This window comes from Nonomuraea sp. B19D2, from assembly GCF_040137845.1.
Classification (GTDB): domain Bacteria; phylum Actinomycetota; class Actinomycetes; order Streptosporangiales; family Streptosporangiaceae; genus Nonomuraea.
In genome coordinates, this window is sequence record NZ_JBEFAK010000001.1 from 1 (window position 1) to 57,337 (window position 57,337).

At 68.6% G+C, this 57,337-nt stretch carries 54 protein-coding genes and 1 tRNA gene (1 of these 55 cut by a window edge); 29 read left to right on the top strand and 26 right to left on the bottom strand.

Translation table 11 applies throughout. From position 1 onward, the window contains the following. Positions 1–148 precede the first annotated feature (148 nt). Together ABN273_RS00005 and ABN273_RS00010 are read right to left on the bottom strand one after the other, a co-directional pair. Positions 149–2,626: an NHL repeat-containing protein gene (locus tag ABN273_RS00005; RefSeq protein WP_349446489.1), complete on the bottom strand. Its 2,478-nt coding sequence runs from the start codon at positions 2,624–2,626 to the stop codon at positions 149–151. A 284-nt stretch (positions 2,627–2,910) separates the two neighbouring features. After that, the gene (locus ABN273_RS00010) at positions 2,911–3,264 is read right to left on the bottom strand and encodes a winged helix-turn-helix transcriptional regulator (RefSeq protein WP_349446490.1); all 354 of its coding nucleotides are present in this window, start codon (positions 3,262–3,264) and stop codon (positions 2,911–2,913) included. A 154-nt stretch (positions 3,265–3,418) separates the two neighbouring features. Between ABN273_RS00010 and ABN273_RS00015 the strand changes: the two genes are divergently transcribed. Together ABN273_RS00015 and ABN273_RS00020 are read left to right on the top strand one after the other, a co-directional pair. Continuing rightward, the gene (locus tag ABN273_RS00015; RefSeq protein WP_349446491.1) at positions 3,419–4,309 is read left to right on the top strand and encodes an NAD(P)-dependent oxidoreductase; all 891 of its coding nucleotides are present in this window, start codon (positions 3,419–3,421) and stop codon (positions 4,307–4,309) included. A gap of 304 nt (positions 4,310–4,613) precedes the next feature. Then, a complete protein-coding gene (locus ABN273_RS00020) occupies positions 4,614–5,336 on the top strand; it encodes a VOC family protein (RefSeq protein WP_349446492.1) in 723 nt (240 codons plus the stop codon). A gap of 262 nt (positions 5,337–5,598) precedes the next feature. Here the strand turns inward: ABN273_RS00020 and ABN273_RS00025 are convergent, their stop codons facing one another. Further along, the gene (locus ABN273_RS00025; RefSeq protein WP_349446493.1) at positions 5,599–6,309 is read right to left on the bottom strand and encodes a hypothetical protein; all 711 of its coding nucleotides are present in this window, start codon (positions 6,307–6,309) and stop codon (positions 5,599–5,601) included. A 293-nt stretch (positions 6,310–6,602) separates the two neighbouring features. Further along, entirely contained in the window at positions 6,603–7,058 is a 456-nt protein-coding gene (locus ABN273_RS00030) for a hypothetical protein (RefSeq protein WP_349446494.1), read from the bottom strand. Positions 7,059–7,447: 389 nt separating this feature from the next. On the opposite strand from ABN273_RS00030, the gene ABN273_RS00035 reads away from it, so the two are divergent. From ABN273_RS00035 to ABN273_RS00050, 4 genes are all read left to right on the top strand, one after another. Then, positions 7,448–7,708 carry a CopG family transcriptional regulator gene (locus ABN273_RS00035; RefSeq protein ID WP_349446495.1) on the top strand — a complete coding sequence of 87 codons (261 nt, stop codon included), beginning with the start codon at positions 7,448–7,450 and terminating at the stop codon, positions 7,706–7,708. Then, positions 7,705–8,118 carry a type II toxin-antitoxin system VapC family toxin gene (locus ABN273_RS00040; protein WP_349446496.1) on the top strand — a complete coding sequence of 138 codons (414 nt, stop codon included), beginning with the start codon at positions 7,705–7,707 and terminating at the stop codon, positions 8,116–8,118. The genes ABN273_RS00035 and ABN273_RS00040 overlap by 4 nt, the downstream gene beginning before the upstream one ends. Positions 8,119–8,606: 488 nt before the next feature. Beyond that, positions 8,607–9,089, top strand: coding sequence for a hypothetical protein (locus tag ABN273_RS00045; RefSeq protein ID WP_349446497.1), 483 nt, complete (start codon positions 8,607–8,609; stop codon positions 9,087–9,089). A gap of 169 nt (positions 9,090–9,258) precedes the next feature. Next, the gene (locus ABN273_RS00050) at positions 9,259–9,687 is read left to right on the top strand and encodes a DUF6086 family protein (protein WP_349446498.1); all 429 of its coding nucleotides are present in this window, start codon (positions 9,259–9,261) and stop codon (positions 9,685–9,687) included. Between the two features lie 180 nt (positions 9,688–9,867). On the opposite strand, the gene ABN273_RS00055 is transcribed toward ABN273_RS00050, so the two are convergent. Next, the gene (locus ABN273_RS00055; RefSeq protein ID WP_349447158.1) at positions 9,868–10,128 is read right to left on the bottom strand and encodes an Imm21 family immunity protein; all 261 of its coding nucleotides are present in this window, start codon (positions 10,126–10,128) and stop codon (positions 9,868–9,870) included. A 160-nt stretch (positions 10,129–10,288) separates the two neighbouring features. On the opposite strand from ABN273_RS00055, the gene ABN273_RS00060 reads away from it, so the two are divergent. Both ABN273_RS00060 and ABN273_RS00065 read left to right on the top strand, forming a co-directional pair. Beyond that, on the top strand, positions 10,289–11,020 hold the full coding sequence (locus ABN273_RS00060) for an HAD family hydrolase (RefSeq protein WP_349446499.1): 732 nt from the start codon (positions 10,289–10,291) through the stop codon (positions 11,018–11,020). A 104-nt stretch (positions 11,021–11,124) separates the two neighbouring features. Continuing rightward, the gene (locus ABN273_RS00065; protein ID WP_349446500.1) at positions 11,125–12,228 is read left to right on the top strand and encodes a hypothetical protein; all 1,104 of its coding nucleotides are present in this window, start codon (positions 11,125–11,127) and stop codon (positions 12,226–12,228) included. Positions 12,229–12,942: 714 nt separating this feature from the next. On the opposite strand, the gene ABN273_RS00070 is transcribed toward ABN273_RS00065, so the two are convergent. Further along, on the bottom strand, positions 12,943–13,257 hold the full coding sequence (locus ABN273_RS00070) for a hypothetical protein (protein ID WP_349446501.1): 315 nt from the start codon (positions 13,255–13,257) through the stop codon (positions 12,943–12,945). 419 nt (positions 13,258–13,676) lie between these two features. Next, positions 13,677–14,234, bottom strand: a complete 558-nt coding sequence (locus ABN273_RS00075; protein WP_502910894.1) for a GNAT family N-acetyltransferase — start codon at positions 14,232–14,234, stop codon at positions 13,677–13,679. A 232-nt stretch (positions 14,235–14,466) separates the two neighbouring features. On the opposite strand from ABN273_RS00075, the gene ABN273_RS00080 reads away from it, so the two are divergent. Continuing rightward, the gene (locus tag ABN273_RS00080) at positions 14,467–14,673 is read left to right on the top strand and encodes a helix-turn-helix domain-containing protein (protein WP_349446503.1); all 207 of its coding nucleotides are present in this window, start codon (positions 14,467–14,469) and stop codon (positions 14,671–14,673) included. Further along, a complete protein-coding gene (locus ABN273_RS00085; protein ID WP_349446504.1) occupies positions 14,673–16,010 on the top strand; it encodes a tyrosine-type recombinase/integrase in 1,338 nt (445 codons plus the stop codon). Before ABN273_RS00080 ends, ABN273_RS00085 begins: the two co-directional genes overlap by 1 nt. Positions 16,011–16,103: 93 nt before the next feature. Here ABN273_RS00085 and ABN273_RS00090 read toward each other — a convergent pair. Next, positions 16,104–16,174 (bottom strand) — tRNA-Gly (locus tag ABN273_RS00090). A 106-nt stretch (positions 16,175–16,280) separates the two neighbouring features. Between ABN273_RS00090 and dcd the strand changes: the two genes are divergently transcribed. From dcd to ABN273_RS00105, 3 genes are all read left to right on the top strand, one after another. Beyond that, entirely contained in the window at positions 16,281–16,856 is a 576-nt protein-coding gene (gene dcd / locus ABN273_RS00095) for a dCTP deaminase (RefSeq protein ID WP_349446505.1), read from the top strand. Positions 16,857–17,023: 167 nt separating this feature from the next. After that, positions 17,024–17,641, top strand: a complete 618-nt coding sequence (locus ABN273_RS00100) for a DUF47 domain-containing protein (RefSeq protein ID WP_344496488.1) — start codon at positions 17,024–17,026, stop codon at positions 17,639–17,641. Between the two features lie 5 nt (positions 17,642–17,646). Beyond that, complete coding sequence (locus ABN273_RS00105) at positions 17,647–18,651, top strand: inorganic phosphate transporter (protein WP_349446506.1); 1,005 nt, start codon at positions 17,647–17,649, stop codon at positions 18,649–18,651. Between the two features lie 13 nt (positions 18,652–18,664). On the opposite strand, the gene mshD is transcribed toward ABN273_RS00105, so the two are convergent. After that, on the bottom strand, positions 18,665–19,579 hold the full coding sequence (mshD, locus tag ABN273_RS00110; RefSeq protein WP_349446507.1) for a mycothiol synthase: 915 nt from the start codon (positions 19,577–19,579) through the stop codon (positions 18,665–18,667). Between the two features lie 108 nt (positions 19,580–19,687). Here mshD and ABN273_RS00115 point away from each other — a divergent pair, with 108 nt between their 5' ends. Continuing rightward, positions 19,688–21,475: a bifunctional metallophosphatase/5'-nucleotidase gene (locus tag ABN273_RS00115; protein WP_349446508.1), complete on the top strand. Its 1,788-nt coding sequence runs from the start codon at positions 19,688–19,690 to the stop codon at positions 21,473–21,475. Between the two features lie 257 nt (positions 21,476–21,732). Here ABN273_RS00115 and ABN273_RS00120 read toward each other — a convergent pair whose 3' ends face one another. Continuing rightward, the gene (locus tag ABN273_RS00120; RefSeq protein WP_349446509.1) at positions 21,733–23,100 is read right to left on the bottom strand and encodes a sensor histidine kinase; all 1,368 of its coding nucleotides are present in this window, start codon (positions 23,098–23,100) and stop codon (positions 21,733–21,735) included. Between the two features lie 160 nt (positions 23,101–23,260). Between ABN273_RS00120 and ABN273_RS00125 the strand changes: the two genes are divergently transcribed. After that, a complete protein-coding gene (locus ABN273_RS00125; protein ID WP_349446510.1) occupies positions 23,261–24,244 on the top strand; it encodes an NAD-dependent epimerase/dehydratase family protein in 984 nt (327 codons plus the stop codon). An 88-nt stretch (positions 24,245–24,332) separates the two neighbouring features. Here the strand turns inward: ABN273_RS00125 and ABN273_RS00130 are convergent, their stop codons facing one another. Beyond that, the gene (locus ABN273_RS00130) at positions 24,333–25,985 is read right to left on the bottom strand and encodes an FAD-binding dehydrogenase (protein ID WP_349446511.1); all 1,653 of its coding nucleotides are present in this window, start codon (positions 25,983–25,985) and stop codon (positions 24,333–24,335) included. 60 nt (positions 25,986–26,045) lie between these two features. Beyond that, entirely contained in the window at positions 26,046–26,423 is a 378-nt protein-coding gene (locus ABN273_RS00135; RefSeq protein ID WP_349446512.1) for a hypothetical protein, read from the bottom strand. A gap of 433 nt (positions 26,424–26,856) precedes the next feature. On the opposite strand from ABN273_RS00135, the gene ABN273_RS00140 reads away from it, so the two are divergent. Next, entirely contained in the window at positions 26,857–27,183 is a 327-nt protein-coding gene (locus ABN273_RS00140) for a hypothetical protein (RefSeq protein WP_349446513.1), read from the top strand. 3 nt (positions 27,184–27,186) lie between these two features. Continuing rightward, on the top strand, positions 27,187–29,295 hold the full coding sequence (locus ABN273_RS00145; RefSeq protein WP_349446514.1) for a carbon starvation CstA family protein: 2,109 nt from the start codon (positions 27,187–27,189) through the stop codon (positions 29,293–29,295). Here the strand turns inward: ABN273_RS00145 and ABN273_RS00150 are convergent. Next, the gene (locus tag ABN273_RS00150; protein WP_349446515.1) at positions 29,284–29,637 is read right to left on the bottom strand and encodes a histidine phosphatase family protein; all 354 of its coding nucleotides are present in this window, start codon (positions 29,635–29,637) and stop codon (positions 29,284–29,286) included. The two genes, ABN273_RS00145 and ABN273_RS00150, sit on opposite strands and share 12 nt — an antisense overlap. A 172-nt stretch (positions 29,638–29,809) precedes the next feature. On the opposite strand from ABN273_RS00150, the gene ABN273_RS00155 reads away from it, so the two are divergent. Together ABN273_RS00155 and ABN273_RS00160 are read left to right on the top strand one after the other, a co-directional pair. Beyond that, entirely contained in the window at positions 29,810–30,757 is a 948-nt protein-coding gene (locus tag ABN273_RS00155) for a DNA polymerase domain-containing protein (RefSeq protein ID WP_349446516.1), read from the top strand. Between the two features lie 135 nt (positions 30,758–30,892). Beyond that, the gene (locus ABN273_RS00160; protein ID WP_349446517.1) at positions 30,893–32,392 is read left to right on the top strand and encodes a M20/M25/M40 family metallo-hydrolase; all 1,500 of its coding nucleotides are present in this window, start codon (positions 30,893–30,895) and stop codon (positions 32,390–32,392) included. A 258-nt stretch (positions 32,393–32,650) separates the two neighbouring features. Here ABN273_RS00160 and ABN273_RS00165 read toward each other — a convergent pair whose 3' ends face one another. Next, the gene (locus ABN273_RS00165) at positions 32,651–34,144 is read right to left on the bottom strand and encodes a M28 family metallopeptidase (RefSeq protein WP_349446518.1); all 1,494 of its coding nucleotides are present in this window, start codon (positions 34,142–34,144) and stop codon (positions 32,651–32,653) included. A 111-nt stretch (positions 34,145–34,255) separates the two neighbouring features. Further along, positions 34,256–34,864: a hypothetical protein gene (locus tag ABN273_RS00170; protein ID WP_349446519.1), complete on the bottom strand. Its 609-nt coding sequence runs from the start codon at positions 34,862–34,864 to the stop codon at positions 34,256–34,258. A 519-nt stretch (positions 34,865–35,383) separates the two neighbouring features. Here ABN273_RS00170 and ABN273_RS00175 point away from each other — a divergent pair. Next, the gene (locus tag ABN273_RS00175; protein ID WP_349446520.1) at positions 35,384–36,514 is read left to right on the top strand and encodes a pentapeptide repeat-containing protein; all 1,131 of its coding nucleotides are present in this window, start codon (positions 35,384–35,386) and stop codon (positions 36,512–36,514) included. 393 nt (positions 36,515–36,907) lie between these two features. On the opposite strand, the gene ABN273_RS00180 is transcribed toward ABN273_RS00175, so the two are convergent. Continuing rightward, the gene (locus tag ABN273_RS00180; RefSeq protein WP_349446521.1) at positions 36,908–37,372 is read right to left on the bottom strand and encodes a hypothetical protein; all 465 of its coding nucleotides are present in this window, start codon (positions 37,370–37,372) and stop codon (positions 36,908–36,910) included. A gap of 361 nt (positions 37,373–37,733) precedes the next feature. On the opposite strand from ABN273_RS00180, the gene ABN273_RS00185 reads away from it, so the two are divergent. Next, positions 37,734–38,489, top strand: a complete 756-nt coding sequence (locus tag ABN273_RS00185; protein ID WP_349446522.1) for a hypothetical protein — start codon at positions 37,734–37,736, stop codon at positions 38,487–38,489. Positions 38,490–38,499: 10 nt separating this feature from the next. Here the strand turns inward: ABN273_RS00185 and ABN273_RS00190 are convergent, their stop codons facing one another. Both ABN273_RS00190 and ABN273_RS00195 read right to left on the bottom strand, forming a co-directional pair. Further along, entirely contained in the window at positions 38,500–39,720 is a 1,221-nt protein-coding gene (locus ABN273_RS00190; protein ID WP_349446523.1) for an MFS transporter, read from the bottom strand. Positions 39,721–39,891: 171 nt separating this feature from the next. Beyond that, entirely contained in the window at positions 39,892–43,833 is a 3,942-nt protein-coding gene (locus ABN273_RS00195) for a S8 family peptidase (protein ID WP_349446524.1), read from the bottom strand. A 176-nt stretch (positions 43,834–44,009) separates the two neighbouring features. On the opposite strand from ABN273_RS00195, the gene ABN273_RS00200 reads away from it, so the two are divergent. From ABN273_RS00200 to ABN273_RS00210, 3 genes are all read left to right on the top strand, one after another. Further along, positions 44,010–44,975 carry a helix-turn-helix domain-containing protein gene (locus tag ABN273_RS00200; protein WP_349446525.1) on the top strand — a complete coding sequence of 322 codons (966 nt, stop codon included), beginning with the start codon at positions 44,010–44,012 and terminating at the stop codon, positions 44,973–44,975. A gap of 112 nt (positions 44,976–45,087) precedes the next feature. Then, positions 45,088–45,600, top strand: a complete 513-nt coding sequence (locus tag ABN273_RS00205; RefSeq protein WP_349446526.1) for a sigma-70 family RNA polymerase sigma factor — start codon at positions 45,088–45,090, stop codon at positions 45,598–45,600. Between the two features lie 98 nt (positions 45,601–45,698). Then, entirely contained in the window at positions 45,699–46,394 is a 696-nt protein-coding gene (locus ABN273_RS00210; protein WP_349446527.1) for a zf-HC2 domain-containing protein, read from the top strand. Positions 46,395–46,396: 2 nt separating this feature from the next. On the opposite strand, the gene ABN273_RS00215 is transcribed toward ABN273_RS00210, so the two are convergent. The 5 genes from ABN273_RS00215 to ABN273_RS00235 all read right to left on the bottom strand — a co-directional run bounded on the left by ABN273_RS00215 (position 46,397) and on the right by ABN273_RS00235 (position 52,847). After that, entirely contained in the window at positions 46,397–48,658 is a 2,262-nt protein-coding gene (locus ABN273_RS00215; RefSeq protein ID WP_349446528.1) for a hypothetical protein, read from the bottom strand. After that, on the bottom strand, positions 48,655–50,340 hold the full coding sequence (locus tag ABN273_RS00220; protein ID WP_349446529.1) for an ABC transporter permease subunit: 1,686 nt from the start codon (positions 50,338–50,340) through the stop codon (positions 48,655–48,657). Before ABN273_RS00220 ends, ABN273_RS00215 begins: the two co-directional genes overlap by 4 nt. Beyond that, on the bottom strand, positions 50,337–51,509 hold the full coding sequence (locus tag ABN273_RS00225; RefSeq protein ID WP_349446530.1) for a hypothetical protein: 1,173 nt from the start codon (positions 51,507–51,509) through the stop codon (positions 50,337–50,339). Before ABN273_RS00225 ends, ABN273_RS00220 begins: the two co-directional genes overlap by 4 nt. After that, positions 51,493–52,071, bottom strand: a complete 579-nt coding sequence (locus ABN273_RS00230; protein WP_349446531.1) for an ATP-binding cassette domain-containing protein — start codon at positions 52,069–52,071, stop codon at positions 51,493–51,495. Before ABN273_RS00230 ends, ABN273_RS00225 begins: the two co-directional genes overlap by 17 nt. Positions 52,072–52,247: 176 nt before the next feature. After that, positions 52,248–52,847, bottom strand: a complete 600-nt coding sequence (locus tag ABN273_RS00235) for a dienelactone hydrolase family protein (RefSeq protein WP_349446532.1) — start codon at positions 52,845–52,847, stop codon at positions 52,248–52,250. A 132-nt stretch (positions 52,848–52,979) separates the two neighbouring features. On the opposite strand from ABN273_RS00235, the gene ABN273_RS00240 reads away from it, so the two are divergent. Further along, positions 52,980–53,642, top strand: coding sequence for a hypothetical protein (locus ABN273_RS00240; RefSeq protein WP_349446533.1), 663 nt, complete (start codon positions 52,980–52,982; stop codon positions 53,640–53,642). 69 nt (positions 53,643–53,711) lie between these two features. Here the strand turns inward: ABN273_RS00240 and ABN273_RS00245 are convergent, their stop codons facing one another. The 3 genes from ABN273_RS00245 to ABN273_RS00255 form a co-directional block, all read right to left on the bottom strand. Beyond that, entirely contained in the window at positions 53,712–53,891 is a 180-nt protein-coding gene (locus tag ABN273_RS00245; RefSeq protein WP_349446534.1) for a hypothetical protein, read from the bottom strand. Between the two features lie 364 nt (positions 53,892–54,255). Then, positions 54,256–54,609, bottom strand: a complete 354-nt coding sequence (locus ABN273_RS00250; RefSeq protein WP_349446535.1) for a cyclic nucleotide-binding domain-containing protein — start codon at positions 54,607–54,609, stop codon at positions 54,256–54,258. Between the two features lie 101 nt (positions 54,610–54,710). Then, entirely contained in the window at positions 54,711–55,403 is a 693-nt protein-coding gene (locus ABN273_RS00255; RefSeq protein WP_349446536.1) for a response regulator transcription factor, read from the bottom strand. Positions 55,404–55,579: 176 nt separating this feature from the next. Here ABN273_RS00255 and ABN273_RS00260 point away from each other — a divergent pair, with 176 nt between their 5' ends. From ABN273_RS00260 to ABN273_RS00275, 4 genes are all read left to right on the top strand, one after another. Next, positions 55,580–55,831, top strand: coding sequence for a MoaD/ThiS family protein (locus ABN273_RS00260; RefSeq protein WP_349446537.1), 252 nt, complete (start codon positions 55,580–55,582; stop codon positions 55,829–55,831). 72 nt (positions 55,832–55,903) lie between these two features. After that, positions 55,904–56,569, top strand: coding sequence for an LmeA family phospholipid-binding protein (locus ABN273_RS00265; RefSeq protein WP_349446538.1), 666 nt, complete (start codon positions 55,904–55,906; stop codon positions 56,567–56,569). Positions 56,570–56,609: 40 nt separating this feature from the next. Beyond that, on the top strand, positions 56,610–57,122 hold the full coding sequence (locus ABN273_RS00270; RefSeq protein ID WP_349446539.1) for a sigma-70 family RNA polymerase sigma factor: 513 nt from the start codon (positions 56,610–56,612) through the stop codon (positions 57,120–57,122). Next, a protein-coding gene (locus tag ABN273_RS00275; protein WP_349446540.1) for an anti-sigma factor family protein crosses the window boundary here: on the top strand, positions 57,119–57,337 show its 5' end (the start). 600 nt of this gene lie beyond the right edge of the window; only the first 219 of its 819 coding nucleotides appear in the window; it begins with the start codon at positions 57,119–57,121; its stop codon lies beyond the right edge, outside the window. The genes ABN273_RS00270 and ABN273_RS00275 overlap by 4 nt, the downstream gene beginning before the upstream one ends.

Here is a 57,337-nt window from a genome sequence, read left to right on the forward strand (position 1 = left end):
GGGGGGGGGGGGGGGGGGGGCCGCCCCCCCCCGGCCCGCCCACGTCCAGAGAGACCACTTGCCCGGCACTGGCCGGCCGTCCTCACCGTTGGCCGACGCTTTTGGCCAAGATCCCTATATCGGCTCGGGCCGAAATCCGGAAGGTCCGTCACGGCCGGGGGACGGCGAGCCTGGACAGCCGTTCGTTGACCTTGTAGTAGAGGTTGCCGAAGCCGTCGGCCGTCAGCCCTTCCATCCCCGGGACCGTCAGCAGCACGGTCAGCGCCTTGGTCGATTTTTCGATCTTGAAGATCTGGTCGCCGCTCGTGCCGTACACGTGGTCCGGATCCTGGGCCAGGGTCAGCAGCACCCCGTCACGCCAGGCCAGGCTGGGCTTGGCGGCGTAGTCAGGGTCGGCGAACAGCCGTTTCGCCGTGATCGTCGCGGGCCGCGTCGGGTCTAGCGTGAACAGCGAACCTCCCGCCAGACCCCAGAGCTCGCCGTCCACCGCAGCGAGGGCCGTGACGGCCTTGGGCGCTGTCAGCGGGAGCTGGTACGTGCGCACGGCGCCGTCGGCAGGGTCGAACGAGAACAGCATGGCAGAGGCCCCCGGCGCGTAGACCGGGTCGACGCCCAGGGCGCCGCGGGTGGAGGTGCCGCCGAACAGCCTGCCTCCCGCGTAGGCCAGCGAGACGACGGACTGGTTCGGCGCCACGCAGATGGTCCGACCGGCCGTGCCCTCCTTCCAGATGGTCAGTGCACCGCTGCGCTTGCCGTACTTCGGGACCGTACCCATGTAGACGGTCCCGTCCGGTCCGCCGGCCAGCGCGTACGGCCGGTCCTGAGGCGGCGGGCCCTTGCCCGGCTCGCAGTCGTCGGCCTTGTCGCCCGCCGCGCCGCCGGTGTACCTGAGCGTGGGCGGCCACGAGCTCGCGGGATCGTAGCTGTAGAGCTTGGCCGACGGGTAGGCGCCGATGTAGAGCAGCCCGTTGTGTGCCAGCAGGCTGTCGGTCTGGCTGAGCCCGTTGAGGGTCGGCGTGTCCGGCCCGTCGTCGTCGCCGTCGCCCCGTAGCGGGTTGTAGACGCCGGTGCCGCCCGTCAGGTAGCCGCCGGTGTAGATCTTGCCGTCCGGCCCCGCGCCGAGCGCGTTGATCGCGGCAGGCAGCACGGGGGCGCCGGAGACGACTCTGGTGCTCGATCGGCCGCCGGCGGGGTCGTACTTGAAGATCCTCGTGCCGTCCGAAGCTGCGCCGAGGCCGACCAGCGTGCCGTCGACCCAGGTGTATCCGGTGACATCGAGGTCGGGGCGGACGGAGGTCGCCTGCACGGCCCGGCTGTCCACGTCGTAGGAGTGCAGCAGACCTTCCCGGACGAACCAGACCTTGCCCTCGCGAGCCGGCGAATGGTGCAGGTCCACGTCGGTGATCGTGGTGTCGGTGACGGCGGCGTACGAGCCGTCGGCCTCGCGGACCACGCGCAGGACGAGCAGGGTGCGGTCGATCCAGGCGAACAACCTGCCCCCCGTCCAGGTGAGCCCGCCCACCATGGAGTTCTCGGCGTAGGCGTCGGGGAGGAGGCTGTCCACCCGCCCCGTGACGTTGTCGAACCTGATCAGTCCGGCGTTCGTGCCGGTGCCCAGGTACGTGGCGTTCGCGGCCGGATCGTGGGCCAGGCTGCGCACGTACTGGGCACCTGCCACGATGGGCACGTTCCCGATCGTGGTGAAGGCGCCGTTGTCGTACTTGAAGTAGCGGCCGTCGTTGTAGGTGCCGCCGTACACCTTCCCGCCCGCACCCGGCTCCAGGTCCCAGATGAACGAGTAACCGCCTTCCGCCCGCCCGAGGTCGGTGACCGCGGACTGGCCGGGGACGTACCGGTAGAGCTTGGAGTTGGGATAGGTGCCGAGGTAGACGCTGCCGTCGGTGGCTGTGGCGGCCGCCCAGCCGCCGACGGTCGGTGTGGCCTCGGTGTCCGGAATGGTGATTTTCCGGGTCACTTGTTCGGTGGCCACGTCGATCACGGCGAGCTGTGGGTTGGTGTCGGCGGTTCCGGTGTAGAGGGCGTAGGCGCTGCCGCCCGCGAAAGTGGTGGCGTTGGGCACGCTGCTCTCGATCTGCACACCCAGATCGGTCACGTCCCTGGTGATCAGCACTTCGTCCCAGTAGGCGGTGCCCACGTCGGCCACGCCCGAATAGATGAGGGCCGATACCGTGGCCGTGCCGGCGGGTGCGACGCCCGAGGTCGTGACGCGGTTCCACCGCCTGCCCGTCGCCGGGGCGTTCGCACTCGCAGCGAGTAGGCGGCCGGCGGCGTCCCTGAAACGCAGATACAGATACGCCGTGCCGCTGTCGGCCCAGACCTCGGCGTACAGCGTGTAGCGAGTGCCCGCCGTGGCGGGCAGGCCCGGCATGCTCTCCCTGCCGTAGGCGGCACCCGGGTCGGCGTCGGTGACACGCGCGGCGGTACGCCCGTCCCAGGCCGCGGCGTCGACCCCGCCCGGGCTGTGCGAGCCGCTCCAGCCGGTCAGCCCTCCGTCGAAGCCTCCGTTGACGATCTGCAGGTCGGCCGCGGACGCCGGCGTGAACGGCATCGCGAGCAATGTCGCCAGGAGCGCCGCGGCCACCGCTCCGCGCGCGGCGCGTCTCACGCGCCTCTGCCTTTCCAGCATACGGACAGGTATTGAGCGTGCTGCCGGATCGGGCACGCTAATGGACCCTCCACGGGAATCTGCACAGCACTACCTCCACATGAGTTTCGTGTGCGCGATTACGGTCTTGACCGTAACTTTGTGATCGGGATCCGTCAACGCTGTGGTTCCCGTCGGCCTCATGCCGTGATCGACATCCTGATGTCGTGCCCGAAACATCGTCGACCCGGTCGACCGTTCCCCGAGCAAGAGCAGCGTGAGATCCCCGGAGCGGTCCGCGCCGGTCAGCCGACCTGGTCCCAGGGGATGGCCTCGATGCGATCGATGTTCTCCTCACCCCATACCCCAAGTGGTGCCATCGCGGTGTTGAGCGAGTGACCGAACTCGGTGAGTGAGTACTCCACCTTGGGCGGGACCTGGTGATAGACCTCGCGATGCAGCAGCCCGGTGGCCTCCATCTCCCGAAGCTGCAGGATCAGCACCCGTTCGCTGATGCCGGGGACCGCGCGCCGCAGCTCCCCGAAGCGTAGGGGGCCATCCTGGAGCGCGAACAGGATCAGCCCTTTCCACTTGCCTCCCATAACGGCGATGGCCGCGTCGAGACCGCAGGTGAACGTCCGCTTCTTCGTCTTCTTCACCCACCCACACTTACATTTTCCTCAGTACCCGGCAAAATTGTCGGTACTTGAGAGAATGTCTGTGTCGACCCCAGCATGGATCAGGCGCCGCACCCAGACCACCAATGGCCTCGAAGGCGGCCCTTTCTGTTCACTCTGTGACTGGAGTACGCACGTGACTGGAAACAACCCGACGTCGGTGACCGTCATCGGACTGGGCTCGATGGGCGCGGCACTGGCCGAGGCCTTCGTCAAGGCCGGGCACCCGACCACTGTCTGGAACAGGACCGCCGCCAAAGCCGCCCCCCTGATCGCCATGGGAGCCGCACATGCGGATGCCGTCAAGGACGCGGTAGCGGCAAGCCCACTGGTCATCACCTGCTTGACCACGTTCGACGACACTCGACGGGCTCTGGAGCCGGCCGTCACGTCCCTGCACGGGCGGGCCCTTGTCACCCTGAACAGCGGCTCCCCGACCGGCGCCCGCGAGACGGCCGCCTGGGCCATCGGCCACGGCGCCCGGTTCCTCGCCGGGGCCGTAAAGAACGTGCCCTCGGCCGTGGGAGCGCCGGACACGCTGCTGTACTACAGCGGCGACAAGACCGTTTTCGAGGAGTTCGAGACGACCTTGAAGGTGCTGGGTGGCGACACCGTGCACCTGGGTGAAAAGACCGACCTCGCCGCCCTGTACGAGATGGCCGTCGGCGCTATCCTGCTGCCCGCACTCGTCGGCTTCTTCCAGGGCGCCGCCGCCGTCCAGGCGCGCGGGCTCGAGGCAAGCTCCATGGTGCGGTTCGCCGGCAAGTGGCTGGACATGATCAAGTCCCTGCTGCCGATCTACGCAAGGGAGATCGACAACGGCGACTACGCCGATGCCGCCTCCTCCGTGAATCTCTTTCTCGCCGGAGCGGCCCACGACCAGGACCTGGCCAAGGAGACGAACGTCGACACAGCCTGGCTTGCCCCCCTGCACGACCTGGTGAGGCGGGCGGCTGAGGCGGGCCACGGCGACCACAGCATCTCGGCCCTCACCGAAGTGCTCAGGAAGCCGGCACGACAGGCATAAGCAGGGCTCTCACCGGCCGAAGGCGGGCCGACCGTACGGGCACGCAACTGGCGCGCGCCTCGACGCTCAGCGTCGGCCGTCGTCAGTGGTACCAGCAGTAGAGACGCCGCCGGCAGTAATGTCGGCAGTCGCCACGAGCTGAGCGACGCCCTCAAAAACCTGTAGAGGATCGTCGTCGTGCATGCCAGCATGACCGGGTGTTATTCCTCTTCGCGCGGCAGGCCTCGGGCGCTTTTTCTCCATGGGCGCGGAGTACGTGCCCTGTCTGCGGCTTTGAATCAGCAGATCGGAGGTGCGGAGCGGAATGACTTGTCGCCTTCTCGCGCTCTGCTTCGATGCGCACGACTCGCTCAGTCTCGCGCGCTTCTGGGGCGGCGTCCTGGGCTGGGAGATGGCCGACGACCCCCAAGACGGCATTGCGCTCCTGCCGAGCGATGACACCGGGTTCCGGATCCGATTTCTTCCGACTCAGGAGCAGAAGGTCGGCCAGAACCAGATGCACTTCGATCTGACGAGCACGTCCCTCGAGGACCAGCAGCAGACGGTGGCGAGGGCGCTCGGGCTCGGCGCCCGGCACATCGACGTCGGTCAACGCCCGGAGGAGGGTCATGTTGTGCTCGCAGACCCCGAAGGCAACGAGTTCTGCGTCATCGAGCCGGACAACAAGTTCCTCGCCGACTGCGGATTCATCGGAGCGCTTGCGAGCGACGGTTCGCAGGAGGTCGGATACTTCTGGAGCGAAGCGCTGGGCTGGCCGTTGGTCTGGGACCAGAACCAAGAGACCGCGATTCGCTCGCCGCACGGCGGTCCGAAAATCACCTGGGGCGGTCCGCCACTGATGCCCAAGACCGGGAAGTACCGGCTGCATTTCGACCTCGCTCCACCCGCCGACGGTGATCAGCAAGCGGAGGTCGACCGTCTCATCTCCCTGGGGGCGACGCGCATCGACATCGGTCAGGGCGAGGTCAGCTGGGTGGTCATGGCCGATCCCGATGGCCATGAGTTCTGTGTTATGACCCCGCGATAGTGCCACGTTGCGGGAACTGATGAACCGGATGAACCACTCGACCACGAGGGCCGTGCTGATGTATCAGCAGATCGATAAGCCCCAGGCGACAATCAAGATCCGGGTGGGGGCATGGATGGCTGGACCCCACTTCCGGCCCGAGCCGGCCCCACTCAGTGATCATGGTTGGTTCGTCCGCTGTGTCCCGATCGGCAGAGCGAGGACATCTCGCCACTGGATTGCAACCGCGGTGAGTCCCGCGACCTTCGCGGCAGATTCCTTCTCACCAGCTCAGCACCTTCGAACGGCCGGTCGGGGCTGGCAGCCGGTCCCGTAGCACCTGCGCGCCCAGCGGGACCAGGGCCACGCAGAGCAGGCCGGTGACCAGTACGTCGGGGATGGAGGCGCCCTTCAGCACGCCCATCCAGGTGCCTCCTGCCAGCAGCAACATCACGGCGCGGGCGGTGCCGAAGAGGCCTGAGCGCCAGGCGGCGATGGCCAGGAGGAGCGAGCCCGCGTACTGGCCGACCGAGGCCCAGACCGGCAACCGCCACGGTCCGTAGGAGATGTCGACGTACTCCTTCATGATCGAGTCCGTCGCCTGGTCCAGCCCGATGACCTCGGTGAGCTGAAAGGCGGTCTGGTCGGCACCGGCGAAGTACAGACGGGAGAAAAGCCCGGCGACCAGCAAGGTGGCTCCCCAGAAGGCGAGGGCGCCGCCCACCTGCTGAGCCAGAGCGACGAAAGCGGGGAAGAGCAGCACCGCCCCCAGTGCGAAGACCGCGTAGGAGAGGGTGAGTAGGGCGGGTTCCGAGGTGTAGGCGAGGAGCTGGCCGTAGGCGGCGAAGGGTTGCGCCTCGGCCCAGGCGTGCTGCTGTGGGGTGAGGGCGGTGACTGTGCTCAGGTAACGCAGCAGGTATCCGGCGCACATGACGACCGGCCCCAAGATGAGTGTCGCACCGCCGATCCACCGTCCGGGAAAGAACGTGTTCACGCGAGCGAGCCTGTCAAAGGCGAGCCGGGCGGATCATCCGTCGATCGTCAACCGACATCCCTGTCGAAAGTCAGGTCCCGGACGCACGCTGGTGGCCGAGCACCTGGGCTCGCTGTTCGGATGCCTAGACTCGCTGTTCGGATACCTGGAGAAGATCGCACTTCCCTTACGGCGGTCCGAGTGGCGGCCGCGCGCGCGAACGGCCCCAGGCCGCACGCGCAGCGTGTCGCTGCGAGCGGGGCCGCGTGGCGGCGCAGAGCGCCGCCCTTGACACCTACTCGCGGTAAGGACGATCAGGTGTCGTAGGAGCCGTCCCAGGGTGGATAGAAGCCAATGTGATCGGGATAGAGCTCTGCGTACTCGTCGCCTTCGTGATCTTCCAGGATGAGGCCGAAGACCACGCCATCGAACTCCAACCGAAACGGACGAATGGCGATGTCTCCGAACTCGAGGTCGGGGAGCTCGGCGAGCCATTCGCTCAGTCGCTGGACCGCGGCATCCACCGACTCCCTGTGCCTGTCGTCGGCTCCGGCGCACTCGATCCGCGAGTCAAGGTAGCTGCCATCAGGGCTGAAGCGGTGAAGAATGGCATACCACCGCTTATGGGACGGCCAGTCCTCGGTCCTTGAGTAGTCCTCTCGGAAGGCGGCCACGACCCCGCCGAGGAACTGACCATTGCGCCACTGGCCGATGCGGTCGGTGTGATAGTCGGGCTCATGTGAAATAGGGATGACCTCGGGATACGTCACGCCCCGAACCGTAGCCGCCTCGTATGACAATCCCCGATTTGCCCGGGGACGCCCGGCGATGAGCCGCACCCATCGTCTCGCCCCCCTGGCACGGCGGTGATCTTCGAACCGGCCGTGGTCCCATGGAGCGGGTGGCGGGAACCGAACCCGCGCTGTCAGCTTGGGAACTGCATCACGCCCTGATGAATCGCTGAGCTGGGCAGAGTGCCGGCCCTGAGACCCGGGTCGCGCAGGGGATTCGTACGGTCGCTGTCCCGGGAGCAAAGCCAGTGATCGTCGTTTGTAAGGAGAGCGCTCAGCTCTCGCCGGTGCGCAACCCACCGACGGCGACCCTCGACGCTGACAGGCGGTCGCGGCGCCGCGGGAGGATTAGAGGTAGGATAAAGGGCATGAGCGAGGCTACCGGCAAGTATTCGATCACCATGCCGCGTGACATCGCCGAGGCCGCCCGGTCCAGGAGCGGCCCTTCCGGCCTGTCCGCCTACGTCGCCGCCGCCGTCGCCCGCCAGATCGAGCGCGACAACCTAAACGAACTCATCCAGGTCGCCGAGGCTGAGCACGGCCCCATCACCGACGACGAGGTCCAGGCACTGCGCGACCAACTCCACCAGGCCCGGCGGGGACAGGCCAGTGGTGGGGCGGGCGTGTGACCCGTTCTCCCGCTGCTCCCGGCGGCACCCTCGTCCTCGACAGCGAGGGGCTGGCCAAGGCCGTCCTGCGCGACCGTACGGTCACCGCATGGCTCGCTCTCGCCCGTGCCGACGACCTTCGCGTCATCACCTCTGCCGCCACCCTCGTCGAGGTGGTCCACCCCCGCGTCAACCGGCCGGCCCTGGAGTGGACGCTGTCCCGCCTTGTCGTCGAGCCGGTCACCGAACCGATCGCCCGCCACGCGGCCGCGCTCTTGTCCGACGCCGGCCTGCACGGGCACAAGTACGCCATCGATGCCATGCTCAGTGCCACCGCCCTCGCTGCCCCAGGTCCCGTCACGGTCCTCACCTCCGACCCCGAGGACCTCGCCGCCCTGTGCGGCGCACGCGTCACTGTCATCAAGGTCTGAGCTGTGCTCCTGGCCTGCTGGTTCCGGCAGGATGATCAACCAGGCAATGGCACGCAGAGATCAAATACCCTGGACCAGATCAAAGCCCAGGTACTGAATACCTCGATCTACCTGGGCTTTCCCAGTGAGAGCGGGTGGCGGTGTGCTGGGTGGCGGGAATCGAGCCCGCGCTGTCAGCTTGGGAACTGCATCGATCATGGCCTGATGAGGCGTTGAGCTGGTCAGAAAGCCGGTCCTGAGAGACCGTGGTTGACCACTCGTCACCCCTCTTAATGGCCCGGCGATCAGCCCGCAAGCTGGTGCTTTCGCCTCGACGCGCTCCAGGCGCCTTACCTCAGCCACTGACGGGCTCGCGGTGATGAGCAGGTCCTCAGCGATCACCCCGGAGCCGGAGCGCCCCGGTCGGAGGCAATCAAGGCCGTCACTTGCGTGTTTCTGTACACGGTGGCCAGGATCGGTCTGTTCCGCTCCACGAGAAGCGATACATCGTGCTCTTCGAGCTGTCGCCGCCATTTTGCGCTGGTCCCATCCGAATTGGGATGTCGCATGCAGATGCACACGCTGCGTTGGGGGCGCTTGGGACGCCGGAAGCTTACGGCTCGGGCTGGGTTGTTCACCGGTCCTCTTCGGGCTCCTCCGTGTTCGCGTACTTCGACAAGTCCGAGGTCGTGGAAGCCATTGAGATCTACACCCCCGTAGCCGGCGCGGATGAGTGGGACCGCGTTCTCTGGGCGGAGTTGGATGTTTTCGCCACCCCGGTGGAAGAGCTGGTGGGAAAGCTTCGGCAGCGTACAACGGTGATCGAGGAAGAGAACGGACACAGTTACACCCTGCCTGAGCTCCTCTTGGCCTTCTGGCGCTCTATCACGCCTGAAACAGAGGACGACCTCGAGGGCAGACATTTCGAGTCCGTCCTAGTAGCTCGGCCGGGTTACTACGACGGACCCGCGGCGACATCCGGGGATGCGTAGGAAGCGTCAATCTCCGGGCCCAACGTTGCGGCCCGAGCGGTGAGCGCGCGAAAAGGGCCCCTGGCTGCCACGCGGCAGCGAGGCCTCGTCTAATGATCGTAGACGTCAAGTCCGGATGGACGGCGTCTCTGACGTTGAGGACGCCAGACCGTGGTGGAACGAGGAGAACATGAGCCAGTATTTCCAGGTTGGCGATCAAGTCCTCTGGAACCCCTCGAACGGAGTCGCCGGCCTATTCATGCGATCAGCGGAGGCTCTTGCCCCCGAGACGGGATTACCGACAGGGCTCGGCCCTATGGAGAGCGACGAATGCGAGGTCGACCTGGCCACCTTCGCGGCCTTCGTGAGCGCACTTATCAGGCGCTACGAGCGTTCGAACCATCCAATCCTGCGCTCACTCATGGAGGGCTTCATAGCGACGGCCCTGGTGCTCGTCGAGCGCGGCGGAGCAGAACTTCCTGTGCCTGACACGAACGACGCCTCCTGGAAGGATGTGCAGATGAGCGAGCATTCCGCATGGCCGCCAGGTGGCCAGGTACGCGATGTTGAGCGATGGGCGGCCCTTTCGGCGCAGCACGCTCGGGCAATGCCACGCTGAGGCTTCTACAACACCCGACCGCATGATCCATGGAAGGGCGGCACAGGCGCGGAGTACGCCCGGGGCTCAGGTTGCTGGCTGGAGTTGGACGAGGATCATCCAGTTGTCCTCGTCCTTCGTGTAGGTGGCTCCGACCCTGTACTGGCCAGGATCGAGATCAATAATGAGCCGGTCATCAGGCTACAGTTCAGCACCGGGAATGGCGGAGTCGAAGAGCACGACTGCCTCCCGTACCTCCCAGTCCACGTCTTCGTCATCGTCCCAATCCGGCTCTGCCGCCAGGACTCGTTTGGCGGCCGTGACCAGCTCGGCTTCGGAGTATGCGGCGGCCCAGCGCAGGAAGAGGCGTTCGGTCGCCAGATAGGTCGTCATGGCAGGTTCGTCGCCGAGAACAAGTGAGGCGTGGAAGGCCGAGGCCAGACAGCCCAGCGCGCAGCAGATTGTGGGTGATCGCGGCCATGGTGAGCCACACGGCGTTGGCCTTGACTGAGCACTTCAGTTGGCGGATTGAGCACTTCAGATGGCGTTGTCCGCCAGATCGGGCGCCAAGGTGCTGCAACCCCTCTGACGCCAGGGACAAGCGCCACGAGATGATCCTCCTATGGCGGATGTGATCTTCTTCGATCTGGACGGCACCCTGGTCGATCATCGAAGCGCGGTCTGGGAAACGATCGGCCAGATCGTCCAGGCCGCGCCGAACGCGACGGCTCCAGCGGAGGAGCTGGTGACGTTGTGGTGGACGCTGGAAGGGCGCCACATGCGGGAATACCTGGCCGGTCAGTGCTCCTTCGCTGAGCACCACCGGCGCAGGCTCCGTTCCTTCCTGCCGATGCTCGGCGAGCCGGTTCCTGAAAGTCCCGGCCTTCTGGACGCCTGGATCGCCGAGCGCTACCTCACCGTGTTCGAGGAGTCCTGGCGGAGCTATCCCGATGTCCAGCCATGCCTGGAGACCCTGAAACGGCTTCCCCGAGGACCGCGTCTGGCCGTTCTCACCAACGGGGACCCCGAGCAGCAGCGCGCCAAGCTCGCCCGCTTCGACCTCCTCGAGTACTTCGAAGCCGTCCTGACCCCGACCGAGCTCGGCGCGGCCAAGCCCGTCGCCTACGCCGCCGCCTGCCGGTGGATGCGGACGGACCCCGCGCAGGCGGTCAACGTGGGCGACATGCTGGAAAGCGATGTGAACGCGGCCATCCTTGCCGGGCTCACCGGCATCTGGCTGGACCGCGGCATCGACTTCGTCACCGGTGGACCATCGCCGACGACAGACGAGACGGTGCTCCGCGTCGAACGCCTCACCGACCTCCCCGACCACCTGTCACGCACGAACGCCTGACCGGGCGACGCTGGAGTGTGTCGCCTTATGATCGTCAACTACCGTCACAGCAACGACCGCCCAGGAGATGATCTGGAGTGTCAGGTCCGCCACTTGAATTTAGTGTGAACGGCCTGAAGTCCGCGGCCGAGGGCATGGGCCAGGTCGTCGCCAAGCTCTCCAAGATCCATAAACTCATCGAGTCCGAGGCACGGTTGCCCGCGTTCGCACTGGGCGCCGTCGGCGAACTGGTTGGGGCCCGTGGTCGCTATGAGACCTCACGCCTCACGTGGGAGCGAGACGCGCGGGGCACGACGAAGGACGTGGAAGCCGATGTCGTCTCCGTCCTCGAACGCAACGCCAAAGAATATCTGACGGCGGCAAAGAGGGCGGAAGACGCGGTCCAAGCGGCTGGAACTCCGCCCGACACCAAGGTTTCAGTTTCCGAGAGCGGTGAGCGGGCCGTTGCCCCGCTGACCGGACTCACTACCATTGCCACCACCGCTGCAACGCTGGCGGTTATCTCCCATGGCAGCATGGAGAGACATAAGGAGGACTACCGGCGAGCGTATTCGAGTTCGCTTGGTGCTCCCGAGAGGGAAAAGTCAAGACTCCAGGTGACGAAATCCAACGCGGAGAAATACAGCAAACGGGCACTGAAACTGTTGAACGGCTCAGCCCGGATTTCCGTGGCCGCGACGGTCGGGGCCGTCATCTATGCCACCACGGTGATTTCGAGCGATCAGACCAACGACGACGCGGTCAGCGCCTGGCTCACCGTCGAAGATCTCATGAGGTCAATCTCGGCCGAGGACGTACCTGCGGTCGCACGCTATCTGGAGCTCATCTGGAACGGCGAAGCAAAGCGAGCGGCCGAGACCCGTCTTGACGACCTTCAATCGTTGGTGTCCAGTGGTGCGGATAATGCCGCAGAGGTTGCCAGACTCTTGACGGAGATGATCGAGACACTCAATCTCCTTCATTTTTCCGCCCTCATCTGCGCACACGGAGGGTTGATTTTTATAGCCCTCTATTCCCTCATTCCAACGCCGGTGGCGGTTTTCCAGAAAGAGAAGCTGGGTGCACGTCTCAGCATGGCAGTATCCAAGATCTACAGGATGATAGCCGCCATCATCACCGTCGCGGCACCGCTTGGTTTTGCGATAGCAATGCGCACCACCGCCAATGTCCTGCCTGGCCCGAGAACCCGGCAGGCGAATTCCCGGTAGGGGAATTCATCGTGGCGCGGGCCGGATTCGAACCATCGATGTCGAGGGCGTCCCCCGACGCGCCGATCAACCCGGATGCCATGCGGTCAAGCGACGTTGGGCGTAGATCGCACGTTCGGATTGCGCCGGGGCGCCGACGGGTGGCGGATCGGCTGGCTCATGGCGTGACGCATCTGGATCGAGGGGAACATCGGCGTCCTGGAGCAACGATGAGGAGCGGACGCGGCTCGTCAACGGCGTGACTGAGGTCCATGAGACGTATTGGTGGCGATTGGGACAGACGTACGGCGTCTGGAACGCTCTGCTCGAGGGGCAGGCCCGATAAGCGAGGCGCGGCGGCTGATCAACACGGGGCAACTCATGCCATCGCGTCTTGGGCGGTGGGGGCTCCTGTAGCGCAGTCAGGGAGCGGCTTCAACAAGCTGTCCGAATGGGTGGAGGCGGTGTGAGCCATCAGCGTTCCAGGGCTGCAATTCCAAGATCTCCGTCATACGGGAAACAGCATCGCGGCGGACTCTGGCGCAGGACTCAAGGACCTCATGGCGCGTATGGCACACGACAACGTTCGGGCCGCGATGATCTATCAGCACGCCGCCCGAGGAGCCGACAAGCCTGATCACCGAAGCTATCGACAAGCACCTCATCGGGCACGAAGGGGCGCGCGATCAAGGTGAGGAGGATCCACCTGGCCAGCTCGTGCCCACCGGCTGATCATCAATGGTGGGACTCCCCGGCAAGGCGTGCGACCTCGTCTACGGCCGTCATTGGAATCGTGACGGCAATATCCCATGCCTCATCGTCCGGGCCCATGAGGATGACTGCTTGATCCTCGCTTACCGTCCAGAAGACCCGAGCATTGGCGCAGGTGCCCACCGCGAGCGAGTGGCGCGCTTCCCAGTCTGCTCGCCTGATCTCGTGAAGCCTCACGAGGTCGGCCATGGGCGCCCAGATGTTGAGTTCCCATGTGTCCGCCTGAAGCTTCACCAAGGCCAACTGATCATCAGACTCTTCCAGAGTCACATCAACCACGCGGCAATGATCGCAGAAGCTTAATGGCACGCTAATGGCACGCAGAGATCAACAGTCCTAGACAAGATCAGAGCCCAGGTACCGAATCCACCGGTCTACCTGGGCTTTCGCACTGAGAGCGGGTGACGGGAATCGAACCCGCGCTGTCAGCTTGGGAACTGCAAGGATCAGCCCACGTGTGGGCGCTGAGCTGGGGAAAAGCGCGGTCCCAAGTGACCGTGGTTGACCCCTCGTCACCCCCTCTAATCGCACGCTAATTGCACGACGATCAGCCGGCGACCTGGAGTTCCTCGCGCGACGCGCGCACCCCACTGAGATCATCCCGTCTGCCGTCGACCCGCTCGGCTTGCCCCGGGTCGATGGCGGGCGGGGTGATCAGGCTGCCACCTCAGCCACTGACTACCGGACGCTTGCCGCGATCACCCCGGAACCTGAGGCCCCCGCCGGAGGCTCTCCCAATCGGCTCTCAGCAGTTCGTACTCCACTGCCCCCCGCTCGGATCCTGGGATCTCCGGCCTGTCGACGTGAAACGAGCGCACGTACTGCAGCCCGGCCTTCTCCACCACCCGCCGCGACGCCATGTTGACCGCCAAAGCCTCCGCATAGACGCGACGGGCCCCCAGCTCGCTGAAGGCTTTCTGGATCAGTGCCACAGATCCCTCGGTGGCGTAACCCTTCCCCCAAGCGATCTTGCGCAGCCGGTAGCCCAGCTCAGGCTCGTCCTCGGGCTCCCCGTGCTTGGCCCGCAGATGAAACCACCCGAGGAACTCCTCAGTCGACTTCTCGATCGCGGCGAAAAACCCCTGGTCGCCGGTGTAGCTCAGGATGCGAGGCAGAATCTCGCTGACGATCTTCTCTCGCGACGTCGGCTCGCCACCGCTCAGGTAGCGCATGACCTCGGGATCGCTGTCCAGTTCCACCAAATTGTCGGCGTCGTCCTCAGTGATGCGGCGCAGGATCAGCCGCTCAGTCTCCACGCAAGTCTGCACCTCGTCACCCTATCCGCGTGTGCCGGGACCGCTTGTGGAGCTTAAGGATCTTTGGCCTTTGCGTCTGAGCGGCCCGAGCACGGCCGCGCGCGAGAACGGCTCTCATTAGGCCGCACGCGCAGCGTGCGGCCGAGCACAGGGCCGCACGCGGCGGCGAAGCCGCCGCCTTGAAGAGCAAAGTCTTTCGGTAAATCCGCAGGCAGCCTGAGAGGAGGAGATCTTGGACCAACTGTTCACCGTCCCGGAAGCGGCCGAGCTACTGCACACCTCGGTTCGCTTCGTCCGCCGACTGATCGCTGAACGCCGGATCGAGTTCGTGAAGGTCGGTCGGCACGTCCGCATCCGCGAATCGGCCTTGGTCGCCTTCGTCGTGGCAGGCACCGTCGAACCGCTCACCAGCCATGACGTCACAGGGAGGGCTGCCTGATGGCCAAGGGCGACAAGCCGAATCACCGACGTTTCGGCAACATCCGTCAGCTACCCTCCGGCCGGTATCAAGCGTCCTACCTGGGCCCAGACGGGCGGCGTCACAACGCTCCGGAGACCTATGAGCGGAAGGGCGACGCGGAACGTGCGCTCTCGCTCATCGAGGCCGAGATCGTCAAAGGGGATTGGATCGACCCAGAGCGAGGCAAGATCAAGCTCAATGACTACGCCGAGACGTGGATCAAGGAACGTCCGGGCCTGCGTCCGCGAACGGTCGATCTCTACACGTGGACGCTGAACAAGCACATCACGCCCTACCTCGGTGGTGTCCAGCTGGGGAAGATCTCTACCGCCATGATCCGGAGATGGCGGGCCGAACTGCTCGGCAAGGGCGTGTCACCGACCATGCTGGCCAAGGCGTACCGCCTGCTGCGGGCCGTGCTCATGACCGCTGCGGATGACGACGGGATCATCCCTCGCAACCCGTGCCGGATCCGCGGGGCAGACGCTGAGCACGCCGAAGAACGCCCGGTGCTGACCGTGGCCCAGGTCTTCGAACTGGCTGACCGCCTCGGCCGTCGTCCTTTCGGCAACGTTCGCAAGGTCAAGGACGGCGTCTATCGGCTGCGGTTTCAGCGCCACGGGGAGATGCGGACACATCCCGAGATCTTCCTGACCAGGTCGGAAGCAGAGCGGGCGCTGTGGGCGATGGCTCGTGACGGCAGGGCGGATTCCGATCAAGACCGCCGGTTCCGTGCCATGGTCCTGCTGGCCACCTTCGCGAGTCTCAGGTGGGGCGAGGTCAGCGCGCTGCGTCGGATGGACGTGGATCTCGTCGCCAGGACGGTCCGTGTACGCGTCGCCTTCGTGGAACGCTCCAGTGGCGGGCTGCTCCTCGGGCCTCCCAAGTCCAAGGCGGGCAGGCGGACCGTGGGCGTCCCCGAGAGCATCATCCCCATCCTCAAGGAGCACATGGACACGTACGTCCAGGAGGAGCCAGCGGCGCTGATGTTCCCCGCCGCGAAGGGCGGCCCGATGCGGCGTAGTGGCTTCAACACCCGTACGCGCTGGGTGGATGTGGTGAAGGACATGGGACTGCCCGGACTCCACTTCCATGATCTCCGTCACACCGGGAACATGCTGGCCGCGATGTCGGGGGCCGGTCTCAAGGACCTGATGGCGCGGATGGGGCACGACAACGTCAGGGCGGCCATGATCTACCAGCACGCGGTCAGGGGCGCTGACCAGGTGATCACAGATGCCATCGATCAGCAGCTCAAGCAGCGCGACGAGGACGACGATGACGGCTCGGCGGGTGTGCTGGCTCCCGTGGGTTAATTGCACGCTAGTTGCACGGAAGATCGAAAAGGGCCCTAGAAACGATCAAAACCAGGTCGGGAACCCATCCCTGACCTGGCTTTTCGTAGTGAGAGCGGGTGACGGGAATCGAACCCGCGCTGTCAGCTTGGGAAGCTGATGTTCTGCCATTGAACTACACCCGCGTACGACCCCGACTCCGAAGCCGCGACCCCCACTGTAGCGGAAACTTGGCGTGCAACAGCAATCCCGACCCCGCACAGTTTCCGGCCGGGCGGTAAGTTGCTCACCGTGCTGCTATCTGACCGTGACATCCTTGCTGAGATCGACGCCGGGCGGCTTGCGCTCGATCCCTTCGAGCAGGAGATGATCCAGCCCTCCAGCATCGACGTACGGCTGGACCGGTTCTTCAGGGTGTTCGAGAACCATCGCTATCCCCACATCGACCCGTCCGTGGAGCAGCCGGATCTTACGCGGATGGTCGAGCCCGATGGGGATGAGCCGTTCATCCTGCACCCGGGTGAGTTCGTGCTGGCCTCCACCTACGAGGTGATCACGTTGCCGGACCATCTCGCGTCGCGGCTGGAGGGGAAGAGTTCGCTCGGGCGGCTGGGGCTGCTGACGCATTCGACGGCGGGGTTCATCGATCCCGGGTTCAGCGGGCACGTCACGTTGGAGTTGTCGAACGTGGCCACGTTGCCGATCAAGCTCTGGCCGGGGATGAAGATCGGGCAGTTGTGCGTGTTCCGGCTCAGCTCGCCCGCCGAGCATCCCTACGGATCGGCCAAGTACGAGTCGCGGTATCAAGGGCAGCGTGGGCCCACGCCGTCGCGGTCGTTCAGGAACTTTCACCGGACCAAGGTCTGACTGGGGCTCCCCCCCGGTAAGGCAAAAAAAGATCTCAAAGTACGCTCTGTGCCGGTGTCGTACAACATACGCGGGGTAGCCAGAAGGAGAAGGGGACATGAAGTTCGCATTTCGCCTGGTAACCCGTACCCTCTACACGGACCATCCCCGCACATCTGGAGAACGACGTGCGCCTGCGTCTCACGCCACGTGAGGACAGCTACTACGACCTGTTCGCGGACTCCGCGAACAATCTGGTCACCGCGTCCCGTCTGCTAGTGGAGATCATCAGCGACGGCTCGGACAGGGAGTCCCTGGCCGAGAAGATGCGTGCTTGCGAGCATGCCGGTGATGAGCGCACCCATGCGATCATGAACCGGCTCAACGAGAGCTTCATCACTCCGTTCGACCGCGAGGACATCTACCGCCTCGCGTCCAACCTCGACGACGTGATGGACGCCATGGAGGCCGCCTCCGACCTCATCGTGCTGTATCAGCTCGACCATCTGCCGAAAGACGTGGTCAGGCAGGTCGAGGTGCTCGAGCGGGCCGCCGAGCTGACGGCCGAGGCCATGCCGCGGCTGCGGTCCATGAAGAACCTCAACGAGTACTGGATCGAGGTCAACCGCCTCGAGAACCAGGGCGACCAGGTTTACCGCAGGCTGCTGGCCAAGCTGTTCAGCGGGGAGTACGACGCGCTCACCGTGATGAAGATGAAGGAGGTCGTCGACGCCCTGGAAGAGGCGGCCGACGCCTTCGAGCACGTGGCCAACACCGTCGAGTCGATCGCGGTCAAGGAAAGCTAAGCCCTGTGGACCTCACGCTCGCCCTCGTCATCGGCGTGGTCGTCGTCTCACTGATCTTCGACTACACCAACGGGTTCCACGATGCGGCGAACGCCATCGCTACCTCCGTCTCGACCAGGGCACTGACCCCCAGAGCCGCGCTGTTCATGGCCGCGGCCATGAACTTCATCGGCGCCCACCTGGGCACCCAGGTCGCTCAGACGGTCGGCAAGGGGATCATCGACGCTCCGGACGGCCCGCACGGCCTGGTCGTCGTGGCCTCGGCGCTCATCGGTGCGATCGTCTGGAACCTGATCACCTGGTACTTCGGACTGCCGTCCTCCTCCAGCCACGCGCTCATCGGCGGTCTGGTGGGCTCCGCGCTGGCCTCGGCCAGTGTGGTGCACTGGAGCGGCGTCGTCGAGAAGGTCGTCATCCCGATGGTGGTGTCGCCGCTGGTCGGGTTCACGCTGGCGGCCCTGATCATGATCGCGATTTACTGGATCTTCCGCAACAGCCAGCCGGGCAAGACCAACCGGGGCTTCCGCTACGCGCAGACCGTCTCGGCCGCCGCCATGGCGCTCGGGCACGGCCTGCAGGACGCGCAGAAGACCATGGGCGTCATCTTCCTGGCGCTCACCGTGGGCGGCTTCGCCGCCCCGTCCGATCCGATCCCGCAGTGGGTCATCCTGGCCGCGGCCGGGGCGATCTCCCTCGGTACGTACGCAGGTGGCTGGCGCATCATGCGTACGCTGGGGCGGCGCATCATCGCGCTGGACCCGCCACAGGGCTTCGCCGCGGAGTCGGCGGCGGCGACCGTCCTGTACGGGGCCGCCATCGGGTTCGGGGCGCCGATCTCCACCACGCACACGATCACCTCAGCGATCATGGGCGTGGGAGCCACCAAGCGGCTCAGTGCCGTGCGGTGGGGGGTCGCCGGGAACATCGTGACCGCATGGATCCTGACCATTCCGGCCGCCGCTCTGGTAGCCGCCCTGTCCTACTTCGTCCTTCACGCGATCGTGGAGTAGGGCCGGCCGTACATCACGTATCTCCTGCCGGGCCGTACATCACGTCCACGTCCCAGCGGTTGAAGCCGAGGGACTCGTACAGCCTGATCGCCGCCGTGTTGGCCTCGTCCACGTACAGCATCGCCTGGGCGAGGCCGCGCGAGCGCAGGTGGCTCAGCCCGGCGAGGGTGAGCGCCTTGCCCAGGCCCGTGCCCTGTTGCGTGGGATCGACGCCCACGACGTAGACCTCGCCCAGGGGCTCGTGGCCGTGGGACGAGGAGCCGTGGATCTTCGTCCAGTGGAAGCCGGCGAGCCGGTCGCCGCGGACGGCCAGGAAGAACCCCTCCGGGTCGAACCACGGCTCCTGCTCGCGGCGGAGCAGGTCGTCCATCGTCCAGGCGCCCTGCTCGGGGTGGTGGGCGAAGGCCGCCGAGTTCACCTTGAGCCAGGCCTCCTCGTCCTGACCGGGTACGAACGTGCGCACGCGTACCCCATCGGGCAGGCCGAAGGCCGGGAGCGGCGCGAAGAGCGAACGGCGCATCTGCCAGAGTGAGCGCACCCGCTCGAAGCCGAACTTGGCCGCCAGCGCCCCCGCCCCCACGTGGTCGCCGTGCGCCCACAGGCGCGGCCTGCCGCCCGTCAGCTCCATGACGGAGCTCAGCAGGCGCGTGCCGTGTCCCTGGCGGCGGCTGCCGGGGTGGACGACGAGCTCCACGCTCGGGCCCTCGACCTCGTCGGTGGGATCGACGTGGGCGTAGCCCGCCAGTGTGCCGCCGGCCTCCAGCAGGAGGGACCGGGCCTGCGGATCGCCGCCGTAGCGGAGGTGGAGCATCACGTGCTCGTTGAGCGGGCGGACGCCGTCGGCCTCCGTCGCCGCCTCGACCAGGCCGAGCACCGCGGCGATCTCGGTGTCATCGAGCCGTTCCCTGACCTTCACGTGTGCACTCACAGTACGAACTCTAGGCGCATGCCTGGCAAATAACGCCATGTGACAACCTGGCAAATCGTTACCTTTGCGCCATTGGCCGCATAGGTTCGCGCCGTAACGTCTTGAGCCATGACGTCTCGTTCATTCCTCCGGCTGACGCTGGCCGGAGCCGTCGCCTCGGGCGCGGTCATGCTCGCCACCCTTCCGGCGGACGCGAGCAAGGCTTCCAGGACGGTCCCCGTCCGGCTGCTCGCGCTCAACGACTTCCACGGCAACCTCGAACCCCCCACCGGATCCTCCGGCCGCATGGTGGACGAGAACGGCAAGACCGTCGACGCCGGTGGCGCCGCGTACGTGGCCACGCATATGAAGGCCCTGGCCGACAAGAACACCATCGCCGTGGCCCAGGGCGACCTCATCGGGGCGACGCCGCTGATCTCGGCGGCCTACCACGATGAGCCGTCGGTCGAGTTCATGGGCAAGCTGGGGCTCAAGGTGGCCGCGGTGGGCAACCACGAGTTCGACGAGGGCTACACCGAGCTGCGGCGGATCATGAAGGGCGGCTGCCACCCGGTGGACGGCTGCTCGCCCGCCGGCCTGTGGAAGGGCGCGGCATTCGACTACGTGGGCGCCAACGTCCTGTTCAAGAACCCCGACGAGAAGACCGACGCGCTCGCCGCGCTCGGCGGCTCGGACTCGGCGCAGGTCAAGCAGGTGCTGTCGGACTGGGGCGTGCCCGCGCTGCCGCCGGTCAGCATCAAGTGGATGAACGACGTGCCGATCGGCTTCATCGGCCTGGTCACGCAGACCACGCCGAGCATCGTGACGGGCGAGGGGATCAAGGACCTCAAGTTCGTGGACGAGGTCAAGGCCGCCAACGTGGCGTCCAGGCTGCTGAAGCTGGTCGGTGTGAAGGCGCAGGTAGTGCTCGTGCACGAGGGTGACCAGGTGACCGCGGGCCAGTCGCCCGACGCGTGCAGCGCCGTCCCTGGGGCGGGCAACCGCATCGCCACGCAGGTGGCCCCGGAGATCGACATCGTGCTCAGCGGGCACTCGCACCAGGCGTACCTGTGCAAGGTCAAGGACCCGGCCGGCAATGACCGCGTCTACTCGCAGGGCGGCTCGTTCGGGCGGGTCATCACGCAGGTGGACCTGAACGTGGACGTCTGGACGCGCGACATCGACCGCGCCTCGGTCGTGGCGGACAACCACATCGTGACTCGAACCGTTACCCCGGATCCCGAAATTTCCGCGTTTGTTCAGACGTGGAAGGACCGCGTCGCGCCCGTCGCCAACAAGGCCGTCGGCACGATCACCACCGACATCACGAACGTGGCCGTGCCCTCCGGCGAGTCCGCGCTCGGCGACCTCATCGCCGACTCCCAGCTCGCCGCCACCAAGACCGGCGGCAACGCCCAGATCGCCCTGATGAACCCGGGCGGCGTGCGGGCGTCCCTCACGTACGCCTCGTCGGCCGCCAACGAGGGCGACGGCGTCGTTACGTACGGCGAGGCCTTCACGGTGCAGCCGTTCAACAACCTCATGCAGGTCGTCACGCTGACGGGCGCCCAGCTCAAGACGGTGCTCGAGCAGCAGTTCACCGGCGGCCCCAACAACCAGGCGTTCACCAAGATCCTGCAGCCCTCGGCGAACTTCACCTACACCTACAGCCGGAGCGCCGCCTGGGGTGCCAAGGTGTCCGACATGAAGATCGACGGGGTGCCGGTGACGGACACGCAGTCCATCCGGGTCGCGGCGAACAACTTCCTGGTGGGCGGCGGTGACGCGTTCCTCGCCTTCAAGGACGGGACCGACCTGTGGAGCGGGCCGCTGGACATCGACGTTTTCGTCGATCACCTCGGCAAGAACAACCCCATCGCCCCGCCCGCCACCAACCGCATCACCGCCGTCGACTGACCCTTGTTCACGGCCCGCCCGGTGCTCTACGGGCGGGCCTCCTTTTCACCCTTCGGTTTCCAGGCCAGCCACTTCCGTGCGACCTCCGTCTCCAGGTCGGCCCCGTGGTGGTGGGCCATGAGGAGCACGTGGCAGAGCACGTCGGCCAGCTCCGCGCGGAAGTCGAGCTCGAGCTCCTCCGCCGTGCGCCCCTTGGTCCTGGCCGGCCAGAGCGCATGAGGAACGCCTGCGTCAGCTCCCCGAGCTGGAGCGGCCGGTCACGGTGGCCCGTACAGCGGGAGGACGACCACGAAGCGGGCGCCGGGTGAGTAGTCGGCGACGGTGAGGCTGCCGCCGTGGGCGGTGGCGATCTCCCTGGACAGCGGCAGGCCCAGGCCGCTGCCGCCCTTGTCCTTGGCCCTGGCGCTCTCCAGGCGGGTGAACCGTTCGAAGACCCGCTCCCGGTCCTGCGGCGGGATGCCCTCCCCGTCGTCGGTCACCGTCACGACGACCTTGTCGCCCTCCACCGCCACCTCCAGGTCGATCCTGGCGGCGGCGTGCCTGGTGGCGTTGTCGAGCAGGTTCGTGAGGAGGCGGTCGAGCTGCATGGGGGAGCCGAAGACCGGGGCCCCGGCACACAGGTCGGGGATGATGCGCACCTCGGAGCCTTCGCGGCGGCGTATCTGGTCCTGCGCCACCTGGGCCAGGTCCACCACGCGGCGCTCCGGGACCGCGCCCGCGTCCAGCCTGGCCAGCATCAGCAGCTCGTCGATGATCCCGGCGAGACGGTCGGCGGCGGCCAGCGCCCGCTCGCCCGTCACCTTCCAGTCCGTCTCGTCCGGGTAGGCGTGGGCCACCTCCAGCTGGGCGCGCAGGGCGGAGATGGGGCTGCGCAGCTCGTGCGAGGCGTCGGCGACGAAGCGGCGCTGGGTCTCGGCCGAACGCTCGAGGCGGTCGAGGGTGTCGTTCGTGGTGAGAGCCAGACCGGTGATCTCGTCGCCGGTGTCGGGTACGGGCACGCGCCTGCTGAGGTCCTGGCCGGTGATCTCGGCCATCTCGGCGCGGATGCGTTCGACGGGACGCAGGGCGGACCCCACGGTGATCCAGGTGATGCCCGCGACGCACACCAGGACGAGCGGAGTGCCGAGGAACACCAGGAGATGTACCCAGATGAGGGCTCGATCGACGTCTGCCAGGGAGGACGCCCCGTACACGGTGACGGGGCCGTGGGGCGTCTGCACCGTGAGGGCCTTGATCAGATAGTGGGCCTCCGGCTCGTCCGGGCTCCGGTACACAGTGCGCTCGGCGGTGTGGACGGTCTCGGGCTTGGCCGGGCGGAGGCTCGTCAGGCGCAGGTCCTCGGGGACGCCGCGGCTGCTCGCGATCACCTTCCCGTCCGCCGAGACCACCCGCAGCAGCTGGACGCGCGTCGGGGGCTCCAGCACCGGGGGCAGCTGTTCCGCACGCGCCTCACTCGCGACCCGCCGCACGGCCACCTCGACCCTGGCGTGTACGACGCCCCGCAGGTTGTCCGGCACCGTGGTGAGTGCGAGGGCGGACGTGGCGCAGAAGACCAGTGCCGCTATCAAGGTCGCGACCACGGTCAGGCGCGCCCGGATCGAGCGCGGAAAGAGCCGTCTCACCATCCCATCCCATCCCCCCTCTGCGTCACTGTCTGTGACTTTTACCCTTCGGACAGCGATCGCAATATGGCTGTGCGTGGGGCCCCAGGCTTTCGCTCCTGGCGATTCCGCTGATGGCGTGCGCACCTACCGCGCGGGAAGCCGGCGGGCCAAGGTGGATGGCATGAAACTGCTGGTGCTGGGTGGCACGGAGTTCGTGGGGCGGGCGGTCGTCGAGGAGGCGCTGGCGCTGGGCTGGGAGGTGACGGCGTTCAACCGGGGCAGCCACGAGCCGCCGGCCGGTGTGACGGCGTTGCGCGGCGACCGGACGGCGCCCGGCGGGCTCGCGGCGCTGGAGCGCGGAGAGTGGGACGTGGTGATCGACACCTGGTCGTGGGCGCCGGTCGCGGTCAGGGACACCGCGTCGCTGCTGGCCGGGCGGGCAGGCCATTACGTCTACGTCTCCAGCCGCTCGGTCTACGCGCCGCCGGTGCCGTTCGGCGCGGACGAGAGCGCCCCGATCGTGGCGGCGTCGGCGGACGACGGGGACGGCGACTACGCCAGGAACAAGGCGGGAGCCGAGCTGGGCGCGGTCGCGGCCTTCGGCGAGCGGGCGCTGCTGGCACGCGCGGGCCTGATCCTCGGCCCGTACGAGAACATCGGACGCCTGCCGTGGTGGCTGACCAGGATCGCCCGCGGCGGCCAGGTGCTCGCCCCGGCGCCGAGGGACCTCGCTCTGCAGTACATCGACGCCCGCGACCTGGCCATCTGGTGCCTGGAGGCGGCCCGGCGCGGCGCCGGCGGGGCTTTCAACGTGGTGAGCCCGCCGGGGTTCGTGACGATGGGGCAGGTCCTGGAGGCGTGCGTGCAGGCGACGGGATCCGACGCCGAGCTGCGCTGGGTGGAGGCCGAGCCGATCCTGGCGGCGGGCGTGCAGCAGTGGACGGACCTGCCGATCTGGCTGGTGGGCGAGTCCTACGACTTCATGCACGGGGCCGACGTGTCCAAGGCGGTGGCGGCGGGCCTGCGATGCCGGCCGCTGGAGGAGACGGTGGCGGACACGTGGCGGTGGCTGCAGAGCATCGGCGGCCGGCCCCCGATGCGCCCGGACCGCCCCAGCGTCGGCCTCGACCCGGACGTGGAGGCCCGGCTGTTGCGGCAAACGTGAGCCCGGCCGCGCGGCCGCCGACGGCGGTCGCGCGGCCGGGCGGATGTCCCGGGGCGGAGCGGTTGGCTTTATGGGTGACCGAGGGCGGTCAGCCGGCGGCGGCGCGGCCGGCTTGGCGGCCGGAGAAGAGGCAGCCGCCCAGGAAGGTGCCCTCGAGAGCGTTGTAGCCGTGCACCCCGCCACCCCCGAACCCGGCGATCTCTCCCGCCGCGAACAACCCGTCGACGGGCCGGCCGTCCAGGCCCAGGACGCGCGAGTCGAGGTCGGTCTGGATGCCGCCGAGCGTCTTCCGGGTGAGCACGTGCAGCATGACCCCGACCAGGGGACCGGCGGCCGGGTCAAGGATCCGGTGCGGCGTGGAGGTGCGGCCCAGCCGGTCGCCGAGGTAGCGGCGGGCGTTGCGGATGCCCTGGATCTGGGAGTCCTTGCTGTACGGGTTGGCGAGCTGCAGGTCGCGGGCCTCGATCTGGCGGCGCATGAGCTCGGCGTCGAGCAGCGGCTCGATCGTGAGCTGGTTCATCTTGGCGACCAGGTCCGCCAAGGTGTCGGCCACGACGAAGTCCGCGCCGTTGCGCATGAAGGCCGCCACCGGACCGGGGGCGCCCTTGCCGAGCAGGCGTTCACGGAGGAAGGCCTTGCGGTCGTTGCTGGTGATGTCGGGGTTCTGCTCGGAGCCCGACAGCGCGAACTCCTTCTCGATGATCTTCTGGGTCAGCACGAACCACGAGTGGTCGTGGCCGGTGTCGCGCAGGTGGCGCAGGGTGCCCAGCGTGTCGTAGCCGGGCAGGCAGGGATCCGGCAGCCGCCGGCCCAGCGCGTCGAACCACATGGAGGAGGGCCCGGGCAGGATCCGGATGCCGTGGCCCGGCCAGATCGGGTCCCAGTTGCGCAGGCCCTCGGTGTAGTGCCACATGCGGTCGCGGTTGACCAGCCGCGCCCCGGCCTCGGCGCTGATGTCCAGCATGCGGCCGTCGACGTAGGCGGGCACACCCGTCACCATGCTCTCCGGGGCGGTGCCCATCCGGTCGGGCCAGTAGCGGCGCACCAGGTCGTGGTTGCCGCCGATGCCGCCGCTCGTGACGATCACCGTGGGCGCGGCGAGCTCGAACTCGCCGACCTCGTCGCGGTTGGAGGCGACCCCGCGCGGCGAGTCGTCCTCGGCGAGCAGCGTGCCGCGCACCCCTTGTACGGCGCCGCCGCTCATGACCAGCTCGTCGACCCGGTGGCGATGGTAGAACGTGACCAGCCCGCGCTCGGCCGCCTGCCGGACCCCGCCGACGAACGGCCTCAGCACGCCCGGGCCCGTGCCCCAGGTGACGTGGAATCGCGGCACGGAGTTGCCGTGGCCGTCAGCGCGCAGGTCGCCGCGCTCGGCCCAGCCGACGGTGGGCAGCAGCTTGATGCCGAGCTGGTCGAGCCAGGCGCGCTTCTCCCCGGACGCGAACTCGACATAGGCGCGGGCCCACCGTACGGCCCAGGAGTCCTCGTCCTCGAGGCGGTCGAACTGGGCGCTGCCCTGCCAGTCGCTCCAGGCCAGGTCGAAGGAGTCCTTGACGCCCATCCGCCGCTGCTGCGGCGAGTCGACCAGGAACAGGCCGCCGAAGGACCAGAATGCCTGGCCGCCCAGGTTGGCCGCGCTCTCCTGGTCGACCACGGCGACCCTCTTGCCCCTGGCGGTGAGTTCACAGGTCGCCACCAGGCCTGCCAGGCCGGCTCCGACGACGATGACGTCAGCGTTCATGCGCCGATGATTGCGTCTGTGACATCCCATTCACAAGGTGGATGAAAGACACCAAAGGTCTCACGTGCCGTTTATCTCCAGCAGGCGATCGAGCCGGAGGGCGAGGTCGATCATCTCGCACCTGAGAGAGTCGAACTTCTCCATGATCTCGGACTGGGTGGACTTGAAGTTCTCGTTCGTCTGCGCGCGGAAACCGGCGATCTCCACGATGAGAGCCTCGAAGTCCTGGCTCGCCTCCGTGCGGACGTCCGCGATCTCGGCCTTCAGCTCGGCGAGGCCGATCGACCTCTCGCAAACGTGAACGGGCAGGCCGGGCCGGTGCGGGCCGCTCTGCGCCGGAATGGCGTGGTGGGGGCGTTGGCCGGGGCCGGAGCGCACGATCGTCTCGAGAGCTTCCACCCGGCGTTTCAGGTCGAGGATCTCTGCCTCTACGTTCACGCACTCCTACCTTCGCCATGGCCATCCGGGCCTCACTTCGTGTGTGCACATGATGACAAGCGGTTCATGATCAGGGGCGATCGAACGCCGAAGCACGTGCGGATTTTTCTCCCGCCACGACGCCGGCGCTGATGGCGGACATGGTGACGGCCACCGCGTGACGCGCCTTCGAAGAGCCACGGTTCGCGTCGAAGGAGCACAGGGCGATGGCCGCACGGACCAGTTTGCTGCCTGGCCGGTCGCCGGTGAAGCCCCGTCAGAATCGGTGACTCCTACTTGTTGTGCGTCTGCGGCCGATCGATCGCGAGGGTCGATCGGCCTCGGTGTCGTCGGCGCGGACAGGGGCGCCGGACCGTCGGGAACGTTTCGGAAGCAACTACTCCGGGTAGGCCCGACGTTGATCTCTGAGCTGCCTGGTCCTCAGGAGCCCCAGATGTCCCGTATCACGTTGACGCGTGCCGCCCGTGAAGCGCTGCGCGACGAAGAAGTGGTGTTCTTCGACTGGCACGTGACCGGCCTCTGCTGCGCGGATGCGGGTGAGTTCTCGGTCAGGCCGCTGCGTCGCTCCCGGCTCCCCCGGCAGGCCCGCCGACTCGGGACCGATCTGGTGTACGCCCATCCCACCGCCTGGGTGCATCTCGCCGAGCTTCCCGTGACGATCGACTGCCGTCCGCTCTGGCGCTGGCGGCACTTCACCACCGATCTGCCGCCGGACGCCGGGCTGCGTTGTTGCCTGGGTCGCCCCATTCCTGGGAGGTAACGGGTGAAGCTGCGTTCCATCATCATCTGGACGGCGGTCGCCGCCGTCGGGGCCGCTGGGTGGGCGGTGCTCGCCCTGTCCAGAGGAGAGAACGTCAACGCGGTCTGGCTGCTGGCCGCCGCACTCGGCTCGTACGCCATCGCCTACCGTTTCTATGCCCGTTTCATCGTCCGCAAGGTGCTGGGCGCGGACGACCGCAGGGCCACCCCGGCCGAGCGGCTCGACAACGGCATCGACTACCAGCCGACCGACCGGCGCATCCTGTTCGGTCACCACTTCGCCGCCATCGCCGGGGCGGGGCCGCTGGTCGGGCCCGTGCTGGCGGCTCAGATGGGCTACCTCCCCGGCACCATCTGGATCGTCGCCGGCGTGATCTTCGCCGGGGCCGTCCAGGACATGGTGATCCTGTTCTTCTCCATGCGGCGCAACGGCAGGAGCCTCGGCCAGATGGCCCGCGAGGAGATCGGGCCGATCGGCGGGGCGGCGGCGCTCATCGCGGTCTTCGCCATCATGATCATCCTGCTGGCCGTGCTGGCGCTCGTCGTGGTCAACGCCCTGGCCAAGTCGCCGTGGGGCGTCTTCTCCATCGCCATGACCATCCCGATCGCCCTGTTCATGGGCTTCTACCTGCGGGTCATCCGGCCGGGCAGGGTCGTCGAGACCACCGTGATCGGGGTCGCGCTCCTGCTGCTGTCGATCATGGCCGGCGGCTGGGTGCAGGAGTCGAGCTGGGCGCCGTTCTTCACGCTGAGCCCGTCGGCGCTGGCGCTGTGGCTCATCGCGTACGGGTTCGTCGCCGCGGTGCTGCCCGTGTGGATGCTGCTCGCGCCGCGCGACTACCTGTCGACGTTCATGAAGATCGGCACCATCGTGCTGATCGCGATCGGCATCGCCGTCACGATGCCCGCGCTGAAGACCACGGCGTTCACGGACTTCGCGTTCAACGGCAAGGGGCCGGTGTTCGCCGGGTCGCTGTTCCCGTTCGTGTTCATCATCATCGCCTGCGGGGCGCTGTCGGGCTTCCACTCGCTGATCTCGTCCGGCACGACCCCCAAGATGATCCAGAAGGAGACCCAGGTCCGGATGATCGGGTACGGCTCCATGCTCATGGAGTCGTTCGTGGCGGTCATGGCCATCACCGCGGCCTGCGTGCTGACCCCTGGGCTCTACTTCGCGATGAACTCCCCGGCGGGCGTCGTCGGGGCCACCGTGCAAAGTGCCTCGCAGGCCGTCAGCGACATGGGCTTCGTGATCACACCGGAGCAGCTCCAGGCCGCTGCGGCGGCCGTACAGGAGCAGACCCTGATCGCCCGCACCGGCGGCGCGCCCACGCTGGCCGTGGGCATCTCGCAGATCTTCTCCGGGTTCATCGGGGGAGCGGGGCTGCAGGCGTTCTGGTACCACTTCGCGATCATGTTCGAGGCGCTGTTCATCCTCACCACCGTCGACGCGGGCACCCGGGTGGGGCGCTTCATGCTGCAGGACACGCTGGGCAACCTGTGGAAGCCGATCGGCAAGGTGAGCTGGTGGCCCGGACTGGTGGCGGCCAGCGCCGTCGTCGTGGCGGCCTGGGGATACTTCCTGTACGTGGGCGTCAACGACCCGCTGGGCGGCATCAACCAGCTCTTCCCGCTCTTCGGCATCGCCAACCAGCTGCTCGCCGCGGTGGCGCTCACCGTGGCCACGACGCTGCTGATCAAGAGCGGCCGGCTGAAATGGGCCTGGGTCACGGGGGTGCCGCTGGCATGGGACGCCGCGGTCACGCTGACCGCCAGCTATCAGAAGGTGTTCTCCGCCGATCCCACGCTCGGCTTCTTCGCCCAGCGTGACCGCTACCAGGCGGCGCTGGACCAGGGGAAGCTGCTCGCGCCGGCCAAGACCCAGGACGCGATGGAGCAGATCGTGGTCAACTCCACCGTGGACGGGATCCTGGCCGCGCTGTTCGCGGTCCTGATCGTCATCGTGATCCTCGACGCCCTGCGCGTGTGGGTGACGGCGATCAGGTCGCGTGAGCCGCTGCCGACCACGGAGGCGCCGTTCGAGGAGTCGAAGATCCGCGCCCCTGCCGGGCTCATCGCGACCCGGGAGGAGCGGGAGATGCTAGAGGCGTAGCTCCGGCGGGAAGCCTGTCCACCGCAGGTCGGTGGGCAGGTGGCCCATGTCGTTGAAGAGCAGGACGGAGGACGGGCGGTCCTGCGCGTACCTGATGACGGTCAGGGCGGCGTTGCAGTGGTTGAGGCCGAGCCAGCGCCAGTCCGGGGCGTTCAGCGCGGCACGGACGAGCCAGCCGATCAGGAAGTTGTGCGTGACGACCAGCTCGTGGCGAGTGCCTTCCGCAGCGCCTTCCACTGGGCCGGTGAACAGCTCTTCGGCTTCACGGGCGAGCCGCGCGCCGCCGTCCTCCGGGAACTGGCCGACGAAGCCCAGGAGCCGGTCCGCGTGCTGCGCGGGCAACTCCTGCTTGGACGCCCTTCAGCCGCTCGCCGAGCAGCGTGGACTGCCGTCGGCCGTTCTGCGTGAGGCCGCTCTCGTCCGGCGTGGCCTCGCCGTGGCGGGTGAGGTAGAGGTAGCGGGTCATCGGTCTCCTGTTGTTGACCTCGGATGCGCGTCATGGGCATGGTAGGACGTGGCCAGCGACGAGACGCGCGACGGGATCGCGCTCACCAACCTCGACCAGCCGCTCTTCGACGGAGCGGGGGCGACCAAGCGTGACCTGGTCGACTACCTCGACGCGGTCAGCGACCGGATCATCCCGGCCCTGCGCGACCGGGCGCTCTCGGTCATCCGCGTACGGCCGGGGCAGGAGCCGTTCATGCAGAAGAACCTGCCCAAGTACGCCCCCGACTGGGTGAGTTCGATCTCCGTGTGGGCCGAGGCGTCACGCCGGCAGGTGACGTACGCGCTCTGCAACGACAGGAGGACGCTGCTCTGGTTCGCCAACCAGCGGGCCGTGGAGTACCACCCGGCGCTCTTCGTCGGCGGCCATCCCACGCACATGGTGCTCGACCTCGACCCGCCCGAGGGCAGTGACGCGTTCTCGCTGGCCGTACGCGGGGCGTTGCTGGTGCGCCAGGCCCTGGCCGATGCCGGGCTGGCGGGGGCGGTGAAGACCAGCGGGGCCAAGGGCGTGCACGTGTTCGTGCCCGTGGTGGCGGGGACCGGCGTGGAGGACCTGGCCGCGGCCACCCGCGCGCTGGGTGCGCGGGCCGAGCGGCTGGATCCGGCGCTGGCCACCACGGCGTTCATCCGCGAGGACCGCGCGGGCAAGGTGTTCATCGACTCCACCAGGGCGGGCGGGGCCACGGTGGTGGCCGCGTACGGTCCTCGCGTGCGTCCCGGCGCGCCTGTGTCCTTCCCGGTGGCCTGGGAGTCGATCGAGGACGTCGCGCCCGCCGACTTCACCGTGCACACGGCGGCCGAGCTGCTCAAGGGGGCGGACCCGTGGGCCGAGCTCATGCCGGACCCGCAGCGGCTGCCCGCTGACCTGGTCGAGGAGGGGCACACGATCCCGGTCGCCCGCGTACAGGCGATGCACGAGGGCAAGCGGCGCGCCCGCGCCCGTCGCGGCGAGTGACCAGCTGACGGGTGCCCACCCGCATATGTCCGGATTTTGACGCACTAGTGGGTCTTCTCACTGATCGTCGGCCGGGTTACGTTCGCCTGGCGGCTCGGGGGAACTGCCGCATTCCCGTCCAGTAGGGGGACCTTTATGCGCCGAATCGCCATCGCGCTGATCACCGCGCTCGCCTTGCCGCTGGCCATGGCCGCGCCGGCCAACGCCGGCGGCCTGGACGACGTCTTCGCCGGTCTGCTCGTCAAGCAGGTCAAGGGCACGAACGTCAAGAAACACCTCAACGCCCTGCAGGCGATCGCCGACGCCAACGGCGGCAACCGCGCCGCGGGCACCCCCGGTTACAACGCCTCCCGCGACTACGTGGCGGGCAAGCTGCGCAAGGCCGGATACAAGGTCACGCTCCAGCCGATCAACTACGTCGACAGCTGGAGCGAGAACTCCCCGCCCACGCTCGCCCTGACCGCGCCCGGCTCGAAGACGTACGTGCCGAACGAGGACTTCTACTCCTTCCAGCCCTCCCCGGCGGGTGACGTGACCGCGCAGGTCCAGGGCGTGGACCTGACGCTGCCGCCGACCCCTTCGCCCAGCTCGACCAGCGGCTGCGAGGAGTCCGACTTCGCCGGCTTCGTGTCCGGCCGGATCGCGCTCATCCAGCGTGGCACCTGCGCCTTCGCCCAGAAGATCCGCAACGCGGGGCGGGCCGGAGCGTCCGGGATCATCGTGTTCAACGAGGGCCAGGCGGGACGGACCGAGGCGTACCCGCTGGACATCGGCGAGTGGCGGGCCGGGGTCCCGATGGTGTTCGCCGACTTCGCCGTCGGCAACGAACTGGCGGCCACCCCCGGCGCGACCGTCCGGCTCAAGGTCGACGCCAAGCTCGTGCTCGGCAGCAACGACAACGTGATCGCCGAGTCCCGCTTCGGTGACCCGCGCAATGTCGTGATGACCGGCGCCCACCTCGACAGCGTCCACGAGGGCCCCGGCATCAACGACAACGGGTCGGGCAGCGCCGCGATCCTGGAGGTCGCCGAGGAGATGGCGCTCTTGCCGGTGAAGAACAAGGTCCGCTTCGCCTTCTGGGCCGCCGAGGAGATCGGCCTGCTCGGGTCCGACCAGTACGTCGACTCGCTGTCGGAGGCGGAGCGCGACCGCATCCGGGTGTACCTGAACTTCGACATGGTGGCCTCGCCGAACTACGCGTACAAGCTGTATGACGGGGACAACTCCGACAACGTCGGCTCCCCGGCCGGGCCGCCCGGATCCGCCGAGATCGAGAAGCAGTTCCAGGCCTTCTACGGCTCGCGCCAATTGCCCACCGTCGGCACCGACTTCGACGGGCGCTCCGACTACGGCCCGTTCATCGCGGTCGGCATCCCGGCGGGCGGGATCTTCACGGGCGCCGAGGGGATCAAGACGGCCGAGGAGGCGGCGCTGTTCGGCGGCACGGCGGGGGTCGCGTACGACGCCTGCTACCACCAGGCGTGCGACACCATCGCCAACATCAACGACACGGCGCTGGACGTGGACGCGGACGCGATCGCGGACTCGATCGCCCGCTACGCCGTCAACCTCCGCTCCATCCCACCGAGAACGGCTCCCGCGGCGGCGGCGCTGGCCGCGAAGGCCGCCAGCTGACCTCCACCGCTCCGGGCTCCCCGGCCGGGGGCACCACCCCCGGCCGGGGAGCGCTGCGTTGCGCCACACCCAGCCGGGCCGAGCCTGGCAAACCGGCCCGGTCCGGCTGGGTGCGGGCGCGGGGCGTGGTCCCGCTCCCAAAGCGAGTCCGTTGCACCACGCGCGGCGAGGCCGCGTCCGTACCAGGGCGGGGCGCGGCCTCGCGGAGCGTCAGCGGGGCCGCGTCCGTACCGGGGCGGGGCGCGGCCTCGCGGAGCGTCAGCGGGTGATCTTGACGTCGTCCACGCCCGCCTCGACCAGGGAGGCGCCCGAGGCGTCGGCGGCGTCGATGAGGATGCGGACCGTCTGGCCCGCGAACGCGTTCAGGCTGGCGGTGGCCGTGGCCCAGGCGCCGTTGCGGTTGGCGGCCGCACCCGTCTGGTTCAGCACCGTCGTCGTGGTGGTGCCGACCACGCGGACCCGGAAGTAGTCGGCGCTGGAGGCGTTCGAGCCGTGAGCCAGGTACCACGACAGCGACAGGTTCAGCGGCCCGGTGGACGGGAGCGTGATGGGCGGCGACTGGATCGAGGTGACGCCGCCGTCGAGGTCGTGGTCGCCGGCCGAGGCACCCGCGAGACGGCCGGTCACCAGGTCGTTGCTGCCGCTCACGGTGGTGCCGAGCTGCTTGGCGCCGCTGGAGGTGGTGGCCTCCGGGTCGCCGCGCTCCCACTGGCCGGTGGTGGCGGTGTCCGTGCCTGACGGGTTGGCGGTCCACCCCGTGGCCGTCTCGAACGTGTCCTGCCAGACCACGACCGGCGGCACGGCGGTGGCGACCGTCCACACCGCGTACGCGATCGCGTCGGCGTTCCTGTCGAGCGCGGTGTCGTTGATGTTGGACGAGGTGTCGCAGGAGCGGTGGTAACAGACGTCGAACGCCTGCCCGGCGGTGCCGCCCCACAGCGTGGCCTGGGCCGAGCTCTTGATGCCCTCCGCGCCCGTGAACGTGCCGCCCGCCGGGATGCCGACCGCGATGAACGGGCCGTAGTCCGAGCGGCCGTCGAAGTCGGTGCCCCGGGTCGGCACCCCGATCGAGGTGAAGTAGTCCTGGATGACCTTCTCCAGCTGCGCGGACCCGGCCGGGCCGGGCCCGGAGCCGGTGCCGTCCGAGTTGTCGCCGTCGTACACGAAGTATCCGGGGTTGGGGGAGCCGACCATGTCGAAGTTCAGGTACCCCTTGATCCGCGCTCGGTCGGCGGCAGGCAGGTTGTTCACGTAGAACTGCGATCCGCGCAGCCCCAGCTCCTCCGCGCCCCACCAGGCGAAGCGCAGGTGCTTGGCCGGCTGGAGCGACTGGCGGGACACCTCGAGCGCGGTCTCCAGGATGGACGCGCTGCCCGAGCCGTTGTCGTTGATGCCGGGTCCCGCGGTGACGCTGTCGAGGTGCGCGCCGACCATGAGGATGTCGTCGGGGTCCCCGCCCGGCCAGTCGGCTATGACGTTGTAGCCGGTGGCGCCGTTGTAGGTGAACGACTGCAGGGTGGTGGTGAAGCCGGCGGCGTCCAGCTGGCCCCGTACGTAGTTGGCCGAGGCCAGGTAGCCGGGGCGGCCGTGCGCGCGGTTGCCCCCGTTGGCGGTGGCGATGGACTGGAGCTGGGAGAGGTGGTTCTTGACGTTCGCCAGCGAGATGTTCGGTGCTGCGGCGGCCCGGGCGGGCGTGCCCGGCAGGACGATGGCCAGGGATAACGCGATCACTGTGGCGATGCGTAACTTCACGCCGTTTCCGCAGGTGAGCGGCATGGTGGCGCCTCCATCCGAGGTCGAGGGTGGAAGATCCCGAGATGGTGCTCATAGGAACGTAACCCGCCAAAACGGGTTCGCCTAGGCCTATGAATGGAGGCTCAGACCGGGCCGCAGCGCCGCCAGGACGGTCTCGGGCTGGTCGGCGAAGAAACGGATCGAAGTGGCCTCCGCACGGGCGCCGAACGGGCGCACGAAGGCGATCGGCTCGGTCAGCTCGATCGTCATGTTCGTCTGCGAGGAGACCGCCACGCTGAGCCGCCCGTCCTTGACCGTGACCAGGCTGCTCTCGTTGTAGTTGCGGCTGGTCCGTACGGCGGCGATCCGATCGACGGGTACGCGCAGGTCGAAGTACACGCCGTACCGGATGCGCAGCTCGTCCGGGGTGATGACGTGGGGCCTGGTGACACAGGCGGCGGCCAGCATGATCCCGTACAGGAGCCCGTACACGTCGGCGAAGAGCACCGCGAAGCGCGGCCACGCGGGCACGTCGAGCGCGACCAGTAGCAGATCGACCACCACGGTCTCGACCGCCATCGCGAACAACATCAGCGACAGCATGAACGTCTGCGCCTTCGTGTACGTCGCGACGACCGCCCCGTCCGGCACGCCATGACGGCGCCGCACCATCCACTGCCCGATGGCGGCCAGGCCCTTCAACTCGAATCCCACGATCCGCAGCACGGCTCTGACCATCGGGTTCCTCTCTCTCGGCGCGGTTACCCCCGATTAGAAACGTTGACGTCGCGTCAAGGTCAAGCCGAGATGAGCCCTCACAGTGAGCGCTTTGGGCGAGGTGTCGGGCCAGCGGTCCGCCCAATGGCATCTTCTGCGAGGGCTCCAGTCCCAGGCGACGGTGTGCGCATGTGAGCATCGCCCGGGACGTATCTTTAGTTGGAAGACGAAGAGTTGCGACTCTCGCACTGAGTGCTGTTGCGCGCCGCCCTAAGTAGCTGGGCAGCACGACCCTTTGACACACCAATCCTCTCTGCCAGACCGTTCAGAGAGAGATGATCGGTCTCGCTGAGTCGCTTGGCGGTTTTTGCGCGAGTCAGCGCCGCCGCATCGGCTAGAACACCCTCCGACCAGGGGCGACGGGCATCGTCGGCCAGAGGTTCCCGTGCGGGTGCTCTGGTAGGGGCGCAGGAACACGATCCGCCAACAGACTCCCCAATCACCCACTCACCGTGAGATGGGTCCGGCATTGTGTGAAATATGCCACGCCTTCCCCTGCTCCGGCGAGCACCCCACCAAGGCACCGCTGAGCCGCGTCCGGTCGAACTGCTGCACATTGGCACCGCCCTGGCTGTCACCTTGGTTGCAGCCACGCTCATGGCTGGCGGACTGTTGGCCGCTGCCTTGGCCTGGATGGGCCTGCCGTCCAAGCTCATGGTCGACACGGGCAATCTGCTGGAAATCATTAAGATTTCCCTGGCCGTGGTGGGCGGCATCGGCGGTGCCGTCGCCTTGGTCGTCGCCTACCGCAAACAGCGCCTGGCAGAGGAAGAAAACCAGCGCGCCCGGCTGACGGCCCGGCGCGAGGACACCAAGCTGTACGCCGAACGCTTTGACAAGGCCGCCGACAAGCTCGGCTCCGAAGCCCCCGCAGTCCGCCTGGCTGGCGTCCACGCCCTGGCCGCCCTCGCCGACGACTGGGCGGGCGGCCGCCAGATGTGCATCGACGTTCTGTGCGCCTACCTGCGGATGCCTCCCGAACCCGAACCCGATATCGGCCAAGAACCGGCCAGGCATAGCACCTGGCGTGCCATGCGCGAGGTACGCGCCACCACCATCCGGCTTATCGGTGCCCATCTCCAGCGTGATGCCGCCGTCCCCTGGCACGGACACGACTTTGACTTCACCGGCGTCACTTTCGACGCCAGCGCGAACTTCGCGGGCGCTGTCTTCTCCGGCGGCCGTGTCTGGTTCCTCGGTGCCGTCTTTTCTGGGGACGGAATCTTCTTTAGCAGCGCCGTCTTCTCCGGCGCTGTGGTCATGTTCAACCGGGCGGTCTTCTCTGGCTCGACCGGGTTCGTCAACGCCACCTTCTCCGACAGCGAGATCTCATTCGAAGGTGCTGTCTTCTCCGCCGGCAGGGTCTCGTTCGCCAAAGCCGTCTTCTCCAACGCGAACGTCATCTTCTCCGGCGCCGTCTTCTCCGGCAGCACGGTCTCGTTCGCCAATGCGAAGTTCTCCGGCGGCTGGATCCCGTTCGACGGCGCGGAGTTCTCCGGCGGTGACGTCGACTTCACCCGAGTCGCCGAATGGTCTCACCCACCTACTGGGCTACCCGAGCAAGCGACAGGGCTGCGGTTGCCATCACCACCCATGTCCCAACCTACCTAATACGGCCGCCGCGCCACCAAGCCGTGCCCCGAAACAAAGCCACTACCAGCGACGACAGCTCAAAGATCGATAACTGCGGCTGGCGTACTGGGGGAGCCAAATAGGGGAGCCAGCACTCTCCGGCCAGGGGCGACGAGCATCGACGGCCAGAGGTTCCCGTGCAGGTAAAAGGCTCCCCGTCCGACCCCCTCGGACCTGGTCAGACCCTCTTCCCCTGCCGTCGCGTCAAGGTCAAGCCGATGGGATTGCGCCTGTCTCGACTGCTCAGAAGGGGAGGCAGGGCGGACAGCAAGGACACGAAACTGAACGCTTCGGCCCTGCCGGCCCCTGACCGATGAGAAAGCCATCTCATGATCAGCCGGTGATCATGAGATGGCTTTCAGATACATCAGGTCATCTCCCGTGCCATTCGATCCTCTTTCCGCCGGTCGGCGAATCCTTCGGCCCCCAGGTGGCGACATAGGTGCAGTAGGGGGAGGGAGCAGTCGTGACCTTCAGCGCGCCCGTGTATGTCGTACCGTCGATGTCCCTAGTAGAGGTGCCGGCGTCCGGGCAGTAGGTGTCGTGGCCGGCCCGCCAGAAATTCAGGTCGTAGTCCTTGTTGAGGTTGCTGTCCGGCTTGTACGCGCGGGCCCACCGGTACCACGATCCGTTGTACTTGCCCATGCGGAGCTGGAGCCGCGCGCCGCTGGCCGCCACGTACTCCTTGAATGTGCGGACGTCGGTGGCCTTGGAGGGCACGGAGTAGTTAAAGCTCTCCGCAGCCGCCGCGCTCGGGTTGGCAACGACGCAGGCGGCCGCGATCAGCGCGCCGACCGTGGCCGTACCGAACGCCTTGGGCAGGCTCTTGAACTTCACGAGATGGATCCTCAATGTGATCGACTTCTGAACGTTGCTGGCAGCCGACCAGGCCGGTGACAGCTCCAGCCACACTAGAGACCGCCGGTATGCCTTCGGTATGTCGCGCAATCCCGCCAGCGGTGAGACGAGCACCAGGGCTGGCGCCCTCAACCTTCCATGCGGACCCCCTTCCTCTGACGTCGCGTCAAGGTCAAGCCGAAGCGATCCGGCTGCCGTGGAAAGCAACCTTTCAACATTTCTAGGTAGTCCTTACTCAGGTGCGCCCGCACGCGCCGCCGTACCGTCAAGGAGTAATTTCCCTGAGCGGTCCGGTGGGCCGTATCGAAAAAACTCTCGGCAGCAAGGAGAAATGGTCGAAATGTCACTGGCGATCAATCTGCAAAGCATCAAGTGCCTGAATGAGACGAGCGAGGCGTCCGCCTCGGACGAGGTGTACGTCCTGGTGACGACGGCGCTCTTCCGCACGCCGCTGCCAGGCGTGCCGGCGTCGGTCGCCGAGCACAACGTGATCCACTACGGGATCTTCGAGGATATGGACGACGACGACCCGAATCCCGTCACGGTCTCCGGGCCGGCATTCTGGGGCCTCGACGGAAATCCCGCGCCGATCGGAGAGCCGGATGACGTCGCCGTCATCGTCTCCCTCATGGAGCACGACAACGGCTCTCCGCAGCAGTATCGGGAACTCGTCGACGTAAAGGCGTCACAGTCGCTGCTGTCCTCGGCGGCCAATCCCAGTACGGCGAGACGCGCGGCGCTGCTCGTCGACGACGTAAACAATGTCTTGAACGCGATAGACGTCCCGATTCCCTTCGCGTTCGACGACGACCATCTGGGAACCCGTCTACTCCCACTCGATTCTTCGGACCTGTTGAAAGGAGGAATGAAGGAGAAACGCATGGTCATATCAGGCGACGGCGGAGAGTACGAACTCGTCTTCCGCATCCGCTACCGGGGGTGGGAACACAGCGTCCCCGGCCTCGCGGACGTCGTGCACGTCCTTCCTGGGACGAGCCCGACGAGCTGGTACACGCCCAAGGACAACGTCCAGCACATCGCGTACGTGGGAACCGACCAGCAAATCCACGAGCCGTTCTTCCGCCTTGACCCGTGATCGTGTCGCGTCATGCGCCCGGCGCCGTGACGGCGTCGGGCGGCAGGCGACGGGACAGGCGCAGGAGGGTGAGGCTCGCCAGCGCGAGCAGGACGGTGAGCGTGCCCCACAGCAGCGAGGGCGCGGCGCCCAGCAGGGCCGAGAACGCGGCCGGGGCGACGACGTTCCCGATCGCCCAGGTCTGCTGGTGGATCGCCAGGTAGCGGCCGCGGAGGGCGGGTGGTGCCGTCGCCGCGGCCAGGGCCCACGACGGGGTGGCGTGCATCAGCTCACCCGCGGTGAAGACGAGCGTGGCCACCACCAGGGCGATGACGCGCGGCGCTCCGGGGGGAAACGCGGCCGCGGCGGCGTACGCGACGCACGACACGATCAGGACTGCCCCGCCCAGGGCCATGGCGTGCGTACGGCGTGCGGCGCGCTGCCGTCGCCGGACCGCGAGCTGCCCCGCCGCCACCAGGATCGTGTTGAGTGTGTACAGCAGGCCAAGCAGCCAGGCGGGGGCGCTGAGCACCGTGACGGCGTACACCGGCAGCGCGACCGGAAGGACCATCCGCGTCAATGTGAACGCCTGCTCGGCCGCCACCAGCCCGACGAACGGCCGGTCCGCCAGCACCCGACGGTACCCACCCCGCTCCGGGGGCGCCGGCTCCATCGGTGTGCGCCGCCCCGACAGGACCAGGCACCCGGTGGCCACGACGAAGCTGGCCGCGTTGACCGACGCGATGATCACGAAGCCGGTTGTGCCGCCCAGCGACACCACCCCCGCCGACAGCAGCCCGCCCAGGCCGAACGCGACGTTCCTGGCGGTCGACATCATCGCGTACAGCCGGTCCCGGTCCGCGCCCGTGGCCAGGACCGAGATGTAACCGCCGGAGGCGGGATAGTAGGCCCGGTCGCCGATCGCGACCAGCGCGGCGACCACGATCAGCGCGGCGTAGCCGTCCACGAACGGGTACGCGGCGAAGCCCAGCCCGCGCAGCACGTACGTGCCCATCAGCACACGCCGTGCGTCGAACCGGTCGATGAGCACACCCGCCACCGGGTTGGCGGCCAGCCCCACCGCGGCCGCCGCCGTCACCCCCAGCCCGACCACGGTCATGGGCAGGCCGGTGACCGTGTGGATGAACAGCAGGGTGAGCGGGTAGTACAGGCCACTGCCCAGAGCGTCCACGAACATCCCGACGAGAAACGGCCGCACGCCCGACTGGCGCGCCACGGAGGCGATCGACATGACGAGGAGTATCGGCACGCCAGAGGCCCCCGCGGATCGGCCCCTAGCCCTAGACGGTCTACACCGATGGTCTTAGAGCCCCGCTATCGGCGGTCCCCATCCAATGGGGCGCCCACCGCGACCTGACGTGGATGGTCGGATCGCGGTGGGCGCGGCGGCGCGACGCGGCGGTTACCGCACGAGGTAGGCGTCGGAGAGGAGCTGCTGGACGGAGTTGCCGTCCTTGTCCTTCGCCTCGACCTTGATCGAGATGCTGCCCGGGCCCTTTGGGTTGAGCACGAGCACCCTGTCGCCGGGCAGCACTGTGGCCTGTGCCCAGTGCGCGCCCTTGTCGCTGGAGATCCAGGCTCTCCGCAGCGACGGCGACTTGCCGCCCTCGGGCTTGACGGTGAAGGTGAACGGCCTGCCGCCCTGGACCGTGTCGTCCTCCGGCAGCCTGAGGTCGTACTTGAGGCGGATCAAGGGCACCTGAGCGCAGGGCTGCTTGTCATCCCACAGCACGGCGTCCAGGCAGGCGTACGGGGCGCTGCCGGCCGCCGGGCGGGCGGAGTGGAAGGTCCAGGTGGTCTCGACGCTGGTGCCGGAGTGCTTGCCGGCGAACGCGTCCTTCCACGAGTCCGTGAGCCGGTACGTGCCGGACCCGGCGGGGACCGTGTAGTAGGGCACCTCCAGGTCGTCGTACTGCGGTTGGACCTCGGTGTCGCCGCTGAACAGGTGGATCTCCTCGGTCCCCGGCGCGCCCTGGTACATGTGGCTCGGGTCGGAGGCGTCGGAGTAGTAGCCGAAGCCGACCGGGCTGAGCGCGCGCAGCCGCAGCCGGTCGCCCTGGCGGCAGCCGTCGCAGTAGAGGGTCGGGCTGAACCAGTCCGGCAGGCCGGAGCCGGTCGTGAGCTGCGCGGGCACGATGGCCTCGTTCCAGTCCTCCCGCTCCTTGGTGGCGCGGGTGAAGCCCCGGGCGGAGATCGCGTAGCGGGAGCTGAACGTGGCGGGGTCGAAGAACACGTACTCGCGCTCCCACAGCACGTCCCGGCCAGGCGAGTTGTAGTACTCGGTCCTGGCCGTGGGTCCGGCGTAGCCGTGCGAGCCGCGGACGCTGAAGCGCTGCTCGGCCGAGTAGGTGTGGTTGACCTCGGTGAAGTTCCAGCGCGGCCCCCACGTGCCCGCCTCCGGGGCGAACTGCGCGTGGTACGTGGTGTCGATCTCGGTGAGGTCCCGGGCCTTCGGGGCGAAGTTCAGGCGGCCCGCCGTGGTCCCCTTCACGTAGTAGGCCAGCTTGTACTCGAACGGGGTGGTCGGCGTGGCGCGCAGGGCGGCGCTCGGGTACGGCTTGCGGGCGAGCGCCTTGCCGAGCCGGTCGGCCTCGCCGCTGTCGATCCACAGCACCGGGATCTTGTTCTGGGCCGTGTACGCCGAGGCGGTGAGCAGCCAGGCGAACCGGTCGCTGGTGACCACGCCCGCGGCTCCCGCCTTGATGGCCAGATCCATGTCGGCCAGGAAGAGCTGGAGCGAGTCCCTGGCCGGGAGGTGGACGAGCTTGCCGCGCACGTCCGCGCCGCCGCGCATGTCGTCGCCCGTGGTCAGGCTCAGGTGCCTGTCGGCGGTGAACTTCGGCACCAGCGGGTCGTGCTCGCTGACGTAGTGCGGGTTGAGCCGGACCCCCGGCACGGCCAGCTCGACCTCGGGGGCGCGGCGGATCTGGTCGAACAGCAACGTGTAGGTGCCCACCGTGGGCGCCTTCCGCACCCGCGTGACCCAGTACTTGCCGGTGTTGACGGGCTCGTAGCTGAGCAGCGACGCGCCCCCGTACATCCGGCCCGAGGCGGTCGTGCGGACGGTCATCACGTTCATGAACACCGGCTCCGACGTGCGCGGCGTGCTCACCTGGATCGGCTCGACGTCGGTCGCGTCCAGGGTCACCGTGGTGTCGCCGTCGAGCTTGATCTCGGGGGCGAGCAGCAGGCCGTACTGGAGCTGCCGGTCGGGCTGGGTGAACCACCAGGGTGTGTCCCCGATGGAGTAGACGCCGCCGTGAGCGAGCTTGAACTCGGTCTCGAACGTGCCGGGCGTGTCGGTGGCCCGCCAGTTGTCGGTGGCCACGCTCATCGGCTCCCCGTCGAGGAGCGGGTCGGTGTCGCTGACCCGGACGGCGGACACGATGCCCGGGTTGACCGTCCATTCCGGTCTGCCGACGAACCTGATGCGCACGGTGTCCATCTCGGCGCCCTTGTGGAGGGCGATCGGCGCCGTCAACCGGGCCGTGCCCGCGGTGGCCGTCAGGCGGCCCTCGTACCAGCCGGGGTCGCCGAGCGTGGGCTCGATCGTGAGGTTCGCGCTCGCCGTGCCGCCGGCGGGAACGGCCAGCGACGACGGGGTGAGCGTGGCCATCCCGGCGGGCGGCTGGGCGTCGCCGCGCTTCAGCGTCATGGACAGGGCCAGCGTGACAGGCTCCTTGCCGGTGTTGCGGAAGGTCACCTTCCTGGTCAGGGTCTGGCCGGTGTACGGGTCGGTGAACGCCGCGTGCACCGTCGCCAGGTCGTCGAAGACCTGCTGGGTGACGGCCTGCCCGAGATCCAGCCGTCCCGAGCCCTGGTCGTAGACCGGGGCGTCGCCCGGCTTCGCGGTGCCCGTCAGCGCGGTCTTGATCTGGTCGGCCGTCCAGTCGGGGTGCTGGACGGCGAGGATGCCCGCGGCGGCCGCCACGTGCGGCGTGGCCATCGAGGTGCCGGACGCCGCGGTGTAGTGGTCGTCGATCGGGCCACCGCCCGGGACGCTGCTGCCCTCGCCCAGCGAGGTGCCCGCCGCGCGGGCGGCGATGATGTTCACGCCGGGCGCGGTGATCTCCGGCTTGATCGCGAAGTCGTCGCTCAGGCGCGGGCCGCGGCTGGAGAAGGAAGCGATCTTGTCGGCCGAGTCCACCGCCCCGACGGTGAGCGCCGAGGTCGCCGCGCCGGGAGAGGCGATGGTGTACCGGCCGGGGCCCGAGTTACCCGCCGCCACCACGAACAGCGTGCCGTGCTCGGCGGTCAGCTCGTTGGCCGCCTGGCTCAGCGGGTCGGTGCCGTCGGTCGGGCTGTTGCTGCCCAGGCTCATGTTGACCACCCGGGCGCGCGCGGTGGCCGCCTGCCACTGCATCGCCGCGATGATCTCGGAATTGTTGCCGCTGCCCGTGTCGTCCAGCGCCTTGGCGATGGTCAGCCGGGCGCCGGGGGCGACGCCCTGGTACTTGCCGTTCGAGGCGGCGCCGCTGCCCGCGATGATGGACGCCACGTGGGTGCCGTGGCCGACCCGGTCGGCGACCTCGTCGGGGTTGCCGCCGCCTGGTTTGCCCGCGGGGACGAAGTTGCGGACAGAGGTGACCCGGCCCTGCAGGTCGGGATGCGCGGTGTCGATGCCGGTGTCGATGACGCCCACCGTGGCGCCCGTGCCGTCGTAGCCGGCCGCCCAGGCCGTGGGGGCGCCTATCTGCGGGTTGCTGACGTCGTCGAGCGCCTTGACCTTGCCGTCGAGCCACACCTTGCGCAGGTCGCTCTTCAGGGCCTTGGCGTTGTCCTGCCCGCCTCCCAGGGACTGCCAGAACGTGGTGGCCTGCTTCTTGTCCACCTTGATCGCGGCGCCGTCGATGCTCTCCAGCACCACCGGCTCCGCGCCGCCCTTCAGCGACTTCGCCTTGCCCGCCAGGTCGGCGGACTTGGTCTGCGACTGGTACTGGACGATGAGCGGGATCTGCGCGGCCTTGGCGTCGCCGTACCCGTTGGCCGCCAGGTAGTCGACGTTGAACAGCTCCTTGTCCAGCAGACCCTTGCTGACGTAAGACGCGGCGTCAGTGGGGATCACGTAGTAGCCGTGCTCGTCCTGCTCGGCCTGGTACGTCCGCGCCTCGCGGCCCGCGCCGGGTTCCAGGGTGGCCGACGCGCGGCCCGCGCCGTCCTTCGCGTAGATGACGGTGTCCCCGGTGATCAGTGTGACCTTGACCGGCGGCGTGCCGGCTACCGGAGCGTTCACCTTGGCGTTCGTGATCGTCGCGGTGGCCGTTCCCTGGACCGCGACGAGCGGCACGGCGAGTACGGCCCCGAGTAAGGCCACGAGTCTGCGGCGCCGGGGGGTGGACAGCATGCGCACAACTTCTCCAGACGTGAGTAGCACCGGCCATCGTCGCCCGCGCGCGATGGAGATCGTTTACACGCTGACCTAATCTGGTGATCAGTCAGGGCACAAGACCGCCGAACGGGCCAAAACCCGCCAGGTGGCGGTAACCCGCCACCCCGTCAGCGGGAGAAGGGGCGTCGCCGATGCTCGAAGCGATCGGCCTGTCAGCTGCCGAGAGCCGCCTGTACGCGACACTCGTCGAGAACCCGCGATCGTCCGCCGACGAGCTCGCCACGCACTGCGGCGTCTCGACGCTCCTCGCGGCCCGCACGCTGGCGGCCTTCGCGCGGCGCGGCCTTGCCAGCAGGCTGCCGGGCCGCCGCGCCCGTTACGTCGCCGTCGCCCCCGACATCGCCATCAGGCCGCTGCTCACCCGCCAGGAGGAGGAGCTCCACCAGGTGCGCACGGCCATCCACGAGCTCACCATGTCGTTCCGTCTGGCCTCCCGCTACGCGACGCATCCGGCCGAGCAGGTGGAGGTCATCACGGGGACCGACAACATCATCAGCAGGGCGTACGCGCTGCAGGACAGCGCCCAGACCATGTTCCGCAACATCGACAAGCCCCCATATGTCATGAGCGGTCACGCCGACAACGTCGAGCGCGAGCGGCGGATGCTCAAGTCGGGCATCGACTACCGCAGCGTGTACGACCGGGAGTCCTTGGCGCTTCCCGGCAAGTTACGCCTCATCCAGGACTCCATGGCACGCGGGGAGAAGGCCCGCGTGGTGGCCGGGGCGGCGGCGAAGATGTGGATCGCCGACGACACGCTCGCGCTGATCCCCATCCGCAACGGGTCGTACTCCATCGACGCGGCGTTCATCCTGCACCAGTCAGCCCTGCTCGACGCGCTGATCGCGCTGTTCGAACTGGAGTGGCGGCGGGGGTTGCCCATCCGCGCGGCACCCCGGCCCACCGATGAGCCCGACGAGCTGACCAGAGATCTGCTCGCGCTGCTCGCGGGCGGCCTGACGGACGAGGCCATCGCGCGGGCGCTGGGGCTCGGGCTGCGCACGGTGCAGCGCCGCATCCACGCCGTCATGCGCGACCTGAACGCCATCACCCGCTTCCAGGCGGGTCTGGCGGCCCGGGAGCGCGGCTGGATCTAGCGCAAAGTGCCAGTCCCAGCCCCTTCTGGTGGCTACAGTGAGAATTCCAATATCGGTGGGATATTTCGGGATATCCGCAGCGCGAGGAGCCCGCACCCTTGTGAATCACCGCGTGACGGACGAAGCCATGGTCCGAGCCCTGTACCGCGAATACGGCGCCCCTTTGATGGCCTTCGCCGTCCGCCTGACGGGGGGCGATCGGCGCTGGGCCGAGGACGTCGTGCAGGAGACCCTGGTACGCGCCTGGCGCAACCTCCACGACCTGCGTACCGAGTCCGGCTCGCTGATGCCCTGGCTGGCGACCGTGGCCCGCCGGGTGGTGATCGACAACCGGCGCCGCTCCGGCTCGCGCCCGCTCGACACCGTCGAGGACGTCCCGGAACGCGCCAACGCCACGGCGGCCGAGGACGAGCGGCTGCTCCGCGAGATCGTCGTGACGGACGCGATGCTCTCGCTCTCGCCGGCTCACCGCCAGGTCCTCACGGAGACGTTCCTGCTGGACCGCACGGTCCAGCAGGCAGCGGAGACCATCGGCGTGCCGGTGGGCACCGTGAAGTCCCGCGTGTACTACGCCATGCGCGCGTTACGCGTGGCGCTGGAGGAAAGGGGGGTGACGCTGCCGTGACCAGGGAGCCGCGTCACCAGGAAAGTCACGGGGAAGGGGGGTGACGTTGCCATGACCAGGGAGCCGCGTCACAACAGAACGAAGGGGGTGACGCGCTCATGACCGAGATGCGTCACGAGGACGTGGCCGCGTACGCGCTCGGCCTGCTCAACGAGGAGGAGCGCGCCGAGTTCGAACGCCACCTGCACGGCTGCGCGAGCTGCGCCGAGGAGGCCGGGGCGTTCGCGGCGATGGGGGAGCTGATCAAGGGCGTGCACCCGGACGATCTCCTGCCCCACCCGCCCGACCCCCAGGTCGAATCGCTCCTGGTGCGCCGCGCCGCCACCGAGCGCCGTCGCCGCCGGCTGCACCGCACGTTCATGTCCGCCGCCGCCTGCCTGGTGGTCGCGGCCGGCGTGTTCCTCGCGGTCAGCTCGATGACCAGCGGCCCGAACCCCGACAGCATCCACAGCCCGGCCCGCGCGCTCCTCATGACCGGCCGTACGTACTCCGCGACCGACCCCGCCACCGGCGTGTCCGCCGTCGTCGGCCTGGAGGACAAGGGCTGGGGCACCCACGTCGCGCTGGAGCTCAAGGGCGTCAAGGGACCGCTGCAGTGCCGGATGATGGCGGTGGGCGACGACGGCCGCTCCGAGACGGTGGCGAGCTGGGGCGTTCCCGACAAGGGGTACGGTGTGCCCGGCTCTCCCGACCCCCTGGTGCTGCACGGCGGCACCAGCCTCCCGCAGTCGGAGCTGAACCACTTCACGATCGAGACCTTCGACGGCCGCACCCTGGCCACCATCCAAGTATGAGATCACAAGGCCGATAAGCTCGCCCGCAGCTCGCTGACCTGCCGCGGCTCGGCGATCCCGTCCCAGGGGGCCAGCGCCGCCAGCCCCGCCGCCCGGTGCTCCGCGGCCCGATCGGGCCGCAGCCGGGCCAGGTGCAGGTGGGTCAGCGCCATGCTGACCCCCGCCGGGGGCAGTCGCGGCTCGGCCTCCTCCAGCAGCGCGACCACCTCATCCGGCTCGTGATCGGGCTCGTCCAGCAGCGCCACGGCCCGCTGCACGAGGCAGCGGGCCCGCCCGATCTCGTCCGCGGTCTCCGTGTAGAGCCGCTCGGCCTCCTGCAGATCGGACTTCGCGTCGAGGGGCTGCTCCAGGTAGCGGTTCGCGAGCGCGAGCAGTTCCTGACCGTGCGCCGCCGCGCTGGGGTCCGAGGCCTGCTCCGCCAGCCTGAGGGACTCGAACAGCACGACGCGGGCGTCGGCGTACAGGCGGCGCGCCTCGCGGTCCCGGCCGTCGTGGTCGAGCGTCTGCCCCTTGCGCAGGAGCAGCGCGGCCACGTTGGTCAGCCGGAGCGAGTGTCCCGCGAGGTCGCCGCCGGACAGCGCCTGCCCGTACCGCACGAGCGCCGACTCCACGGCGGTGAACTCGTCGCCGCTGGCCAGCAGGATGGCCGCGTGCTGCAGGTGGAGCTCGGCGGGCCACGACTCCACCTTGACCCGCAGCGCGGCCGCCTGGTTGAAGTGCTGGCGCGCCTTGCGCGGGTCGCCCCAGGTGAGCAGGATCGCGCACTGGCGCAGCTCCGCCGTGGCCTGCACGTGCTCGTCGCCGAGCGCCTTGGCCGCCTTGGCCAGCGCCTCGGCCGCCCGCAGCCGGTCCTCGTGCCGCTGTTCGAGCCGGAACCACGTCTCCAGCCCGTCCGCGATCCGCGCCAGCGCCCGCGCGGTCTTGGGCACGGGGTTCCCGAACGCCAGCACCTGCAGCAGCACCCTGTCCTCGATCGCGAACCAGGCGCGGGCCTCCTCTCCGGGCAGCAGGGCGGCGAACGAGTCGGCCTGGTCGGCGAAGTGCTCGACCAGCCGCCGCCAGGCCGCGGCCTCCAGCGGGGCGCCGCCGCGGAACGCGCCGCCCACCCTGACGCGCGTCATCCGTACGCTCTCCACGAGGCCCAGCTCGGCCAGCTCCCTGATCGCGTCATCGGCGGAGGGCACGCCGAGCAGCGCGGCGGCGGCCCGGTGGTCCACCTCGGCGATCGGCAGGCCCGCCAGCAGCACGAACAGCTGCTTGGCCAGCGGCCTGAGCTGCGTGATGCTCCGCTCGAGCACGAAGTCGAGCATCTTGTCCACGGACCCGCTCCGCAGGTCGTCGACCAGGTCCTGGAGGGTCACCTGGCGGTTGCGGGCGAGCCAGCGGCCGATCCTGATGATCTCCAGCGGAGTGCCCAGGCAGGCGTCCACCAGCAGGCCCAGCGCCTTCGGATCGCGGTTGACGCGCTCGTCGGCGACGTGGCGGGCCAGCAGCCGCTGCCCGTCCACCGCGGCGAGCGGGCCGAGCTGGATCGGCTCGATGTGCTGCGGCAGCTCGTCGGTGAACGTCCCCGCCACCACGATGTGCGCGCCCGGCACCCTGGGCGGCAGCCAGGCGATCTGGCTCCACGTGCTGACGTTGTCGAGCAGGAGCACCCGGTCGGTGCCGGTGAGCGCCTCCACCACCTGCGCGGTGGCGTCCTGCGGCTCCTGGATCGCCCCGGGCGGCCGGTCGAGGGTGCGCAGGACGCGCTGGGCCACGCTCAGCGGCGTCTCCGGATGGTCCCGGTCGGGGCCGCGGAGGTCGGCGTACCGCTGCTTGCGGGCGTCGGCGGTCAGGCCCCACGTGGCGAGGACCGCCACGGCGGAGGTGCCCATGCCCATCGCGCCCTGCACGACGACGATCCCGCGCTCCTGCGCGCGCTCTTGGACCTGCTGGATCTCGGCGTCCCTGCCGACGAGCCCGTCGATCCTGTCGGGGAACGGCAGGCGGTGGAAGATCGGCTGGGGCGGGTCCTTGCGGCGGTTGCGTACGACATGGGTGAGCCAGCCCGTGGCGACCGGCAGCGCAAGGACCAGCACGACGATGAGCCAGGGCGGGAGCCACTCCGCCACCTGCTCCATCAGCTTCTCCTGCAGCAGCAGGACCGTGCCGCCCACCGTCACCAGGCCGCCCAGCCCCAGCTCGGGCAGGTGCGCCCCGGCCTGCTGGGAGAGCCGGGACAGGCGGATGCGCAGGCGGTCCTTTCGCGAGATATCCGTCATCGGCGCACCCCTGGCGTCAGCCCCCTGTACAGCCAGCGCGCGGTGGCCACGACGACCAGCACGGGCACCGCGGTCGCGATCACCGCCTCCGCGGCCAGCGCGCTCGCGGCGCTCATGAAGTGGCGTGACTGCTCCAGCAGGATCAGCTGCAGGTGGTCGCCCGCCGGCCAGTTGAGCAGCAGCCCGACGACCGTGTCGTTCCACACCAGGACGAACGCCAGGACTCCGGCCAGCACCACGGCCGGGCGCGCCTCGCGTACCACGTGGAACAGCTCCCACCGGTCACGCGCCAGCATGGGGGCCGGCACGCGGACGAACGCGTTGTGCAGCACGAGCACCGCCAGCGGGATCACCAGCGCCGCGTGCACGATGGCCAGCGCCGGAGTGGTGCCGACGGGGCTGAGCGAGCGCTGCAGCGGCACCGCGAACGCCTGCGGCGGCAGCACGGCCAGGGCCACCGCGACCAGCAGCACCGGCCGCCAGGCGCGGCGCGGCAGCAGGTGCTCGTGCGCCAGCACGTACGCGGCCGGCACCGCGGCGAGCAGCACCAGGCACACGACCACGAAGGCCCGTACGAACGTGGTGCCGAGCGTGCCGAGGAATCCCGGGTCGGCCAGCGCGTCCGCGTACGAGCCGAGCGTCCATGGACCGCCGCTCCACCACCCGGACAGCGCCGCGGCGACCGGGTCGCGCAGCGAGGTCAGCACGAGCACCGCGAACGGCAGCACCCAGAGCACCGACACCGCCACGCACGGCAGCCACACCCGCCAGCCCTTCCGCGAAGGCGCCGTGGCCACCGGCTCCGCCCAGGTCACCCGCCCGCGCAGCCCGGACAGCGCCGGCACCGCCATCACGGCCACGAGGACCGACAGCCCCACGGAGAGCGCGGAGGCCCGCGTGGGGCCCAGGTCGCCGTGGTGCCGCCACCAGAACAGCCCGCCGCCCTCGATCTCGGCCTGCATCGACCCGGGCGCGCCCATCAGCACGACGTCGAACACCCGGGCCGCCGCGACCAGCGCGAAGAGGTACGCCAGCGCGGCCGGACCGGCGAGCGCGGGGAGCACGACGGACCACAGCCTGCGCCGCCGCCCGATGCCGAACGCCCTGGCCATCCGCAGCAGGTTGGTCGGCATCCGGGCCAGCGCCTCGTGGAAGACCAGGAACGCGACCCCGGCCCACTGCCAGATCAGCGCCAGCCCGAACACCAGCCAGATCCACACGGGGCCGAGGAAGGCCACCTCCGTGCCGAGCAGCGCGTTGACCAGGCCACGCCGCGGGTTGGTGTCGAACATCAGCCGGAAGATCGCGCCCGTGGTGAGCGGGGAGACGGCGGCCGGCAGCACCAGCAGGAAGCGCAGCACGCCGCCGAGCACCGGCCCCGCGTTCCTGGCCAGCCAGGCCAGCCCGAGCCCCACGGCGCACACGACCACGGCCAGCACCAGCCACACGAACGAGTTGCCGAGCGCCTGGAGCACCTTGCCGTCGGACAGCACGTCGTACGCGCCGAGCCCGTGGGAGAGGCTGAGCACCACCGTCGCGCAGAGCGGGACCAGGATGACGCCCGCCGACAGCAGGACCGCGAGCAGGAGGTAGAGCGACGCGCGCCAGCGGCTGATCCCGTGCCTGACCACCGGGATCCTGGCGTCGTGGTGCGGTGCCACCTCGAACCCGAACGCGTTCATAGAGCGCCCTCCCTGCTACCGGCGACGAGCCTGTCGTGGGCCGTGCTCGCCGCGGTGGCCGGATCGGTCTGGTTGACGGTGACGTTCGTGAACAGCTCGGTGAGCACCCGCCACAACCCGCGCCCGTCGCCGCCCTCCAGCCCGCCGATGAGCCGGTCGGAAAGGTCGTACTGGAGGTTCCCGCCGGACTTCAGCCCCTGAGGGAACGGCATCAGGAAGCCGCCGTCCTGCACCCAGCGAGTCAATGCGTAGGGCTGCGTGAGTGGGTCGGTCAGCCAGTTGACGAAGTCGACCGCCTTCTCGGCGCCGTCGTTCATCGCCACCGCCACGTCGCCGCCGACGACCAGCGGGCGAGGGTTGCCCGCGTAGGCGGGGAAGGGGAACGGGGCAGGCACCCCGACGCGCCCGCCGGTGTAACGCTTGATCACCGGCAGGGCGAAGTCGGGCGCGGCCACGAGGTCGGCGGTGCGGTAGACGAACACGTCGAGTATCGAGTCGTGGAACTGCATGGTGAGCGCGCGCCTGCCTTGCTCAGGGGTGAACGCGCTCCGCCAGATCCCGCCGAGCAGCGCGAGCACCTCCGCGATCTCCGGCGCCCGCCACTCGTCGGGACTGTCCAGTGAGTGATACAGCCTCCGGTACACCTCGGGGGCGTAGGCCAGCAGCACGTTCTCGAACCAGTCGCTGAGCACCCATCCGTCGGCCGCCCCGATCGCCAGCCGGCTGGGCTGCCAGGCGGCCAGGTTCGTGGGCTGCGTGGCCTGCCCGTCCCGGTACCAGATGAGCGACTTGTTCGCGATCTTGAACCAGGCCCCGAGCTGCTCACCGCTCCCGGACGGCGTCACGAGCTCGCGCCAGAACTCCGGCTGGCCGGACCTTGCGGTCAGCCGCTTGATACGGCCCTGGATCAACGGATCGTGGAGCAGGCCCAGCCGGGGGATCACGGCCACGTCGGGAAGGACCTCCTGGGCCGGTCCGCGCAGCAGGGCGCCGATGTTGTCGCCCGCCGAATAGACGTCGACGGCCCCGTACCCGTTCACCACTTCGTGGAAGCGCCGCAGCTCCTCGCCGCTCCACACCACCGCCACCTGCAGCGGCCGCTCGCGGGCACAGCCGGCCAGGGCCGCCGCCGGGACCGCGGCCAGCAACGTTCTACGGCTCAGGGACATCGGCGATCTCCCAGAAACGCGAAGGGGAAGCGAGGCTGGCCACCCTGGTCCTGTCGTCGGCGACGACCAGCACGGCCAGGCTGGGATCGGCGCGCAGCGCCGCGCTCACGGCCGCGTGGCAGGGCCCGCACCCCGTGCGGTCCTCTATCACCATCACCTTGACCGGCAGCAGCCGGCACAGGGCGCGGGCCAGCGCCACGCTCAGCCGCTCGTCGTGGGCCAGCTCGTGCGGCCTGGACCGCAGGAAGCCCCGGATGTCCATCCGCCTGGCCATGAACGCGACCCTCCCGTGCACGAACGAGGGCGCGAGATCGTCGCGGGCGGCCAGCGTGAGGTTCTGCTCGACGGTCAGGTGCGGCAGCAGCCCCGCCCCGGCCGGGACGAGCCCGACCTCGCGTTCGGCCGGCAGCCGCATGGTGATCTCCTGGCCGCCGAGCCGGATCTGGCCGTCGTCCGGCATCTCCAGGCCGACCAGGATGTCGGTGAACGTGTCCGCCTCTGCGCTGTCGGCCGCCACCACCACGGCGGTGCGCCCTGAGTCGACGGTCAGGGGATCGGGCATGAGCCCACGGCGGGTCCCACGCGTCTCCCAGGTGAGTCCGGAGAGCTCAAGAAGTGGCACGTCCACAACCGCCGTCGAGTCGGGGGTCCTCCGCACCTGACGTTTTCACAAACAGTGGATCATGGCAACGTAATTGCGCGATTCCGCTACGTGCTCACCCACAGCGGTGGACCACCTCATCGGGGACCCGAGAAGTGGGTCGAGAACCAGTCTCTGGCGTGCTCGGCCACGGCCTCCAGCGCGCCGGGCTCCTCGAACAGATGGGTGGCCCCGGGCACGACCGTGATCCGGCTCTCGGCACGCAGGTGCCGCTGGGCCTCCTCGTTCAGCTTCACCACGACCGGATCCCTGCCGCCCACGATGAGCAGCGTAGGGGCGCGTACCGCCGCGAGTCGGGGCCCCGCCAGGTCGGGCCGCCCGCCGCGCGAGACGATCGCGGAGATCTCGTCGTCCGGCTCGGCCGCCGCCCACAGCGCCGCCGCCGCGCCGGTGCTGGCGCCGAAGTATCCGATGGGCAGCCCCGCCGCCACGTCCTGCTCGCGTACCCATGCGGTGCTCTGCAGCAGCCGCTCGGCCAGGAGCCCGATGTCGAAGACGTTCGCCCTGTCGCTCTCCTCGTCGGGCGTGAGCAGGTCGAACAGCAGCGTGCCCAGCCCTGCCTTGTTGAGCACCTCGGCCACGTAACGGTTGCGCGGGCTGTGCCGGCTGCTGCCGCTGCCGTGCGCGAACACCACCACTCCCCGAGCGGCGTCAGGAATGATCAGATCGCCCTCCACCTGCCACACCTCCTCCTCTCAACCGGACGTGTCCTCTCCCTCCGCCTTCCCCGCAAGCCCCCTCTTGCACCATCCCGAGCCCCGTCGCCCTGTCCGGCTGCGACAGAGCGGGAAGATCCCTATACTGCACGGATGTCCGATTTCGCCGACTTCCGGGCCAGAGGGCGGGCGGCGCTGCTGGCGGGCCGGTCGACCCACGACTCTCCCATGGTGGAGGGCGCGCGGCGGTGGGGCGCGGGTGCCGTGCTGCGCCCTTCGGGTGAGGTGCTTGACCGGCTGGCGGCGCTGGCCGGAACCATTGAGGCGCCGGGGCACTGGGTGCACGAACCGCGGACCTTACATGTCACCCTGAGATCCCTGGAGCCCTACCGCGACCGGATTCCCGCCGACGACCCCCTCCGCCAGGTCTACCGGGACGCGCTGGCCGAGGCGGCCGCCGGGCTCGAGCCCGCGAGGGTGCGGCTGGCGGGCGTGAGTCCCCATCCAGGCGGTGTCCTGGTCTGCGGCCACCCCGAGAACGACACGCTGGTGACGCTGTGGAAGCGGTTCGCGCACGCGATGCAGTCCCGCGGCGTGCGGGACCTGGAGCACGGCCGGGTACGCGACCGCTGGTACGTCAGCCTCGTCCACTTCGTCAAGCCGCTCACGGACCCCGGCAGGATCGTCGAGTGGTGCGACGCCCACGCCGACGTCGACATAGGCACGGCCGAGCTGGACACGGCGGAGATCGTCCAGTTCGTCCTCGCCGGCACGGGCATCCAGGTCAAGGCGCTCGAAGAGGTCAGACTGGCCTGAGACGGCGGGGCGCCACGTGGCCCGTTTCTGGGCCCCATTCCAATAGGTGGCACCCCGCCGCCGCCCCGGTCAGCCCAGCACCAGCGCGGTGAAGAACTGCAGCAGGTGCCAGGCCACATAAGCGCTGAGCGAGCAGAACGCCCACTCCTTCCCCCGGCTGATCCTGGAGATCCACCGGAGCTGTTCCGCCGGCGCCTTCCGCGCCCTGACGGTCCTGGCGACGAAGTACGCCGACATCAGCCAGGCCACGCCCGAGCCCGCGACGAGCGCGAGCGACAGCGCCAGCAGGATCGGGGACCCGCTCGGCAGGTCCGGCGGCGGGAGCTGGCGGCCCCAGGCGGCCAGGCGGCCAGGAGTCCGGCGAGCACCGCGGCGGCGATCCGCCTGTCCTTACGCGCCTGGCGCTTCAGCCACTGAAGGTCTCGACGCAGATGGTTCTTGAGCATCCGGATCACCTCCGCTTGGAGTAGCTGGTAGAACCAGTTAACGGGAATGTCCGGATAAGATCTCCGACCTCACATCCGAGATTTCACGACTTTTAGCGGCATTTCAGTGCCCGTGCACAGTCCCAAGCTCGCGCAGCTCCACCGACACCCGCCGCGCCTCCAAGGCGTCACCCACCTCCTCGAGCAGCCGCAGAGCCTCCCTGAGCTGCTCGACCGCCGCCCCCCGGTTCCCCGTGCTCGCGTAACCGGCGCAGGTCGATGGGCCAGGCGCGCAGCTCGGTCAGCGCGTCGATCTTGGCGCGCTCGGCGGGGCTCCAGAAGGCCAGCTCCCCGATGAGGTCGCCGTCGCCGCGGAGGTCGTGAACGGCCTCGCGCTCGCCGGCGGGGGTGTATTCGCGGGCGGAGCCGTAGTCGATCACGTAGACCCGGTTGGCGGGCCGCAACGGCGAGCAAATGGTCTCGTTACGCCGGAAGATGCGGGGCCGCGCGCCCTCGTCGACCAACGACCGGAACAGACCCACCCCGACACCACCAATCTGGGGACGGCGGTGTCCTCTTATGACAGACGCGAAACAGCCTCAACGACCATTTGTCACATCAGCGGGCTTCGCTGTCAATCGGCTCAGACGGCCGCGGTGTCCTGGCGGTCGGGGACGAAGCGGTAGCCGACGTTGCGGACCGTGCCGATGAGGGACTCGTACTCGGTGCCGAGCTTGGCGCGCAGGCGCCGTACGTGGACGTCGACCGTCCTGGTGCCGCCGAAGTAGTCGTAGCCCCAGACCTCCTGCAGCAGCTGGGCCCGGGTGAAGACCCTGCCGGGGTGCTGCGCGAGGTATTTCAGCAGCTCGAACTCCTTGAACGTGAGGTCGAGCACCCGGCCGCGCAGCCGCGCGGTGTAGGTGGCCTCGTCGATCGACAGGTCTCCGCTGCGGATCTCGTCGGGCGCCTCCTCCGTGGCTGCCTGCGAGATGCGGCCCGTGGCCATGCGCAGGCGCGCCTCCACCTCGGCCGGCCCCGCGCTGTCGAGCAGCACGTCGTCCACGCCCCACTCGGCGGTCATCGCGGCCAGCCCGCCCTCGGTGACGATCACCAGGAGGGGGCAGTCGATGCCGGTCGTGCGGATCAACCGGCACAGGCTCTTGGCCTGCACGAGCTCCTTGCGCGCGTCCACGAGGACCGCGTCGGCCGGAGGCGTGTCGATCAGCGCGGACGCCTCCGCCGGCGAGACCCGGACCGAGTGGAGCAGCAAGCCCAGCGCCGGAAGCACCTCGGCGGACGGCTCGAGGGCGTTGGTCAGCAGGAGCAGGTTGCTCATTACGGCCTCCTCAAACACGCAAGGACCCGGGGGCTACGTCGCCCAGGTCCCGTAGGTGAGGATATCCCACGAGTAAGTCGCGTCCATTGCGCGTCCAGCAGGTGAACACCGCGTCTCCTGGAACAAGCTCGTTAAGGGCGACGCACAATAGACCACAAACCGATTGTGAGGTGCCCATGGCCACGGGAAAGGTACGTTATTGGGCCGCGGCCAAGGATGCCGCCGGCGTGGCGGAGGAGCCGTTCGATGCGGCCACTCTTGGTGAACTGATGACGAAAATCACACGAAATCGTGCAGATCTGGCACGTGTGGTGAGGCGGTGTTCGTTCCTCGTGGACGGCTCCCCGGTCGGCAAGCGGCCCCATGACGAGGTCGTTCTCGCCGACGGGGTGACGGTGGAGGTGCTGCCGCCGTTCGCCGGCGGGTGATGGGGCGCTTCGTGAGGGAATGACTGATGCCAGTCGATAGGCTCTTGCCCCCCGCCATAGACAGGTAGCCCCATGCGCAAGCTGATCGTTTTCCTGATCGTGCTGATCGTTCTCCTCGGCGTCCTCGACAGGGTCGCCGTGGCGGGGGTCGAGCGCGATCTCGCGAACAGGATCGCGGCCGCGTCCGACCTCTCCGGCACGCCGACCGTGACAATTGAGGGCATCCCATTTCTCACCCAGGCCGTCTCCGGGCACTATCCGGAGGTACGGTTCGACCTCGGCACGCTGACCTACGGCGGGGTGCCGGTCAAGAACCTGCGCGGCGCCGCCTACGACGTGACGGCGCCCCTGGCGGACGTCCTCCAGAACAGGGCCAACATCCAGGCCCGGCGCGTGGCCGTCAGCGGCACCCTGACCAGGGCGACGATCGACAAGTACGCCCCCAGCGGCGTCAAGATCGGCGGCAACGGGGAGCGGCTCACGGCGTCGGGCGAGGTGACGGTGGGGGCGCAGAAGGTGAAGTTCAACGCCGAGATGCGGGTCGAGGTGGCCGACGGGGGCATCAAGCTCCAGGCGGAGAAGATCGAGGGCGTGCCCGACCAGCTGGCGCAGTTCGTTTCCTACACCATCAAGTTCAAGGGCAAGCTGCCCTTCGACGTGAAGGTGACGGGGGTGAAGAGCGTGGCCGAAGGATTGGAGTTCTCGGCCGAAGCGTCTGACGTGCCGATCCGTGGATGACGACATTGAACCAGTCCGGCCTGCCGTACGTGATGAGGACGTGAGCGCAGCCGGCACAGCCGACGAGGAACTCGTGAGGACCCTCTTCGACGAGCATGCCGGGCCACTCTATGGCTACGTCCTGCGACTGACCGGTGACTCTGGGAGGGCGGAGGATGTCGTGCAGGAGACCCTGTTGCGGGCCTGGCGGCATCCCGAGGCTCTCTCCGACCGGCCGATCCGCGCGTGGCTGTTCACGGTGGCCCGTAATCTCGTCGTGGACCAGCATCGAGCGAAGAAGGCCAGACCACAGGAGACCGGAGACGAGGCGCTGGCGGTCATGCCGGCCGACGACCATCTGGAGCGGGCGGTCGAGTCATGGGCGGTGGCCGAGGCGCTGGCCGCGCTCAGGCAGGAGCACCGCGAGGTGCTGCTGGAGGTCTACTACCGGGGGCGATCGGTGAAGGAGGCGTCGGCGACGCTGGGCATTCCGCCGGGCACCGTCAAGTCGCGTACCTACTACGCGTTGCGGGCGCTCAAGCTCGCCCTCGAGGAGCGGGGGTTGGCGCCATGATGACGTGCGAGGAGGTACGGCTGGCCCTGGGCGCGCACGCCCTGGGCGCGCTGGACCCCGACGAGGCGCTGGAGGTCGACCGGCATCTGGCGACCTGCGAGGAGTGCGGGGCCGAGCTGCTCGACCTCGAAGGCGTGGCCGCCTTTCTTGGGAAGGTGTCGGAGCGCGACGTCGAGCTGGTGTCCAGCCCGCCGCGGCAGGTGCTCGACCGACTG

Bases quoted from the DNA above. Each gene is read 5' to 3' on its own strand.
- ABN273_RS00125 (WP_349446510.1), top strand. From the start codon at position 23,261: ATGAAACTGCTGGTGCTGGGTGGCACGGAGTTCGTGGGGCGGGCGGTC.
- ABN273_RS00085 (WP_349446504.1), top strand. From the start codon at position 14,673: ATGGCCAAGGGCGACAAGCCGAATCACCGACGTTTCGGCAACATCCGT.
- ABN273_RS00255 (WP_349446536.1), bottom strand. From the start codon at position 55,403: ATGAGCAACCTGCTCCTGCTGACCAACGCCCTCGAGCCGTCCGCCGAG.
- ABN273_RS00035 (WP_349446495.1), top strand. From the start codon at position 7,448: ATGAGCGAGGCTACCGGCAAGTATTCGATCACCATGCCGCGTGACATC.
- ABN273_RS00260 (WP_349446537.1), top strand. From the start codon at position 55,580: ATGGCCACGGGAAAGGTACGTTATTGGGCCGCGGCCAAGGATGCCGCC.
- ABN273_RS00225 (WP_349446530.1), bottom strand. From the start codon at position 51,509: ATGTCCCTGAGCCGTAGAACGTTGCTGGCCGCGGTCCCGGCGGCGGCC.
- ABN273_RS00115 (WP_349446508.1), top strand. From the start codon at position 19,688: ATGACGTCTCGTTCATTCCTCCGGCTGACGCTGGCCGGAGCCGTCGCC.
- ABN273_RS00160 (WP_349446517.1), top strand. From the start codon at position 30,893: ATGCGCCGAATCGCCATCGCGCTGATCACCGCGCTCGCCTTGCCGCTG.
- ABN273_RS00170 (WP_349446519.1), bottom strand. From the start codon at position 34,864: ATGGTCAGAGCCGTGCTGCGGATCGTGGGATTCGAGTTGAAGGGCCTG.
- ABN273_RS00240 (WP_349446533.1), top strand. From the start codon at position 52,980: ATGTCCGATTTCGCCGACTTCCGGGCCAGAGGGCGGGCGGCGCTGCTG.
- ABN273_RS00120 (WP_349446509.1), bottom strand. From the start codon at position 23,100: ATGGTGAGACGGCTCTTTCCGCGCTCGATCCGGGCGCGCCTGACCGTG.
- ABN273_RS00265 (WP_349446538.1), top strand. From the start codon at position 55,904: ATGCGCAAGCTGATCGTTTTCCTGATCGTGCTGATCGTTCTCCTCGGC.
- ABN273_RS00175 (WP_349446520.1), top strand. From the start codon at position 35,384: ATGCCACGCCTTCCCCTGCTCCGGCGAGCACCCCACCAAGGCACCGCT.
- ABN273_RS00195 (WP_349446524.1), bottom strand. From the start codon at position 43,833: ATGCTGTCCACCCCCCGGCGCCGCAGACTCGTGGCCTTACTCGGGGCC.
- ABN273_RS00050 (WP_349446498.1), top strand. From the start codon at position 9,259: ATGAGCCAGTATTTCCAGGTTGGCGATCAAGTCCTCTGGAACCCCTCG.
- ABN273_RS00190 (WP_349446523.1), bottom strand. From the start codon at position 39,720: ATGTCGATCGCCTCCGTGGCGCGCCAGTCGGGCGTGCGGCCGTTTCTC.
- ABN273_RS00220 (WP_349446529.1), bottom strand. From the start codon at position 50,340: ATGAACGCGTTCGGGTTCGAGGTGGCACCGCACCACGACGCCAGGATC.
- ABN273_RS00130 (WP_349446511.1), bottom strand. From the start codon at position 25,985: ATGAACGCTGACGTCATCGTCGTCGGAGCCGGCCTGGCAGGCCTGGTG.
- ABN273_RS00140 (WP_349446513.1), top strand. From the start codon at position 26,857: ATGTCCCGTATCACGTTGACGCGTGCCGCCCGTGAAGCGCTGCGCGAC.
- ABN273_RS00185 (WP_349446522.1), top strand. From the start codon at position 37,734: ATGTCACTGGCGATCAATCTGCAAAGCATCAAGTGCCTGAATGAGACG.
- ABN273_RS00215 (WP_349446528.1), bottom strand. From the start codon at position 48,658: ATGACGGATATCTCGCGAAAGGACCGCCTGCGCATCCGCCTGTCCCGG.
- ABN273_RS00230 (WP_349446531.1), bottom strand. From the start codon at position 52,071: ATGCCCGATCCCCTGACCGTCGACTCAGGGCGCACCGCCGTGGTGGTG.
- ABN273_RS00020 (WP_349446492.1), top strand. From the start codon at position 4,614: ATGACTTGTCGCCTTCTCGCGCTCTGCTTCGATGCGCACGACTCGCTC.
- ABN273_RS00200 (WP_349446525.1), top strand. From the start codon at position 44,010: ATGCTCGAAGCGATCGGCCTGTCAGCTGCCGAGAGCCGCCTGTACGCG.
- ABN273_RS00210 (WP_349446527.1), top strand. From the start codon at position 45,699: ATGACCGAGATGCGTCACGAGGACGTGGCCGCGTACGCGCTCGGCCTG.
- ABN273_RS00060 (WP_349446499.1), top strand. From the start codon at position 10,289: ATGGCGGATGTGATCTTCTTCGATCTGGACGGCACCCTGGTCGATCAT.